Below are 49,706 nucleotides of genomic sequence, written 5' to 3' on the forward strand. Positions count from 1 at the left end.
CCGTTCCTCGACGGCGTGCTCGCCGGCGAGGGGCCGCTGTCGGGCGTCGTCCGTCTCCGGGACCTCGCCACGACACCAGGTCAGCGGTTCTGGCTGCTCCAGGAACTGGGCGACCGCCTACGGGAGACCGTGCGGAACGGCCCCCTGCTCGTCGTCCTCGACGACCTCCAGTGGTGCGACGACCTGACCCTCCTCACCTTTCACACCCTCGCGGCCGGACTCTCGTCGCACGCCATCCTCTGGCTGGTCGCCGTGCGCGGCGGCAGCGTGCCGTCGGGAGTGCGGACCACCCTGGACAGGATCCGGCGGGCAGGCGCACACGAGCTGGCGCTGGGAGCGCTGGGGGACCGGGCGACCGCACAGATCAGCGAGGACGTCCTGGGCGCTGCTCCCGACCGGGACGTCCTGAGCGTCGCCCGCCGCGCCGAGGGGGTGCCACAGCTGCTGGTCGAGCTGCTCGGCTCACTGCGGGAGGACGGGGCGGTGACGATCGGGAACGGCATGGCCCGGCTGTCCGCCGGACCCCTGGCCCCACGGGTGCTTCCCTCCGTCGTGCGCCGCCTCGACCAGCTGTCGGACGAGGCCCGGGAGCTGGTGCGGACGGCGGCCGGCGTGGGCGGCCCGGCCACCGTCGGACAACTCGCCGAACTGCTCGGCAGGCCCCCGGTGGCGCTCATCACGGCAGTGCAGGAATCCCTCGACGCCGATCTGCTCGCCGAGAGCGGTGATCGCCTCGCCTTCCGCCACGACCTGATCCGCGAGGCGGTGGAAGCCGGCCTCCCCCGGCCGCGTCAAGCCGCCGAGCCGCCGCCGGGGAACGCGGCCTCCACCGTCGAGCGCGCCGGGCCCTCGGCGGGAACAGCGGGCCCAGACGCCGCGGAGGCCGACCGGCTGCGCACCGAGGCGGCGGAACTCGCGTCCACCGCACCCGGACTTGCCGCGGAGCGCAGCCTCAAGGCCCTGGAGCTCACCGCGGCGGACGCTGCGGAGCGGCCTCGGGTCATCGCCGAGACGATCCCGCTGCTCTGGCAGACGGGCCGGGCCGCCCAAGCGCGTGAGCTGGGGGCCTCCGCCCTGGCGGCCGGCGGTCTCGGACCCGAGGACGAGGGCCTCATACGCCTTGCCCTGGCACGCCTCGCCGTGCAGTTCGACTTCTCCGAGGCGGTCCGTCAGGCCCGCGCCGGGGCGGAACTGCCCGGGATATCCGTGACCGCGAGGGGGCGACTGCTCGCCATGCTCGCCGTCGGCCTGTCGATGTCGGGCGAGCACGCGGCGGCCGAGCAGGTCGCCGCGGAGGCGTGGGAGACCGCGGCGGCAGCGGGGGACCGCACCGCCGAGGCCACGCTGACGACGGTCCGCTCGGCCGTCAGTTTCCACCGCATGGACCTGACCGAGGCTTTCCGGCAGGCCGAGCGGTCCGCCGCGCTGGCCGACGCCCTGGGCGTCAGCACCTCCCTGTGGGTGCCGGAGGCCTTGTGGCACGCTCTCCTGTCGAACACCACGGGACGCACCGCGGAGGCACTCGCCATGGCGGAGGAGGGCATCCGGATCACCAGGGAGCAGGGCCGCACGGCCGCCACCCGCATGTGGCTCATGACCCGCACCCGCGTCCTTCTGGAAACCGGACGGCTGTCGGACGCCCGGGCCGACGCCGAAGCCGCGTCCCCGGCGACCGGAGATCCCGGCCCGGGCAACCTCGCCGACGTCACGCTCCGGTACGTGATGCTGCGCGTCGCCCTCCACACCGACGACCGGCGGACCGCAGAAGCGTACGCGGCGGAGGCGAGGCGCATGCGGAGCGACGGCGCACCCGTCGTCCGGCACTTCGGCACCTGGATGCTGGCCCTGATGGCCGACTTCGAAGGCCGGCCCGACCGCGCCATGGCCGAACTCGACGAGGTGATGACGTCGCCCGCCGCGGACCGGCCCGCCTACGCCGGCCTGATCGACCCCGCCGACGCCCCGGTGCTGGTCCGTATGGCACTGCGCGCGGGCAGGCACGAACGGGCCGCGCAGGCGGTCGCCCTGGCCGAGACGCGAGCCCTGCTCAATCCCGGCCTCACGTTCCTCGCCGCCACCGCCGCGCACGCCCGGGGGCTCCTCGACAACGACCTCGCCCCCCTCGTACGCGCCGTCCGGCTCTACGAGGACTGCCCTCGGGTGCTGGCCCGGGCGTCGGCGCTGGAGGACGCCGGACGCAAGCTCGCGGCCACCCGCAGGTCCGAGGCGGTGCCGTACTTCGAGACGGCCCTCGCGCTCTACGCGCGATCCGGTGCCGAGCGGGACGTCGCACGCGTCCGCCGGCGCCTGAGGGCCGCCGGCGTCCGCCGCCGGCCCTCGGCGGCCGGACTCTCCGACGCATGGCCCGAGTTGACGGCCGCGGAGCTACGGGTGGCACGGCTGGTGGCCCGAGGGCTGACCAACCAGCAGGCGGCCGAGGACCTCTCCCTCTCACCGCACACGGTGAGCTCGCACCTGCGCCGGGCCTTCACCAAGCTGGACGTCACCTCGCGAGCCGAGCTGACCCGGCTGGTCAGGCACCGTGACAGCGGAGAGTAGTCGCTTCGTATCCCACGTGGGTCTCATGGCAATGGACGATTCATGCGATGTGCCGGCGTGGTCGTTTCCTCAGACTGATCAAGAACCGCGGAATGCAGAGGTCCGCGGGGGTGAGTTGATCGAGAGAGGAACAGCGCATGACCGTAAGGCTCCAGCGAGCCCGCCCCGGCAGCCTTGAGCTCCAGGCGCTCGTCGACGAGCTCGCGGAGCGGCTCGGCCGGTCCGTCGCCGTCGACGACCCGCTGGTCCGCATGGTCTGCACGAGCCGCCACTTCGGCGACGAGGACCCGGTGCGCATCGGCACCCTGTTGCAGGGCCGCGCCGACAACGCAGCCATCCGCTATGTCCTCGCCCAGGGGGTGACCCAGTGGTCCAGGCCAGGGTTCATCGACGGCCGTGACGATCTCGGACTGCTGCCCCGTTACGTCGTGCCGCTGCGCGAGCGCGGGCATCTCCTCGGGCTGCTCGTGGTGGTCGTGCCCGAGAAGACGCTGGGGGAGGAGGAGACCGCCGCCGTCGCCCGGGCCGCGGACGCCATGTCGGCCCAGATGTACGGAGAGCAGATCGCCGCCGACACCCGGAAGGCCGACGAGCGGGATCTGGCCCTCGCACTCGTCAGCGCCGACGTCGCCGCACGCACCACAGCGCGTCGGCACGGCAAGGAACTCGGGCTGCTCGGGGCGGCGGAGCACGTCCTGGTCACCGTCGTCCAGCTGAGCTGCGGGACGGAGCTCGTGCGGCAGTCCGAGGCCGCCCTGTGGGCGGCGTTGGAGGGGTTCCGGCAGACGCGCACCGCCCAGGGCCTCATCGCGATCGGCAAGGAGCGGGCGCTGCTGCTCCAGCTCCGCGACCGGCCTCCGGGCCCGGACGAGATCGCCGCCCAGTCCGCTCGCATCCTCGACGAACTCCGCACCTTCCTGGACCCGTCGGCGGATCCCGTGATCGGCGTCGGTGGCCGGCACACCGGCCTGGACGACGCGTGGACGTCGTACGAACAGGCGCTCGTGGCGGCCCGCGCGGCACGCCGACTGCCCACCCTGAAGAACATCGGTGACTGGGAGTCGCTCGGGGAACTCGCCGTGCTGCTCCAGCTCCCCGAGCACGCCCTGAACGCGTCCCTGGTCCCGAAGCCGCTCCGTACCCTGAGCGAGGCTCATGGCGGAGACCGCCTGCGGGACACCCTGCGCTGCTTCCTCGAACACGCGGGATCGATTCCCAGGACCGCGGACACGCTGGGCATCCACCGCACCTCGCTCTACTACCGCCTGCGCCAGATCCAGGAGACGACCGGACTCGACCTCGACGACGGCGCCCACCGGCTCGCTCTGCACCTCGGCCTCAGGATCGAGGAACTCCTCGCCCCGGGCGCGTACGGGGCCGCCTGACCGCGGACTCGCTTCGACAAAGCGAGGAGGATCCACGGCCCGATTCCTACAGCTCGCGGTGGTGCGGGCGACGGGCCCCATTCGATGATGTTCGGGACGGGCGGGGAACGACGTACCGCCTCTGACCAGGGGAGAGGTCATGCAGGAACTGATCACGACGGACGGCGCACGGCTCGCCTACCAGGACACCGGCGGCGAGGGCGTCCCGCTGGTGATGCTGCACGGCTGGGGGCAGACGCAGGCGATGTTCCGCCACCAGATCGAGGGCCTCGCGCCCGGTCGACGCGTCGTCACCGTCGACCTCCGCGGCCACGGGCAGTCCGGCAAACCGCGTCACGGCTACCGCATCGCCCGGCTCTCCCGCGACGTGCTCGAACTCGTCGACCATCTCGGTCTCGACCGCTTCGACGCACTGGGCTGGTCCATGGGCGTCTCCGTGTGGTGGAGCTTCGTCGACCAGTACGGAACCGGACGGATCCGGCGCTTCGTCGCCGTCGACCAGCCCGCCGCGGTCGCCGCCGTGCCCTGGATGAACGAGCGGGAACAGCGGGACTCCGGCGCCATCTTCGATGTGTCGGGGCTGCTGTACCTGGGCGCGGCACTCGCGGGGCCGGAGGGCGACGCGGTCCTCGCCGACTTCGTACGCGGCATGTTCACCGGCGAGCCCGACCCCGAGGTGCTGGCCTTCGTCGCCGAGGAGATCAGGTCGACACCCGCCTACGCGGGCGTACCGCTGCTGTTCGACCACTGCGCGCAGGACTGGCGCGACGTGCTCCCCCGGATCGATGTGCCGACTCTGGTGATCGGCTGTGAGGGAAGCCATGTGCACCCCGATTCGCAGCGCTTCGTCGCCGAGCGGATTCCCGGCGCACGCCTGCACGTCTTCGCCTCCGACGTGGCGAGCTCGCACTTCCCCTTCCTGGAGAACCCGCCGGCCTTCAACGCCGTGGTGGAGAAGTTCCTGGCCGAGGAGCGGGCGATGGGGGCGTGAATCCGCCCCCTCCGCTCGCACGAACCTACGGCTAGGAATCCCCATGACTCTCACACTGACGTCACGTGCGCCCGAACGGGTGCCCCGGCAGGCGTCTGATCCGACCCCGCTCCCCTCCCGCTCGGGGTGGCTGGTCCAGATGCTCTCCGAGATGCCGGACACGAACGACCGGACCCACGTCTACCTCGGTGTCCATGTCCGTGGGCCCGTCACCGTCCTCCATGAGCGTGCCAAGACCCCGTTGGAGCCGAACGACCTGGTCTTCTGCGACCCGGCCCGACGGCACCTGCTGCAGTTCGGCGAGGACTGCCAGATGATCTTCTTCCGGGTGCCCCGCTGCTATCTGGGCGTCACGGAGTCGGAACTGGACCAGGTGCTCGGCGTCCCCGTACGCGGCGGGGAGGGGATCGGGGCGCTGGCGTCCGACTTCCTGACCGCGCTCGCCGCCAGGGCGGAGTTCCGCCGGTCCACGATCGGGGACCGGCTTGCCCGGACGGCCGTACACCTCCTCTCCGTCCTGGTCATGGAGCTCCTCGAAGCGGACACGACGGACGAGACCGACGACGCGTCCGGGACCGGCAACGAGATGCTGTCCCGCATTCGCGCCTACATCGAAGAACACCTGATGGACCCCGACCTGTCACCGGACTCGATCGCACGCGCCCACCACATCTCCGTCCGGTACCTGCAGAAGCTCTTCCAGAACGACGGCAGCACGGTGAGCCAGTGGGTGCGGCAGCGCAGGCTCGAGTTCTGCCGGCTCGAGCTGGTCCGCTCCCACCGGAGAATCACCATGGCCGCGGTGGCGCACCGCTGGGGCTTCAGCAGCCCCTCGCACTTCAGCCGCACGTTCCGCGGCGCCTACGGCATGAGCCCCAGCGAATGGCAGGCGCTGGCGACCTCGGCCTTCGCACCGACGAATGCCGGCGCCCAGGACGAGCGAAGGCTCTGAGACGCGTGTGCGCCGCCATGACAGCGTGGTTGCGCGCCGGGACAAGAGGTGCCCTCTCCTCGGCTCTACCGTGAGTAACAGTCGCACGGACCTCTGCCGAACTCCGGGCCGCGCCCCGACCGTCGTCGTGACGACGCCCCCCACGTGGCCCGACACTGAGAAGAGAACTCGCATGCCCAACCCCACCGTCGTCCTTGTGCACGGTGCCTTCGCCGACGCGACAGGCTGGATAGGCGTCATCTCGGAACTCCGGAGCAGCGGTATCCCGGTGATCGCTCCGTCCAACCCGCTCCGGGGCCTGACCGCAGACGCCGCCTACCTCGCCTCGGTCCTGGCGCAGATCGAGGGTCCGGTCGTCCTTGTCGGCCACGCGTACGGCGGTGCGCTGATCACTGTGGCCGGCGCCGCGGAGAACGTCGTGGGGCTCGTCTACGTGGCCGCTTACGTGCCCCACGAGGGCGAGAGCCTCGGCCGGCTCCAGGAGGGCTTCCCCGAATCCCCGCTGGCGGGCAACTTGAAGGAGTGGACGTACCCGCTCCTCGACGGCGACTCCGCGGTCGAGATCACGATCGACGAGACGGCCTATCCCTCCGTCTTCGCGGCGGACGTGCCCGAGGCCGTCGCCGGCGTGCTGGCGGCGGCCCAACGCCCACTCGCCACAGCCGCGTTCACCGAGAGCGCGCCCGCGGCAGCGTGGCGGACGAAGCCGTCCTGGGCTCTGGTGGCCGGGGCGGACCGCACGATCGGCCCCGAGGTCCAGCGCTTCGGCGCCGCACGCGCCGGAGCCGTCGTCGTCGAACTCCCGGACGCCTCCCACGCCGTCGTCCTGTCCGAGCCCACACGGGTCGCCGACCTGATCAGAGACGCCGTACGGGCGACGAGCTGACCGACCGGCCATCGTCTCTCGGTGAGCTGGACCGGGTCAGCCTGCCAGTCGGGCGAGGGCCAGCGCGTGAGCGCGGTCGAGGGAGTCGGCGGCAGCGCAAGGGATGTCCGGCTGCACACCGGTGCCCTCCCAGTTCGTGCTGGAGACGGGGTTGACGGCGCGGCCGACGGGGACGGTGGCTTCCAGGTGTGGGTGCACGGTCCAACCCTGGCAGGGATGTGCGCCGCCGCGGGTGCGCTCGCCGACGACTGTGGCGCGGCCGAGCTGCTGGAGGTCGTACGCCAGTTCCTCGGCGGCGGAGAAGGTGCTGTCGCTGGACAGTACGTACAACGGCTTGCTGCCGCCGAAGCGCGCGCCGGGAACGTGCGGCAGGCTCCAGGACTGCTCGCTGCGCCTGCCACCGCGCCAGTGCATGGTGTTGAGGTGCGTGCGCTCGTCGAGAAGGTAGCTGCAGACGAAGGCGACCGTGTCCGGGTCGCCGCCCCGGTTGGCGCGAAGGTCCACGATCAGCGCCTGGGCGCGGGAGGCCAAGGTGAGCGCGGCGCTCAGCGGTTCGGCGGCCCACTCCAGCGGAAACAGCATCGGTGCCAGCTCCAGCACGGCCACCCCTCCGTCGAGCAACTGCACCCGGGGCGCACCGCCCAGCGAGGTGTCGAAGTCCCGGCGCATGGCGTCCAGGGTGGCCGCCCCCTGCTTCGGAGGCACCAGGTCGGCATGGTGCTTCAGCCTCAGGTGTCGGTCACCGTTGACGGACTGCAGGTCCGCGGTGACCAACCGGGCGAGTCCCTCGGCGTCGTCGACGTCGTAGGCGCCCTCGGCGAGGCGTCGTTGCAGCAGGCCGGCGAGCTGCTCGGCTATCTCAGGGAAAACGTAATGCTCGGTCAGCAGCCGAGCTGTCTCGTCGATGACAGGGGCCGGCAGAAGCTTTGTCGGAGTGGTCATGGCAGGGAGTAGAGCACCGTCTTTGCGAAAGCGTCAAAGAGTCCAGACACTTCGCCATGCCTGATCAGCCTCTCCAACTGCCGTCTCCTGAGGGCGTCCTGGAGATCGGTGCTCCGGAGCAGTTCGCGGCGCTCTCCCATCCTTGCCGGGCGGCAGGAGACGCAGGGCAGAGCACCCGAGAACCCGCCCACGGCATGACCGAGGCCCGCACCGTCGACTTCGGTGCGGGCCTCGGTGGTTCCGCGTGTGTTTCACAGGAGGTGGCAGAAGATGCTGCGGAGCGTCCGGCCGACGTCCTCGCTTTCTTCGCGCGGGATCAGGGCGTCAGCCCTGGGGCACCGCGACGTACGCCTCCTGGGGCGTGGTGGTCGGCGTGTAGCGGGAGGCGGTGGTCGCGGTCGGGATCAGATCCCGGTGGATCACCTTGGCCACGGCCTGGATCGTGTTCACGCCGTAGCTCATGCTGCTGTTGCCGTCGGTGAGTACGGAGATCGTGTAGTCGTGGCCGCCGCCCTTGAACGTGCCGATGCTGTGCACGCGCCAGCCGCGCGTGGCGCGCTGCAGCCAGCCGTTCTTGACGTGCACGGACACGGTGGAGGGCGCGCCGGCGGGGGTGCCCCACCTCTGCGAGGTGATGACGTTCCCCATGAGCTTGAGGATGTAGGCGCGGGAGTTGTCGCTCAGGACGGTGTTCCTGGCGGTGATCAGCGAGAGCAGTCGCTGCTCGTCGGTGACGTTGATCTGGGTGAGCCCCCAGTAGCCGCCGGACCCCGGCACCGTCCGCGTCATGCCGGCGGCCGCCAGGAAGCCCTTCACCTTGGTGACGCCGAGCTGGTTCCACAGCGAGGTGGTGGCCGCGTTGTCGGACTTGGTGATCATGGCGGTGGCGAGGGTGGCCTCGCGCGAGGTCAGGTACCGGTTGGTCTTCTTGGCGTCCCAGAGGAGCGTGGCGAGGACCGTCACCTTCACGACGCTGGCCGAGTCGTACGAGGTGGTCGCGCGCAGGGTGCAGGTGGTGTTCGTGGTGCGGTCGCGCAGGCCGACGGCGACGGTGCCCGTGCGCGTGGCGAGGGCGGCGGTGATGTCCCGCTGCAGCTTGGCGGCGAGCCCGGCCTGGCCGGACGTGCAGCTGACCTGCGGCGCGGTGGCGGCGGAAGCAGGCGCCGCGCCCGCGACGACGGGCACGAGCATCCCGGCGGCGGCCACGGCCGGAAGCACGCGGGCACGCCGGGATATGTGGTGAGTCATGTGGGTCCCCCCTGGAAACGAAACGAACACGCCTACGGCGTACTCGCCCTACATGACTCCTTCATCGTGCGGATGGTTGTACGAATTCAGAGGAATCTGGGGATCGGGCACTCCGTGGAAACGATGCCGCCACGACCACGCAAAGATTGTTCGGGCGCCACCCTCGTCTTTCCTCGATTCAGCTCCCGGGCTTCTTGGCCAGCGACGCCAGGACCGTACCGTCCGTCGCTCGTACGGTGACGGTGACCGCCGACCCGCTCGTCGCTCCGGTGCGCGTGTCGTCCACGTGGAAGGCGACCCAGCCGGGAGCGCCGGACAGAGTGACGACTCGGGCGTCCACGCTCCTGCCGTCGAAGGACACGGTGACCCGGGCCGGAACTCCGGGGCCCCGGTAGATGCCGGTCCACAGAGCACCCGAGGCGTCCGAGGAGACGGTGGTGGAGATCGTCCCGCTGGGCACCTCGGACGCCTTCGTCAGCTGTGCTTCGGCCCGGCCGGCCGTCGACACCTCCAGGAACACGCCCTGGTCCGTGAGCCACATCGTGTGGTGTCCGCCCAGGGGGATCCGCGCGCCGGGATCCACCACCGTCACCTCCGAGGATGCCGGCGGGGCGGCAGGCACGGCCGGTGCGCCGTCGGAGCCGGGCGGCCTCAAGGAGACCATGGCCACTCCGGCCACGGGAACGATCAGTGCGGCGACCAGGACCGCCGAGCGCGTCACCCGGTGCCGCCGTCGGACGGCCTTGCCCCGCCGCATGACGGCAGCTGTCGGCGCCGGTGTCGTCGGCGCATTCGCCGCGGCCTCGCGGAGCGCGGCGGTCAGGGCCTCGTCATGGGTCATCGGGACACCGCTTTCTGCTTCTGTCGCTGTGGCTCTGACTGCTTCGGTTGCCGTGGTGCTCCGGCCAGGTCGGTGAGTACGCCGTCGGCGCGGAGTCTGGCCAGACCACGGGCGATCTGACTGCGTACCGTGCTCTCCCTCGTTCCGAGGGCGGCGGCGATCTGACCGTGCGGCAGGTCCTCGAAGTAGTGGAGCACCACCGCGGTCCGCTGCCGAACCGGCAGCCGGGCCAGCGCCGCCATGAGAGCGCCGCGGTGCTCCAGCTGTGCGTTCCGGTCCTCGGCCGCGGTCTCGGGCACCCAGGGGGTGAACCATTCGCGGACCGTACGCCTGCGGAACCGGTCCGCGTTGACATGAATCATGATCTTGCGGATGTACGCGGTCATGTCGTCGCTGCACCGGACCTTGTCCCACTTCGCGTAGGCCCGCGCCAGTGCCGTCTGGGCCAGGTCCTCGGCGTCGTGATGGCTTCCGGTCAGCAGGTAGGCCGTCCGCAGCAGGCTCGGCCACCGGCCGGTCATGAAGTGGTGGAACTCGTCGTCGGTGTCACTGTTCACGGTTCGTTCAGACCTCGCCTGCGCCCGGAGTGCCTCTGCTGTGTGGTGCCGCGCGCCCGTGCTGCTCCGCGCCGAGGCACGGAGCAGCACGGGCAGGGCCGGTTCAGGACGTCTTCTTCACCATCCGGGCGAGAACGGTCCCGTCGGCGTCCTTGACGGTGATCTCCGGTGCCATGGAGCCCGCCTTCTGGCCGACGGCGTAGAAGGCGGCCCACCCCGGCTTGCCCGCGAGCGTGACCACCTTGCCGGTCAGCGTCCTGCCGTCGATCTCCACGGTCACCTTCGCCGGGGTTCCGGGACCGCGATAGACGCCGGCCCACAAGGTGCCCGAACGGTCGGCGGACGCGGTGGCGGAGAGCGTCCCACTGGGCACTTCTGACGCCTTTGTCAGCCGCGTCTCGGAGCTCCCCGACACGATCGACGTCGTGAGGACCATGCCCTGCCGGTTCAGCCACATCGTGTGGCCGAGGCCCAGCTCGACCTTCTCGCCCGGGCGCACCGTCCTCTGGTCCTCCGCCGGCGTCGACCGGGTCAGGGAGGTCAGGGCGGGAACCTGTTTCGGGGCCGTCGAACCCTGGGCCGCGGCGAGACCGGCCCCACCGCCGGCCACCACGAGAACGGCACCGGCGACGGCGATGACCGAACGCGCCGACAACTTGCGCTTGTTCCGGCTCACTGAAGTCACGGATTCTCCTCACATCCATGGACGGGCTCGTCCCATCCACCCTCCAGACAGCGCGCGTGCCGCGAAACGCTGCTTGCTGCCATGACGGATCGATGTGATGCCGGTCACAGGCGAGTCGGCGCGGGACTCGCCCACGCACGTTCCTCGAACGGCCGCCGTGTGACGGTGAGGGCTAAGATCCACTGCGTTTGTCGACCAGGGGGAAGGATCAACCATGACCACGCAGCCGCGTTACCTCGTCGTACCCGGTTACGAGGGCTCCGGCCCGGAGCACTGGCAGAGCCACTGGGAGGCGGCCGATCCCGCGTTCCGGCGGGTCGAGCAGGCGGATTGGGACCATCCGCTGCTGCCTGACTGGCTGGACGCGCTGGACGAGGCGGTGGCCGCGGAGCCGGACCCGGTGGTGCTGGTCGCGCACAGCCTCGGCTGTGTTCTGGTGGCTCACTGGGCGGCTCAGCGGTCCACGGCGAAGGTCGCCGGGGCGCTTCTGGTGGCGCCTCCGGACATCGAACGCGCGGGCGTGACCGAGCTGGAGAGCTTCTGCCCCGTTCCACTGAAGCCGCTGCCGTTCCCGAGCATCGTGGTCGCGAGTTCGGACGACCCGTGGTGCACGGCGGAGCGTTCCGAACGGTTCGCGGACGCCTGGGGTGCGACGCTGGTGGTTGCCGGGGCGCACGGCCACCTCAACTCGGCCTCGGCGCTGGGCGACTGGCTGGCCGGAAGGGTGCTGCTGGACCGGCTGCGGGGCTGACTCGGGGCTCCGCCTCGGTCACGAGTCCGGTTCGCGTCAGTCGTGCCAGGTGGCGTCCCGCCGTACGCCGTGGGGCCTCCCGGTACCTGCCGGAAGGCCCCGTCCGCGGAAGCGTCAGCCGCGTAGCGCGGAGGAGAAGATCCTCGGCAGCGCGCTCCAGCGGGGCGCCGCCGCGAAGTCGGCGAGGAGGCGGCCCGTGGTGCCGGCGGTGCGGTGGGTGACGAACCACGGGGGCTTCGGGGACATCACCGGCGAGCCGTGCAGCAGGGCCCGGGGCGCCGGCCGGAACGGTCCGCGGACGACCGTGCGCTCCGGACCGGCCAGGAGCAGCGCGTTGTGCACGACGCCGATGCCGCTCTGGACGTCGTCGAGGGTGTGGCCGGGGAAGGCGCCCCACGTGGCCGTGGCCGTCAGATAGCCGACTCCCGTCCACGCGTTCAACGCGACCGTCCCATACCGCAGTTCGGCGATGGCTTCGTCCAGGGCGGGGCCCAGCGCGGTCACGGTGGCCGGGTGGGCGATCAGGTTCGCCCCGAGCGTGCCCGCGAGCTCCTCGTTCGCCGTACGGACCGCTTCCGCGAGGAACTCCCCTGGAGAGCCCGGAAGTTCGATGACCGCCAGAACCGGGCCGAAGTACTCGCCGGTCAGGGCCGGGCCGGGTTTCGCCGGGTCCAGGTCCCGGATCAGCACCCGACCCCCGCTGATGCGCTCGGCCCCGTCGTACGAGGCGAGTGCACCCGCCACCCGGTCGTCGCTGCCCGGATAGTAGGCGGGGCGCTCCGGGGCGTCCGTCAGGGCCGCGCGTACATGGTCCAGGAAACGGTCCTTCTGCGCCCAGTCCGAGCTGATGACGAGCACCTGGCTCGCCACGCAGTTGTAGCCGCCGTTGTGCAGCTTCTGGGTGGCGACGTGCTCGGCCTGGAACCGCAGGTCCGCCTCCGACCAGGCGCCCGGCAGCACGATCGTCGGGGACACCCCGCCCAGCTCGCTGGTCACCGGCTTGTCGAGGAGGGGCGTGCCCGCCTTCTTGCGGGCGGCGCCCTCCGCTCCCGTACCGAACACGATCGCGTCATGGGTCGCCACGCTGCCGGTCATGTGGATGTGGCCGGCCTTCGGGTGGTTCACGAGGTACGTGCCGACATCGGCGCCACCGGTCAGGATCCGCACCGCGCCCACCTCGATCAGCGGGGCGAGGACGCGGCTGAAGACGTCGAGGAGGCCGTCGGTCACCGGGTTGAGCTTCAGTGCCACCACGCGGTTGTTCGCGTACAGCTCGTACAGCACGTCCAGGATCGGGATCGAGGTGATGTTCCCCGCCCCGAGCACCACGCCGACGCCGCCGGTGTCGGCGGGCCGGCGCAGGGCCAGGCCCGCCTCGCGGCGCACCGTCTCCTCGGTGACGCCCGGCGGCATCCACACCTCGGCGGTGAAGCCGTTGAGCAGCAGGCGGTCCCAGATGCTGTGCGGCAGGACGCGCACGGAGACCCGCCCGCCCGGCGCCCGGCCCACGGTGAACCCGTCGACGGGGCTGCCGCCCCGCTCCAGGGCTCCGATGCTGGCGGCGAGCGCGCCGCACGAGGTCAGCACCGGGTACGGTCCGGTGATCCACTCCTCGCCGACCAGCGGGCTGCCCTCCGGCAGCCGCTTGTACGCGACGGCCGCGTGCACCCACGCCTCCGCCCGCTCGGCGGTGGCCGCGTGCACCCGCTCCAGGAGCTCGCGCCGCTTCGCCAGGTCACAGGCGGCCCAGGCGGACTCGCCCCGGACGAGGTCGTCCAGGGCCCGGTCGATCTCCCACGTCCGCTCGGTCGAAGGCGCTGAGGCCGTCATCGCACGGTCCCCTTGATGAGGTCGGCGGCCTTCTCCGCCGCCATGATCGTGGGCGCGTTGGTGTTGCCGCGCGTCACCGACGGGAACACCGAGGCGTCGACGACCCGCAGTCCCGCCACGTCGTAGACGCGCAGCTCCGGGTCGACCACCGCGCCGATCGCACAGGTCGAGGTGGGGTGGTAGAGCGTCTGTCCGGCCCGCTGGGCCCAGGCGAGGAGGTCCGCGTCCGAGTCGGAGGCGGTGGGCACGTCGCCGTACGGGCCGGTGACCAGGTCGGCCACCGCGGACTGCGCCGCGATGTCCAGAGCGATCCGGGCCCCGGAGACGATGCTCGCCCGGTCCTCGGCCGTCGTCAGGTAGTTGTGCACGATCCGGGGCGCCACGTCCGGACGCGGCGAGCGCAGGGTCACCGCGCCGCGGCTGGTCGGGGCGAGCACGCAGGGGCCGAAGGCGAAGCCGTGCTCGGTGGGCGCGCCGAGGCCCTCCTGGTGGAAGAGCACGGCGGCGGCGTGGAACTGCAGGTCCGGGGCCGCCAGTTCGTCGCGGCTGCGGAAGAAGCCGCCCGCCTCGCCGATGTTGGAGGTCAGGGGGCCGCGCCCCTCGCTCTGCAGCAACGCCGCGTTCTCGGGGCTCGCCGCGGAGAGCAACGACTCCGCGTCCGTACGGAAGTTCAGCAGCGTCATGTAGTGGTCCTGCAGCCCCTGGCCGACCGGCAGGTCACGGACGACACCGATGCCGAAGGCGGACAGGAGGGCGGCCGGGCCGACGCCGGACAGCATGAGCAGCTTCGGGGACTCGTACGCGCCCGCGGAGAGGACCACCTCGCGCTCGGCGCGGATCACCTCGACGGTGCCGCCGCGCTCCACCTCCACGCCCGTCGCCCGCCCGTCCTCGATCACCACGCGGTGCGCGCGGGACGCGGGCAGCACGGTGAGGTTCGGCCGGTCGAGGGCGGGGTGGAGATACGCGACGGCCGTGCTGCACCGCAGACCGCCACGCTGGGTGAGCTGGTAGCGCCCGACACCGAACTGCGTCGCGCCGTTGAAGTCCTCGTTCGCCTTGTGCCCCGCCTGCTCGGCGGCGCGCACGAAGGCCGAGGCGAGCGGGTGCCCGGACCGCCCGTCGCTGACCGTCAGCGGCCCGCCCACCCCGTGGAACGCGTCCTCACCGCGCTCGTTGTCCTCCGAGCGGCGGAAGTACGGCAGGACCTCCTCGTACGACCAGCCGTCGGCACCGGCCGCGGCCCAGCCGTCGTAGTCGGCGCGGCTGCCCCGGATGTAGATCATCGCGTTGATCGAGCTGGAGCCGCCGAACACCTTGCCGCGGGGCAGGTAGGTCCGCCGGTTCCCGATCCCCGGCTCCGGGTCGGTGTCCAGGTCCCAGTCGAGCTCCGACTTGAACAACTGCGGGAAGGCGGCCGGGATGTGGATCTCCTGCGCGGTGTCGGGGCCGCCGGCCTCGATCAGCGAGACCCGGACGTCCGGGTCCTCGGACAGGCGCGCCGCGAGGACACAGCCCGCGGATCCGGCACCGACGATGACGTAGTCGTACATGTTCATTCCGTCCCTTGAATGATGTATGCGTACGTGGTCAGGAGTGAGCGCCGACCGGGTCAGCCACGCGGGGCCCGGTGCAGGCCCCGGTGGCGGGGCGGACGCGACGGGTCGAGGTGGTGGGTGAGGAAGTCGAGCTGGTCGGCGAGCGCCCGCTCCTGACCCGGCCCGGCATAGACGTCGAGGTGGTCGACGGGGTAGGCGCGCAGCCGGGCCCACGGCCCGGCCCGCTCCGCCGTGCGCCGCGCCGCCTCGGGCGGCGCGATGCGGTCATGGAGCCCGACCTGCACGAGGATCGGGCAGGCGAGCCGGGCCACGTGGGTGGTGGGCCGGTTGAAGCCGACCACGAGCGCGGCCCGGGCGCACACCTCGTTGCGGAAGGTGGGCCCCGCGAAGGACGCGGCGGTGGCCAGGGCGTCGGGGAGGGTCATCATCGCGAGCGTCCCGGGGTCCCCGACGACCGGCACGTGGTGCGGCGGGTCGTCGTACTGGAAGCCGCGGACCGAGCGGGCGGGCGCGTGGAGTCGGTGCGCAACGACGACTACTGGCTCAACATGGGAACCCAGTTCACCGAGGGCACCGGAACGCTGATCGAGGCCCTCGACCGCCATGGCGTGGTGCGCGGCAGCCTGGCGGGCAAGAAGGTGGCGCTCGGCCTCAACGGGGGGCTGGTGGACACCGCCAACCCGATCGCCCTGATGCTTCGCACGCGCATGTCCATGAAGGACCGGATCGGGCTGGCCAGGGTCGGCGCCCGCATCATCTGGGCGGCGATGAACCTGGAGATGGAGCGGGGCGGCGGCCGGCTGCGCCGCGCACTCGACAGGCGGATGCGCAGGCGGCTCGACAAGGAGTCGGCGTCCTACTTCCTGCGCGGAGTGGGCTCGGAGGTCGCCCACTCGATGGTCCGCTCGTGGTCCGGGCAGTGGATGGGGTGCGATCCGGGGGAGACCGCGGCGACTCAGTTCGTCATCTCCGTCTCGATCGCCCTGGCCGACCCGGCGAAGGGCCCCAACTTCTCGCTGCCCGTGGGCGGCAACCAGACCCTCACCGACATCCTCGCGGAGGACCTCGGCGACCGGCTGCGGCTCGGGTCGGCCGTGGAGGCGGTGGAATGGCACGACGGCGGGGTGGTCGTCCGCTCCGAGGACGCGGACGGTCCGGCGGTCCTGCGCGCGAAGCGTGCGATCGTCGCGGTTCCCGTCGACGTCGCCACGCGGATCGTCCCCGCCATGCCGCAGGCGCACCGGGACGCCTGCGCCGACATCTCGTACGGCAGATACGTGGTCGTCGGGTACTTCACGGACGAGGAAGGCCCCCAGCGGTGGGACGACTACTACGGGGTGTCCACGCCGCAGTTGTCGTTCCAGGCCATCTTCAACCACGCGGCCGCGCTGCGCGGCGGCGGCATGCGCAAGCCGGGCGGCGCCCTGGTGTGCTTCGCCGGGGTGGCAAGGCGGACGCGCTCTTCGCGTGTACCGACGAGGAGATCGTCGAGCGGTTCAGCCGGGGCCTGCTGGGGCTCTATCCCGAACTTTGGGGGAAGCTGGGGACGCCGATCGTGAGCCGCCACCACCGCGTGGTCCCCTTCTGGAGCGCCGGCAAGCGCGTGTCGCTGCCGGTTCTGAGGAAGCCGTTCGGGCCCGTGTACCTCGCGGGCGACTACCAGCTCGACATCCCGTCCCTGGCGGACGCCGCCGCGTCGGGCGAAGGCGCCGCCAAGGCGGTGCTGGCGAGCCTCTAAGGTCGCGTTTCAGGAAGTGCGGGCGGCCTTCCAGCTGCGGGGATTGCACGGCTTTGACTGATACGATCTCGAATCGTGTTCGAGAAAAAGTCGAAATCCCAGGAACCGACCCGCCCGACTGCGGTACAGCGCCGTGGTGTGGAGCGGAGGAAGGCCATCCTCGACGCCGCCGAGGCGCTGCTGGCCGAGCAGGGCTACGAGGCCGCCACGCTCAAGGCGATCGGAGAGCGGGCGGGGATCCCGGTCGCGTCCATGTACCACTACTTCCCCGACCGCCACCAGGTCGACGCCGAGCTGCTCCAGCGCCATACGGAGGCGCTCGAGGCCCGCATCGTCGCCTCGCTCGAACGTCCCGGAGCGGACGCGCTGCCCGAAGCCGTCGACTCCGTGATGGCTCCGATCTTCGACTACTTCCGTGAGCACCCGAGCTGCACGGAACTCTGGTTCAAGGGGCGCAGCGCGGCGATCGACGACATGGTGCGCGCCTTCGACGAGGCGCAGGCCGTGCGGCTCTGGCACGTCCTCATCGCACGCGGGCGCATCCGCCCCGACACCCCCGTGCTCGTCATCCAGCTCGCCTTCGAGGCCGGCAGCCGGCTCTTCGACGTGGCCTTCCGGCGCTCCCCGACCGGCGACGACGCCACGATGACCGAGGCGCGGCGGCTGCTCACCGCGTACCTGGAGACCTACGCCCCGGACGCGTCGAAGCGACAGGGCTGACTGGGCCGCCCGCCGGAGGAACGCGAACGGCCCCGGTGGACACGTACGCGCACATGTATGTGTCCACCGGGGCCGCAGCCGTCGGGAGCCTGCTAGGTCGTTTCTTCCGGACTATCTCGCGGACCAGATGAAGATGCCTGCGAGATGGAGGGCGGCGAGGTAGACACAGCGGTAGGTGCCTGGAGATCGGCGGCTGGGGCCGCAACAACGGTGCGACCGCCAACCAGTGGGGCTGCCACTACGGTCTCAACCAGATGTTCCGCGGTGATTACGGTCTCAGAATGGACGGGGCGTACGCCTACCGGAAGTGCCTGGAGATAGCTGACTGGAGCCAGGCGAACGGCGCCCCCGTGAGGCTGTGGGACTGTCACGGCGGCGACAACCAGTACTTCTCCATCTCGGCCGCGTGACCCTTGGGCGGGCGCCTGACGTATGGCCAGGCGTCCGCCTTTTTACCCCTGCCGCGCCGCGTAGGGAATCTTGCTCGCCGGTCGCGACGCCGTGGTCTCCCGAGGAATGCAGGGATCCTCACTCAACTCGCGCAACTACATGGCTGCGAAAGATGCTTGGGCGGATGGTGAATTGCGACCCCTGTGGGAGTCGCTCCGCCAGGCCTACTCCTCCCTCGTGAGGGTCCCCTCCAACGCTCGCCTTAGAGTCCTAAGGCAATGAGGTGGATCGCCCCTGGCAGGCGTGCCCGGCACGGTCCGCGGGGCCTGCGATGACACGGTCGGCGGTGATCAGTAACGTGTTCACGGGGGTGGGGGTCTCCTGTCGTGCCTGCTGCTTCCCTGCTGCTTCCCGGCGAAGCGTTCCGCGAGCCCTCCTACGGGAACTGCTTCTCCTCGCGGCCGATGTCGTCGATCGGGCCGAGGATCGTCCAGCCGGGCCCGAGGGGGCGGGTGGAGCGGAAGCCGTGGGCGTCCGCGTACTCCTCGGCCTCCTCCGCGGTGTCCTCGGGGGCGCGCATGATCGTGTAGCGCGGGGGGTCCTCGTGGTAGAAGCGGTAGAACGTGCGGCCCTCGTCCTTGGACTGGTAGAGGATCACGCTGACGCCCCAGAGGGCGTCGTACACCTTCTGGTCGCGCGGGGGCGTCGTCGTGCATGTGTCGGAGGGGCGTCCTGGCTCGCGGACGCAGGTCCGGTACCGGCTCCAGTCGATGCGTTCGGCGCGGGGGTGTTCCGCGATCAGCTTCCGCATCCGGGCGTCGGCCCGGGCGAAGGCGTCCTCGCGGCGGTCGTACTCCTGCTGCAGCCGGTTGAAGCGCTGCTCGTCGAAGCCGCTGCCGAAGTGGGCCTCCAGGCCCGCGAGGACGGCGACCCGCCAGGCCAGGTACCCGGCCGTCACGACGAGCAGCGTGACGGCCAGGACCCGGCCCGGCGAGCGCCTCCGTGGCATCAGGCCGGCGAGGTCAGAACGTGCCGCTGATGGGGATCTCGATGTCCGCCTGCGCGATCGGCGGGGGGTACTTCCCGTCGAACCGGTCATAGTGCTGAAGCGTAAACCAGTCGATGAAGCCGTACTGCGTGATCTCGTCGTCCGGGTCGAGACCGAAGTGGTCGTAGGAGTGGAAGACGAGCTTGCCGGAGAAGGAGTTGCCCTCGACCTTGTAGTCCTTCAGCGCGATCGTGTGGCCGTGGAACTGGTGGATCGCGATGGAGAGGGCGCGCTGGTTGCCGTCCCAGAGCGAGAAGTCGTACACCGGGTACTTCACGTCCTGGCGGAGGAACTCCTGGAAGAGGAAGTTCTTGGTGAGGTCCTCCTGGACCTTGAGCTGATCGGTGCGGCCCTTGTTGTCGATGAGGGACTGCTTGATGATCTGGCCGGCCTTGTCGGTGTACGTCTTCTCCTGCGGTGAGGCTTCGACGGCGCGGGAGAGGGCCGTGCCGGAGCCGCGGTAGAGGTAGCGGCCGGGGTCGAAGTTGTCGTCGACGGTGACCGTGCCCGCGCCCTGGCCGTCGCGGCCGTAGCGGAAGGCGTTGCGGAGGTCGTCGACGGACTGGGCGTTGTCGGCGTCGGCGCCGAGCTTGCCGAAGTTCATGATGTCGTTGAACTCGGCCCACATCCAGGACTCGGGCGTGATGCGGGCGACCCAGAAGTCCCAGCCGAGGTCGGTGAGTTCGTCGAAGTTGTAGTCGTTGAAGGTGAGGTCGTCGGCGACGCGCGGGTCGGCCGGGACGGGCGGGTTCTGGGGGTCGGGGGCCTTGCGGTGGCCCTCGCGGAAGGACGACTGGTGGATCAGCATGTCGGTCGGGGGCGGGTCGCCCGGGTCTCCGCCGTCCTGTCCGCCGTCGACTCCGCCGTCGTCTCCGCCGTCGTCTCCGGCGTCGAGGATGCGCTTGCCCGGGGCCTCGGGGCCTGCCTTGTCGAAGGCGTGGCTGTCCAGCACGACGTACTTGGCGGAGCCGTCGGCCGTGGCCGTGATCGTGTTGCCGCTGCGCTGCTGCCCCGACTGCTCGACGAGGTGGCGGGCCTTCTCGTCGTAGCGGTAGAGGACCGGTGCGGTGCCCTCCGTACGGTCGGGGTCGAGGCGGAAGGTGAGCCGTGCGGCGCCGTCCGCGGGGGCGGAGAGCTGGAAGCCGTTGCCGAGGTAGCCCGGAGTGGACTCCGGGAACTCCCGCTGCCCGGCAGGGAGCCCGGTGACCTGGAAGCCGCCGACCTGCTCGGCGCGCAGGCCCTCGAGCGTGGCCTCGGCGGCGGTGGCGCCGCCGTCCGCGCGGCGGGTCACGTCGAAGGCGGAGTTCTTGGCGCGGGGGGAGGTGTTGAGCCTCGTCTCCTCGCCGTCCTGGACGCCGTCGCCGTCGGTGTCGGCCTTGGTGGGCTCCGTGCCGAGCTCGAGCTCGCGGGCGTCCGCGAGGCCGTCCTGGTCGGTGTCGGCGCGGGTGGGCGTGGTGCGGAGCTCGAGCTCGCGGGCGGCCGTGAGGCCGTCCTTGTCGGGGTCCTCGGCGCCGTCCTCGGTGCCGTCACCGTCGGTGTCGGCCTTGAGCGGGGAGCTGAATCGGTAGCCGAGCTCGGCGAAGTCGGAGAGGCCGTCGCCGTCGGTGTCCTCGGACTTGGGGTCGAGCTTGGCGCGCACCTCCAGGTCGTCGGGGAGGTGGTCGCCGTCGGTGTCCTCCGTCGGCGAGATGCCGTGCTTGGCGAAGGACGCCCAGGTCGGGGTATCGGCCTTGGCGCCGGGCTCGGCGCGGTACCAGACGGTCTCGATCCTGCCCGGCTGGAGGGTGTTCGTGGGGCCGACGCCCTGGAGCGTCGTGCGCGCGTCCTGGGGAGCGGCGAGCTTCGTGGCGGAGGTGTCCGTGATGCGGTCAGAGAGCTCGAAGGTCAGCGACCACTTGGAGACGGGGTGATCGGAGACGTTCTCGAGCTGGAGCCGGGCGACGTACGAGCCCTCCGTCGCTCTGCCGCGGAGGGCGGCCGGGACCTGGCTCCACGCCGCGTCGCCGGGGGCGACCTGGCGGTAGGAGACGTCGACCGTGTTGTCGCGGTAGAGCGTCGCCCCGTCGGTGGCCGCGCCGTCGCCGGGGGTTCCCGCGGCGGCGGGCACGACCGTGCCGAGGAGAAGGAGTAAGGCCGCGCCGAGGGGCACGGCGGTGCTTCTGTTCATGGGGCCTCCCATGTCTGAAGCCATGTCGGAAGACATGCCTGTTCTCTCGAAGCTGCCGTTGTGTCACGGCAGTTCGGAATCGAACGGGGAAGCTAGCAGACGTGGGGGATGGTTCCCAAGGTGTGTGGAGGCGAAATTGAGGCGTTTGGGAGATCGGTAAGCCCTGTTCCGCATGTGTTCCTGCTCTGTACTTGCGGGGCAGGGTGACCGGCTCCGGGTGCGCGGTCTCGTACAGGAGGATGTCGCCGATGCCGCCGCCCATGTTCATGGTGAGGGTCTCGACGTACGACTCGTGGACGACCGGCCCGCCGTTGCGCCAGGTGAGGCAGTCGCCGGCGGCGATGTGCATCAGGTGCTGGAGCACGGCCCGGCCCACGTTCGGCCGTTCGTCGCCGACGAGCCAGCCGAGGTCGATGTTCTCGACGGTGTCGAGCTCGCTCGCCGCGTCGGCCGCCAGTACGTTGCTCATGCCGGGTGAGGCGCCGCAGCCGACGTAGATCGGGATGCCGGCCTCCTGGGCCTTGTCCGCGAGGGAGAGCGCGTGCTGGGTGCTCTCGACGTCGTCGTCGAAGTCGAGATACGGGACCTTGGCCTCCAGGCAGGCCGTGATCACCGGCTCGGAGGTACGGATGTAGGGCCCCGCGCCGAGGACGACGAGCGCGGCGCCGTCGACGACCTCGCGCAGCGCGGTGGGGTTGTAGAGGTCGAGCTGACGGACCGTGGTCCGTCCGGCCGGCAGCCGCTTGGCCAGCGGGTGCACGAGCTCCGGCCGGATGTCGCAGAGGACGAGGTGCCAGTCCCCGTCGGCCTTGGCGAAGCGCTCGATGGCGATCTTGCACATCTCGCCGGCGGCGCCGATGAAGACGACCCGTCGCGCGGTCATGCGACGCCTCCGACCTTGAACGCCACAACGTGGAAACAGTGGGCCGTGACCCGCTCCGTTCTGATGCCTCGCCGTACACACGCGGCGAATCCGTGTCGCCGTCGGTGGTCAAGGCCTGCCGAGGGCGCGAGATTCGAACTCGAATCGACTTCGAGGTTTGTCACTGGTCAGGTGCCTTCAAGGTCTCCGTGCATCCGGGATCGGACGCGCGGGGGCCGCGGGGCTAAGGGGGGAGGGGCCGGGGTTCAGGGGAGAGGGGCCTGTTCGGCCAGATGACCTTGCCCGCGCGGCCGCGCCGAGTCCGGTGCCCCAGCGCTCGGCCGGCTGGGCGACGGGCAGCAGGCCGCGGCTGCCCTCGTCGAAGGTCCGGGACGGTGCGGCTGATCCTCCAGACCTCGTGGGTGAGCGTGGTCTGGAGGATCAGCCGCAGCTGGACGGAGGGCTTGCCGGCGCGGATCGCGTTCGTCACCGGTTCGCTGACCATGAGCTCCGTGGCGAAGGACAGCTCGTCGAGCCCCAGGCGGTGAGCCGCTCGGACGCGAAGGCGCGGGCCCCGGCGACCGCCGCCGGATCGGACGGCACGTCGAGCGTGGCGACGTGTCCCCGGGGCGAGCGCCCGGGTGCGGGCGACGAGGAGGGCGTCGCCGTCTGTCGGAGACGTGCCCACGGCCGGCAGTACGTCTCCGGCGCCGGCGAGCGAGCACACGCGGGACACGGGGTTGTGGATCGCGTACAGGCAGGTGGCGCTGAGCTCGCCGTCGTCCCGTGCCTCCTCGCGCTGCAGCCGGATGACCACGGCGTCGAGGTGGGTGGGCAGTTCGTCGGGCGTCAGGTCGATGTCGGCGAAGGCGCGGACGGCCGTGCGTGCGTAGCCGGCCCACGGTCGCGGCGGCGTGCAGACCGCGGCCGACGACGTCGCCCGCGACGAGCGCCACGCGGGCCCCGGACAACGGGATCACGTGGTGCCAGTCGCCGCCCTCGCCCGCGCGGGAGCCGCTGGGCAGGTGGCGGGAACCCGTCTCGACGGCCGACTGCTCCACCGTGTGCCGGGGCAGCAGGCTGCGCTGGAGCGTGAGCGCGGCCAGCCGTTCGTGCGTGTACCGGCGGGCGTTGTCGAGGGACACCGCGGCCCGTGACGCGATCTCCTGCGCCAGGAGGAGGTCGTCCTCGCCCAACGGCGCCGCGGTCCGGCCGCGGAAGAAGTCGACGAGTCCCCGGGTCTGCCCGTGCGTCTAGAGGGGGGGGCAGCAGGGCGGAGTGGAACGCGACGGCTGAACGGGCCGGAGGCGTGGGCCGGTGGCGCGGGCCGGCGGGGGTCAGGCGGTGTTCTTGGTGACGAAGTCCGCGATGGCGTCCTCCATCTGCTGCAGGCCCGGGTCTTCGAGGGGGTAGTGGCCGGCGTTGTCGAGCATGACGGTGTCGACGGGGACCTTGGTGATGCGGGAGAGGACGGGCACGCTGAGGTGGTGGGGAGTCCAGCGGTCCTCGGCGGGCTGGGTGAGCAGCACAGGGCAGGCGTCGAAGTCGGGGGGCTCGACGGCGGGGGTGTAGGTGGCGTAGCTGTCGAGGAAGCGGACGCTGACCCAGTTGGCGGCCGAAGTGCGGTCCTTCATGAGGACCTTCATGGCGTCCGGGTCGTTGGCGAGCGCGGACATCTTGGACGCGAGGCTCATGGGGTACTTGGCGGAGGAGGCCGGTGTCTTCGCGAGGAGGCCCATGAGGGGGACGCCGGCGCGGGCGGTGAGCTTGTCGTGGGAGGTCTCGTCGCGGACCTGCTGGTCGCGCTGGTCGAGGAAGGTCATCCCGACGATGCCGCGCAGGGTGCCGCGGGGTGCCTTGGCGGCGACGTGGTAGGTGAGCATGCCGCCCGCGCTCAGCCCGTACAGGACGATGGGGCGGTCGTCGCGGGACTGCTCGTGGGCCAGGAAGTCGACGACGAGGTCGACCCAGTCGTCGTAGGAGGGAGTGGTCCCGGGCTTGACCTGGGTGAGGCCGTAGCCGAGGTTGTCCAGGGCGACCGTCTCGAATCCCCGTCCGGCGAGCGGGGCGCCGAGGATGAGGGACATCTGCCGGCCGTTGGTGCCGACGCCGTGGTGCAGGACGACCTTGGCCTTCGCGTCGGGGTTGCGGTAGCGGTCGAGGTGGACGCGGTGGCCGCGCCACTCCCAGAACTCCTCCTCGGGCGCGGTGGCATCGGTCAGGCGCAACCGCTCGGGCAGGAACCGCTGGAGGTCGCGCCATGCCTGCTGGTCGCGGTAGTACGTGGGAGTGGGGGTGGTGTTCATGAGGGGGCGCCTTTCGGCAGGTTCTGACGTGGATGTCAGGCGGGGGTGGATGCGGGGTCGGAGAGAGCCCCGCGGGTGATCATCCGTACACCGGCCCGGAGTTCGCGCCGCACGGCGTCGACGTCGCGCAGGTCGTCCTCCAGGCCCCGGGTGAAGGTGAGGAGGATGGCGGCGGCCTGCCGCGCGCTGTCCGGGACGACCTCCGACAGGGCCGATGCCAGGAGTTCGGCCAGGTCGTCGACGTAGGTGGTGACCAGGTCGGGTGCCTGGGCGGTGGCGGCCGACAGTAGCTCTTGTGCGTGTGCGGGGCTTTCCTGCCAGAGCCGGATGGCGACCTCCAGCTTCACCGTGAGCACCGCGAGGACCTTCGCCTCCGGCGTGCCCGCGGCCTCGGCCGCCGCCCGTGCTGCCGCACCGGCCTGTTCCAGCAGGGACTGGACGACCCTGACTATCGCCTCCTCCTTGCTCCCGACGTACTTGTAGACCGTCGGACGCGACAGCCCTGCCTCTTCGACGATGTCGGAGATCGTGGTACGGCGGTATCCGCTGCGGCGGAAGCATCGGTAGGCGGCATCGAGGACGAGCTGGGAGGAGGGAACCTTCGGCATGTCTACAAATTTAACACTGGACTCGAAAAGTATAAAGAAATGGAGGGTCCGGCACCGGGGGACATCGGTACAGCGGCTATCGATCGGTGAGATTGATCAGGGTCAGGGCGGTACGAGCTTGGTGACGCGGTTCTCGTACTCGCGGCGGGCCTTGCGCTGAGCCGGAACCGCCGGGGCTCCCTGGCGGCCGTCGAGCGGCTGGCGGAGGGTGAGGAGCCGGTGGTGCACGGCCGGGACGGCGGTGACGTGCAGGGCCTACCTCGGGCCGCCCCGTACGCCCACCCCTTGGTCGAGCATGGCCCGCTCGGCGGGCTCCAGTTCGGCGGTGCGGGGGAAGTCGGCGCTCTTGCCGGGCGTGTCGAGGGTTGACCGGCAGCTCCGGGGTGGGGGCGTCCTCTGTGGTGGCGGTGTGGTCGGGCAGGAGGTCGGCGACGGCGGTGCGGATGGCCCGCGGCTGACCTCGTGGTCACGGGCGAGGGCGGCGATGGAGCGGCCCTCCCGGTACGCGGTGCGGACGGCGGCAGTCGTGTCGGCCGGGACGGCGGGGCGGCGTCCGCCCGCGCTGCCCTTGACCTCGGTGGCGCGCAGTCCGTCGTAGGTCAGCTCGCGCTGGAGCTCGCCGGCGGCGGCGAGACTCTGCACCATGAACTTCACGGCGGACAGCGGCGGGTATTTGCGCGGGTGTTGGGCGGTGAGGTCCATCGCGGAGAACGCGCCGTCGTGGATGCGCAGGGCGACCTGGTCGCGGTGGAGGGCGTCGAGGACATCGAGGATGTGTCCGGTGCCGCGTACGAGGCGGAACATCTCCGAGGAGATATGGACGGTGGCCATCCGGCGGCTGTCGCCTGCGGGCAGGGTTCGATCCTCGGTCGCAGGGTTGAACCCTGGTGCGGGGGGTGTCGTTTCTCTCCGCCCTGTTCAGCCTTACGCCCTCGCGGCCGCCAGGGGCCGGCGACGGCGCCCGCTCTCCGCCCCGCGGCAGTGCCGTCCGTGAGCGTGAACAACGGCGGCTATGGCCAGGCCTCGGCTCTGCCGGTCGTCGCGGACCACGTGCGGGATCTTGAGGCCACGAGCAGCCCATGGCAGGCTCATGCGGTGTGATCGATGAATTCGCGAAAGCCACACTGCACGGGCGACTGCGGCGGGACCGCGAGACGCTGCTCTGGAAACTCGACGGCTTGTCCGAATACGACGCCCGCCGGCCTGTGACGCCGACCGGGACCAACCTCCTCGGCCTGGTCAAACACCTGGCCAACGTCGAGGCCAGGTACTTCGGCGAGGTCTTCGACCGCCCTTCCCCGGAACCGCTGCCCCGGTGGCAGGACTTTGACGGCAGCGATCTGTGGGCGAGCGAGCACGAGACCCGCGATGAGATCGTCGGGTTCTACCGGCGCACGTGGGAACACTCGGACGCGACGATCGCCGAGCTTCCCCTCGACGCCTCCGGCCACGTGCCGTGGTGGCCGCAGCCTCATGCCGACACGAACCTGTTCGCCGTCATGGTCCACGTCCTCGGCGAGTCCATCCGGCATGCCGGGCACGCCGACATCCTGCGCGAGACCCTCGACGGCCGGACCGGGCTGCGCCCGGAACACGAGAAGCAGATCGACGAGGAAGCCCGTGCGGCCTACCGCGCGAAGATCGAACAGGCCGCCAAGTCTGCCGCGCAATCAATGCTTGGCTAGACATACGAGGCAGCCTGACATTAGCTCCCCGACCGGCGCTTGCGATCTCCGAGCACCCGGCCACCTGATGTGCCCGCATCAGCTGATGTGGGCGTTCAGTCCGCGCCTTTGTCGTCCTCGTTGAGCTCGACCCCGGCCGTGAAGCTGTAGCGGCCGAGCAGGTTCTGGCTGTGGTGCTTGAGCGGGGGAGAGCCGGGTGATGTCGACCCGGCGCTGCAGGTGCTCGGTCTTGGCTATCCGCCCGTACTCCGCGAATGCCGCACCCAGCGGAGTCGGGCGCCCCTCGCGTCCGAACATGCGCAGCAGGTCGTAGGCAAGGACCGGGTTGGTGACCAGGGAACCGGCGGTCTTCAGCATGTCCGGCCAGTACGTGATCAGCTTGTTCAGGTTCACGCGGTTGTGCGCCAGGTCCTCCACCACGCCGTACGTGCCCGTCTCGACGCCGGGCAACGCGGCCCGTCAGGACGGCCGGTCGTCCAGGGCGGGCGGGCACACGGGTCGGACCAGCGGTGCGAGGGAGAGGCGAAAACGTCGCGTTGTTCAGGGCGCGGTGCAGCTGCTCCAGCACGCACACAATGCACCCTGCGGCAGATCGGGGTTGGCGTACACCGCCCTGCGCCACGCCGGCGGTACCGACTCGCCGTCCACCTCACACGGCAGCAGCGGCTTCACCCCCGTTCCGCCGCTCCGGCGTCGGAAGACTCCGGATCCCGGCCAGGACCCGCTTGGCGGCGCTCGCTGCATCGAGCGCCTTCGACTCACCCAGCAACGCGAGGAAACGGCGCACCGCGGCGTACCGGGTCGCGAGCGCCGCCCGCAGGGCGATCTCGGCGGAGCCCTCGTGGGACCAAGCCCGGAGGCGTTTCACCGAACCCCGGAGGCGAAGTGGATCACTGTGCTGGCCAGTCGTGATCGTTCTCGCCGGCAACCGCTATGCCGGTGTTCCCCGAGCCCGGTGCCCCGGGCGCACGCGCGCGTTCACGCGCGGCGGGCCAGGTCCTCGTAGCGGACCGGGTGCAGGAAGGGCTCGCCCCGTGCGTGGCGCGCTAGTTCGTCCACCGCCAGTGTGCCCAGCCGGCCGATCTCGTTCCCCAGGGCGCCCGCGAGGTGTGGCGTCAGGAAGGCGTTCGGCAGGGTCCACAGGGGGTGGTCCGGGGGCAGGGGTTCGGGGGAGGTGACGTCGAGGACGGCGTCGAGGCGTCCGGCGATCAGCTGCTCGGTGAGCGCCTCCGTGTCGACGAGCGCGCCGCGCGCGGTGTTGACCACGACCGTCCCGGGCCGCATCAGGCCCAGCAGGCGGCGGTCCAGGAGGTGGTGCGTGTCGGGGGTGTGCGGCGCGTGGATCGACACCACGTCGCTGGTCGCTGCCAGGGTGTCCAGGTCGACCAGCGTCCAGCCCTCGCGCTCGGCCTCGGCGCGGCTCACGTAGGGGTCGTGGAGCAGGACCGTGGCGTCGAGCATGCGCAGCATGCGGAGCAGACGGCGGCCGGTGTACGAGGCGCCGATGATCCCGATGGTCAGTCCGTGCGAGCCGAGCCAGGGGCGGGTGCGCAGGTCGGCGGGGGTGCGGTGGGTGCGGCGCGTTCGGAAGGAGCCGGCCAGCGGGAAGGCGCGTTTGGCTCCGAACACGATCGCGGCGAAGGCGAATTCGGCGACGGGGACCGCGTTGGCGGCGGCCGCCGACGAGACGGCGATGCCGCGGGCGTGCACCTCCGGGCTGAGGAAGGTCTTCACCGTGCCGGCCGCGTGGATCACCGCGCGGAGCCGTGGCGCGGCTCCGAGGACCTCGGCGTCGATCGGGGGGCACCCCCAGCCGGTGAGCAGGACCTCCGCCTCGGCGAGGGCCGACCGCCCCGTCGCCGACGAGAAGTCCGTGACGGGTCCGGGGCGCAGCAGGTCCGCGGTCGACAGCAGCCGTGTGTGCACGTCGGGCGGGAAGACGCTCTCGACGTTCGAGGGGTCCATGGCGAGGACGGTGCGTGGTCGGTGGAGGGTTGCGGCCGCCGCTGTCGCGTCGGAGTCGGCACGCATCTGCCGGGGCGCCTCGTCGCTGATATCCACCTTGGCTCCAGATAGTAAACGTGTACTGCCGGGGAAGGGCACGTTAGGGACGCATCCGACGGGGCGTCAAGGGTGGCCGGGTGAGCTGAAGGGCGGGATTACCGGGCTTACTTGGGTGAACTCGGTGCGGATCTCCTCGGGGGAGGGTGTCGATTCGCGCCGCTCCTCTTGACGAGTGGGTTAAGCGCTTACTACCTTCCGCCGACAGATGAACGCTCCATGCCCCTGGCCCGATCGGGGCGCCTCCCCGCCGAACAGGACCGCTCATGGCTGATTCCACGCACTCCCCGCCGCCGGCCGTCCACCGTCTGTCGCTGTGGCAGCGGCTTCGGCGCGACAAGGTGATGCTGCTGCTCACCCTGCCGGGGCTGCTGTACTTCGTCGTCTTCCACTACGTGCCGTTGCTCGGCTACGTCGTCGCCTTCCAGGACTACCAGCCGTACCTGGGCTACCTGCACAGCGCCTGGGCGGGCGTCGAGAACTTCTCCTCCGCCTTCGCCGACCGGGCCTTCTGGTCCGCCACGGGCAACACCCTGAAGATCGCCCTCGTCCAGCTGGTGTTCTTCTTCCCCGTGCCGATCGCCCTCGCGCTGCTGCTCCACAGCATCGTCAGTGACAGGGTGCGACGCTTCGTGCAGAGCGTCGTCTACCTCCCGCACTTCATCGGCTGGGTCATCATCGTCTCGATCTTCCAGCAGATACTCGGCGGCGCGGGTGTGTTGCCCGACCTCCTCGGTCAACTCGGGCTGCCGCGCTACGACATGACGACCGACCCGGACGCGTTCCCCTGGCTGCTCGCGCTCCAGGTGGCCTGGAAGGACGCCGGCTGGGGCACGATCATCATGCTCGCCGCCCTGCTCAACATCGACCGCGGTCTCTACGAGGCGTCCGCCATCGACGGCGCCGGACGCTGGCGACGCCTGTGGCACGTCACGCTCCCCGGGCTCTCCCCGGTGATCGTCCTGCTGCTGATCCTCAACCTCGGCCAGATCCTGTCCGTGGGCTTCGAGCAGGTCCTGCTCCAGCGGGACGCGGTGGGCCCCGACGCCGGTGAAGTACTCGACACCTACGTGTTCTTCCACGGCATCCAGAACAGCGAATGGGGCACGGCCGCCGCCGTCGGACTCGTCAAGGCCGTCATCGGCACCGCGCTCGTCCTCGGCGCGAACACGTTCGCCCACCGGCTCGGCCACGAAGGGGTGTACCGCGGTGCTGACCGCTGAGAAGGAGAAGCAGAGGCAGAGGCAGGCGACCAGAGGCCCCCGGCTCCGTACGGCCGAGGCGCACCGGCCCGTACGGGTCAAGGACTCCGGCGGCCGGCCGCCGTGGATGGAGAAGCCCACGAGCATCGGCCTGTTGGGCAAGGGGATCGTCCTCACCCTCGTCGTCGCTGCCGTCGCCTACCCGCTGCTCGGCGTCATCGGCACGAGCTTCGCCTCGCAGACCGACATCATCAAGAGCCCCGGCCTCGTGCTCTGGCCGGACCACCCGACCACCGAGGCCTACCGCACGGTCCTCGGCGGCGGGGTCGTCACCCACGCGCTGCTCATCAGCATCGGCGTGACCCTGGTGGGGACGGCGTGCAGCGTCCTGGTGACGATCGGCATGGCGTACGGGCTGTCCCGCCGCGACGTCACCGGCTCCCGCTTCATCCTGATGACGGCCCTCCTCACCATGCTGTTCGACCCCGGGATCATCCCCAAGTTCCTCACGGTCAAGGAACTCGGCCTCTACGACACCCTGGCGTCGCTCGTCATGCCGACGCTGGTCAGCGCCTTCAACCTGGTCGTCCTGCGCTCCTTCTTCATGAACCTGCCGGAGGAGCTGTACGACGCCGCGAGGGTCGACGGCGCCGGCGACCTCCGCATCCTGATCCAGGTGGTCCTGCCGCTGTCCAAGGCGGTCCTCGCCGTCATCAGCCTCTTCTACGCGGTGACGTACTGGAACGCCTTCTTCAACGCCATGCTCTACCTCAACGACAGCCAGAACTGGCCCCTGGCGATGGTCCTGCGCACCTTCGTCCTGCAGGGCCAGTCCCTGGAGGGCGCCTCCGCCGGCGAATCGCTCGCCCCGCAGCAGTCCGTGCAGATGGCGGTCCTCGTCATCGCCGTCGTACCCATCCTCTGCGTCTACCCCTTCCTGCAGCGCTACTTCACCAAGGGCGTCCTCACCGGAGCCGTCAAGGGCTGACGTCCGTCGTCGTCCGCGCCACCCGACGAGGGACGCGGAAGCACCACCCCACCCCCCGCGTTCATGTCACCTCCCCACCGAGGAGTTCACCGTGTCGCGCTCCACCCCCATCAACCGCAGGACCGTGCTCCGCACCACCCTGGGCCTCGGCATCGGGCTCGCCGCCACCCCGCTGCTCACCGCCTGTGGCGACGGAGCGGCGGCGGGGAAGTCCACCGCGAAGAACCGGAGCGCGCTTCCGGCCACGGTCCCGGCGAACAGCGTCCGCGCCGACCTTCCGGGGACGCCCGCCGGAGTCCCCAACGGCTTCTACACCTACCCCAGGACACCCGTCCGTTCGGTCCGGGGGACCCCGCTCAAGGGCGCCCGGCCGGTGCGGGCGATGACCGAGACCTTCGCGCCCCCGGGGGCCGCCCGCGACAAGAACGCCGCCTGGCAGGCCATCGAGAAGCGGCTCGGCGGCACCGTCGACGTCATCGCCGTCGCGGCCGACGACTACCCGGCGAAGTTCTCCACCATGGTCGCCGGCGACGAACTCGCCGACGTCTTCATGTACCCCGAGACCGGAGGCGTCGACCAGAAGGCGGCCTTCCTCGCCGCCACATGCGCGGACCTGACGCCGTTCCTGGGCGGGGACGCGGTCAAGGCGTACCCGAACCTCGCGGCGATCCCGGCGACCGCCTGGCAGCAGGGGCTGTACGGCGACAAGCTGTACGGCGTTCCCATCACCCGCTGGGGAACCGCCGGCGCCGGCTTCTACCGGCACGACCTCTTCCGGCAGGTGGGCGTGGACAGCCTGGACCAGATCACCGACCTGGAGCGCTTCTTCGAGGTCTGCAAGGAGCTGACGCGGCCGAAGAAGCAGCAGTACGCCATCGTCGCCGGGGCCACCACCATGCTCGCCATGTCGGCGGGAGCGCCGTACGCCTGGGCGATGGACGGGAAGACCGGGAAGTTCACCGCCGACCTCGAGACCGACGAGTACCGTTCCGCGGTCGAGATGGCCGCCAGGCTGTACGAGGCGGGCTGTTACTACCCCGGCACGCTCGCCATGTCGGGAGCGCAGAAGGCGCAGTACACGGACCTCTTCAAGAACGGCAGGGGCGCCTACGTCTTCGACGGGATCCCCGCCTACCTCCAGCCGTCCACCGGGTACGTGGACGCGATGGCGGCCATCGACAAGAGCTACGACGTCCGGCCGTTCGTCCCCGTCGGCGCGAAGGCCGTCTCCTGGACGAACAACGCCACCCTCAGCCAGTCGTACCTCAAGAAGGCGTCCAAGGAACGGGTCGAGCAGGTCCTGAGGCTCCTCGACTTCATCGCGGCCCCCTTCGGGACCGAGGAGTACACCCTCATCACGTACGGGGTCGAGGGCACCGACCACCGGCGCGACGCCCGGGGCAACCCGGTGCTCACCGAGCAGGGCAGCCAGGACGTCGCCGTCCCCTGGGGCAAGCTCGCCTCCGGTGTCCCCGCGCTGTTCTCCACGACCTCCGAGAACGCCGTCCGCCACGTCCACGAGGCGTACACCAGGATGATTCCGAAGCTCGTCCAGGCCGACTTCCTGAACTACACGTCGCCGACCTGGGACTCCCGGGGAAGCGGCAGCATGGCGACCCTGAAGCTGGACGGCCTCAAGGACATCATCTCCGGCCGCAAGTCCATGAAGGACTACGACGCCCTGGTCAAGGACTATCTCGCCAAGGGCGGGGAGAAGTGCCGCGCCGAGTTCGAGGAAGCCGCCCAGAAGGAAGCCGCCCAGAAGGAAGCCGCCCGGAAGGGAGCCGGCAAGTGACCCGAACCCTCCGCGCCGCCCTCGCCACCGTCTCGGCCGTGGCGGTCCTCGCGCTCGCCGCGCCGGCCCAGGCCGAGCCATTCGACCCGCAGCCCGGCTCCGACGGCGTCGGCGACCCGCTGTTCCCGACCCTCGGCAACGGCGGCTACGACGTCCGGCACTACGACCTGTCCTTCGACTTCACCCCGGTGACCTACGACTTCACCGGCACCATGACGATCTCCGCGACGGCCACCCAGGACCTCTCCTCCTTCAACCTCGACATCGACTCCCTCGCCGTCGACGCGGTCACGGTGAACGGCGAGGACGCGACCTGGACCGTCTCGCCCGGCAGGAGCGGCCAGGAACTCACCGTGATCCCCGCCGGCGGCCTGCACGAGCACCGCCCCTTCGACGTCTCCGTCCGCTACCACGGGAACGGGAGGACCAAGCCGATCGGCGCCCCCGGCTGGCGCTACATGAGCGACGGCGGCTTCGTCTCCGCGGCGCAGTCGTCCCGTGCCGACACGTTCGCCCCCGTCAACGACACCCCGAGCGACAAGGCGAGCTGGACGTTCCACCTCACCGCGCCCGACGGCTGGACGCCCGCCGCCAACGGCACGGCCACGGGCACCCGCCCCGCCGGCGAGGGGAGGACCACGTACGACTTCCGCCTCGACGCCCCCATGGCCTCCGAACTCCTCGGCATCTCCGTGGCGAGGCAGACCCTCATCACCGGAGACGGACCGCACGGCGTGCGGCTCCGGCACTACGTCCCGGCCGACCAGGTTGACACGTACCGGCCGATCGTCGAGCGGACCGGCGACCAGATCGCCTGGCTGGAGCAGACCCTCGGCGTCCGCTACCCCTTCGACACGTACGGGATGCAGATCGTCCGCGACGGCTACGGCGACGCCCTGGAGAACCAGACCCTGTCGCTGTTCGGACCGGGCTGGTTCAAGAACGCCGGCACCTCGACGACGTACACGAACGTCATGATCCACGAACTGACCCACCAGTGGTTCGGCGACTCGGTCACCCCGATCGACTGGCAGAACGCCTGGCTGAACGAAGGACCGGCCGTCTACTACGCGGCGCTCTGGGCCGACCAGCAGGGCACCGCCTCCATGGAGGCCAAGATGCGGACGGCGTACGGCAGGCTCGACGCCGTCCGCAAGACCGACGGGCCACCCGGACTGCCCACCGCGCTCGGCGGGTTCAACATCTACGACGGCGCCGCCGTCACCCTCTACGCCCTCAACCAGCGGGTAGGCCAGGAGGAGTTCGCCGCGCTCATGAAGTCCTGGCTGCTCAAGAACCGGCACGGCAACGCCGGCTCCCAGGACTTCATCGACAACGCCGTACGCGTCACCCACGACCCCACCCTGCGGCCCTTCCTGGAGGACTGGCTGTTCAGCACGGACAACCCGGCCATGCCCGGACACCCCGACTGGAGCTGAGACCGACCATGAACCGCTTCCGCCTGGCGACGGGGCTCGCCGTCGCCGCCACCCTGCTGACCTCCGCACCGGCCGCACAGGCCGAACCGGCCCCCCGCACGCTCCACGCCGCCCCCGACGGCTCCGGTTCCGCCTGCACCCCGGCGCGGCCCTGCTCGCTCGAAGGCGCCCGCGACACCGCCCGCACCGTCGACGGCCGGGACGTACGCATCGAACTTGCCGACGGAACATACGCGTTGAGTCACCCCTTGGAGCTCGGCGGGTCCGACTCCGGACGTGACGGGTACACCGTCACCTGGACCGCCGCACCCGACGCCGACCCGGTGCTCTCCGGCGGTCGGGCGCTCACCGGCTGGTCCGCGAACCCGGACGGCACCTGGACGGCCCTGGCCCCCGAGGGCGTCACACCCCGCCAGCTCTTCGTCGACGGCGAGCGTGCCGTCCGGGCCCGCGGCGAGGCCTGCCCCGCCTCCGTCTGCGACGCCACCAGGACCGGCATGACCGGCGCGCGGGCCACCGGGATCGCCGACTGGGCCCGGCCCACCGACGCCGAGGCCGTCATCCGCGTCCGCTGGCGGAACTACCACTGCCGGATCGTCGGCGTCAGCGGCGACACGATGACCTTCGCCCAGCCCTGCTGGACCAACTCGGCCGCCGGAACCGACCGTACGGGACCCGCCTGGGACACCACGACCGTCGACTCGACCCGCTACACAAAGGTGTCCTTCTTCGAGAACGCCCGCGAACTCCTGGACGAACCGGGCGAGTTCGTCTGGGACTCGACCGCGCGCACGGTCACCTACCTGCCGCGTGCGGGCGAGGACATGCGCCACGCCAAGGCCGTCACCCCGGTCACCGAGAACCTGCTCACGCTCGACGGCGCCCACGACGTGCGCGTCACCGGCATCGGGTTCGCGTACGCCGCCTACCGGCAGCCCTCCACCGACGAGGGTTACGCGGGCACCCAGGCCGGTCTCACCCTGACCGGCGCCACCGGACCCGCGGACCACGCCGGCCGCCACTACACCAAGCCCGCCGCCGCACTCACCGTCCGCGGTGGCCGGAACGTCCTCGTCGAGGGAGCGGCGTTCAGCCGTCTCGGCGGCGCGGGCGTGATCTTCGAGCAGGGCACCCAGGACTCGACCCTCACCCGCTCCCGCTTCACCGACCTCTCCTCCGGCGCCGCCTACATCGGAGACACCGAGCCCACGCCGGCCGCCGCACTCACGGGGGCCCGCAACACGGTGTCGTACAACACCGTCCGCCGCACCGGAGTGGAGTACACCGACGCCGTCGGCATCTGGGCGGGCTACGAGGCCGGGACCGTCATCGACCACAACACGCTCGACGACCTGCCGTACTCCGGCATCTCCGTCGGCTGGGGCTGGAACCAGCCCGAGGCGCGGAACTCCGTGCTGCGCGACAACCGCATCACGAACAACCGCATCACGAACGTCATGCGCGCCGCGTACGACCAGCACGACGGCGGCGCGATCTACACCCAGGGCGCCCAGCCCGGTACCGTCATCTCCGGCAACTACGTCAACCGCAGCGCGTACGGCAACACCGAACGCGACGGCAACGGCATCTACCTCGACGAGCAGTCCAGCCACATCACCGTCACCCGCAACGTCATCACCCGCATCGGCTACAAGTGGGTCTCCAACTGGGCCGACTACGGCATCGACAACCACGCCACCGGCAACTGGACCGACACCGCGGCCCCCGCCCTCGCCGGCACGGGCTCCACGATGACGGACAACCTGACCGGGCTCGACAGCCTGCCCGCCGAAGCCCTCGCGGTCGCCGAAGCGGCGGGCGTGGGCGGACGCGGCCACGTGGAACAGCTCCGCCCCGACCTGGCCCGGACCGCCACGGCGACCCAGTCGTCCACGGACGGCGCCGCGGTGGCCGCACGCGCCACCGACGGCGACACCACCACCGACACCCGCACGCTCGCCGAGCCCGGTGCCTGGTGGCAGCTGGACCTCGGCGCGTCGAGCCACATCGGACAGATCGAGGTGTGGAACAACAGCTCCATGACCACAGCCGACTTCGACGTCCGGCTCGCGACCACGGCCGACTTCTCCGACGCGACGACGCTCCACGTCACGGGCAGGGCGCTGCGGCCCACCCTCGTCACCACCGACACCGAGGCCCGGTTCGTACGGATCGAACTCACCGGAACTGGACGCGTCGCCCTGTCGCACGTCCTGGTCCACCCGTAACCCTCGTACGAGAGAAAGCAGGCCCATGAACCCCCCCTCCGATCTGCGCCTCGGCGTCCTCGGCTACGGACTGCGCGGCTCGCTCGCCCGCACCGCCCACCGGCCGGGCGCCGGCTCCCGCGTCACCGCGCTCGCGGACCACGACGCCGCGGCGCGGACGGCGGGGGCCCTGGCCTTCCCGGGGGCCGTGATCAGCGGCGACCACCGGAAGGTGATCGCCGACCCCGACGTCGACGCGGTCCTCGTCCTCACCCCCGACCACACCCACGCCGACATCGCCTGCGAGGCGCTGCGGGCCGGCAAGCCCGTCTTCGTCGAGAAGCCCCTCGACATCGGCGTCGAGCGCTGCGACGAGATCCTCCGCACCGCGTACGAGACCGGCACCCGCCTCTACGTCGGCCACAACATGCGCCACATGCCAGTCGTCCGCCTGATGCGCGACATCATCGCGCGTGGTGAGATCGGCGAGGTCAAGACCGTCTGGGTACGCCACTTCGTGGGCTACGGAGGCGACTGGTACTTCAAGGACTGGCACGCCGAACAGCGGTACACCACCGGCCTGTTGCTGCAGAAGGCCGCCCACGACATCGACGTCCTGCACTGGCTCGCGAACGGCTGGACGCGCCGCGTCCAGGCCCTCGGCGACCTCATGGTGTACGGCGACAGCCCGTACCGCCGCGCACCCGGCGAACCCAAGGCCGACGACTGGTACACCAAGGACGGCCACTGGCCCCCGCACACCCAGCGGGGCCTCAACCCCGTCATCGACGTCGAGGACGTGTCCCTGGTCAACATGCGCCTCGACAACGGTGTGCTCGCCGCCTACCAGCAGTGCCACTTCACCCCCGACTACTGGCGCAACTACACCGTCATCGGCGACGCGGGCCGGCTGGAGAACTTCGGCGACGGACCCGGGGGAGTGGTGAAGGTGTGGAACGCACGCCGCTCGGGACACCGTTCCGAGGCCGACGCCGAGTACCCCGTGCCGGCGGCCGAGGACAACGCCGGCCACGGCGGCGCGGACCCGCTGCTCGTCGACGAGTTCCTGCGCTTCGTGCGCGAGGGCGGCCGCACCGACACCTCGCCGGTCGCGGCCCGCATGGCCGTCGCGACCGGCGTCCGGGCCACGGAGTCCCTCCGCGACGGCGGCACCCCGCGCGAGATCCCGCCCCTCGCCCCGGAGCTGGTCGCCTACTTCGAGGGAGGCCAGCGAAGCGCCGAGGGACGCCCCGGGCGCTGAGGGAGGCCCCGGCGCTGCCCGGCTGCCGGGTATGCCACTCGGGTCAACCGCTCGTCAAGGTCCGAGCGCAGATCAGCCGCCGCCGGGCGTAGCTCCGGTGATGGCCCGTGTCTCCCGCTCGCCCATGTCCTGCAGCGGCACGCCGTCGATGTTGCCGAGGATGACGCCGACCCAGCCGGTGTACGGGTAGACGGTCCAGACGGCGGCGACACCGGGGTTGCCTCCGGCGCGCCGGTACCTCCACTGGCCGTTGACGATGGAGACCGGAATCCCGTACGCGCCGAACGACGCCGGGCCATGGGGGATCTTGGCCCCGGTGAGCACGTCGGCCCAGGGCCGGTCCAGGAGCGTGCCGTCGCCCAGGGCGCGCGCGAACCGGACCAGATCCGGCGCGGTGGCGAAGCCACCGTCCCCGGGTGCATCGATGAAGGCGCGGCCCGGATTCCTGCCGAGTACGTCCGGGTTCGGGCTGCCCCGGTCCAGATTGCGGACGGCGTCCACCTGGCTGCCTCCGTCCACCGTCATGTACGGGTGCGCGATGTGCTCGTCGGTGAGCCACTGCGGCCTGGTGCGGAACGCCGTGCCGGTCATGCCGCAGCGCTTGAAGATGTGTTCCTCGACGTAGTCCCAGTACGTCGTGCCGGCCACGGCCTCTACGATCAGCGCGGAAAGGGTGACCTCCGCCTCCGCGTGAGCGGTGCCGGGGCTGCCCGGGGCGCCCACCGGTTTCGCCTGCCGGGCCCGCTGCTCGTAGTACGTGTGCACCTCGTCCCGGCTCTGGAAGACGCGCTGCACGTCCTCATCCGGGCCGGCCAGCCCGGAGGTGCCGGAGAGCAGGTGGTGGATGGTCACCTGCTCGGCGATGTCCTCGGCGAAGCCCCGCAGATGGGTGCCCACCGTGTCCGACAGCTTCACCTTGCCCTGCTGCGCCAACTGCAGGACGGCCACCGCGCCGAACGGCTTGCCCGCCGAACTGAGGCTGAACGCGACGCTCTCGTGATTGCGGATCCCCTTCTCCTTGTCGGCCATGCCGTAGCTGCGCGACAGCACCGTCCGGCCCTGGTGCGACAACAGCACCACGCCGGAGAACCTGCCCTCGGCGGCCAGCTTCGCCACGTACCGGTCGTAGGCTCCGCCGGGACGGGTGTCCGGTGGGATGCCGGGGTCGGTCGGGCCCGGACGGTGCTGTCCCGCGGCAACGGCATGGCCGGGTCGGGCGCCCACCACCGGCACCCCGGCCGCCACCACGCCGGCGGCCGCCGACCCGCCCCACCCGAACAGCCGCCGCCGGTCGATGCCACGTACGGAATCCGAGTCCATGATCACGATCCTTTCCCGATCGACACACCGACCGTCGCAGGTCTGCTGCGGTCCATGCCTCCACTGAAGACGGAAGACTGTTGCGGTGGCGTATGCGATTTCCGAGACGCCCGCCATACATCGAAGCCCCGGCATCAAGGGACCAGCAGGAGCAACTGCTTTGACGGGGGAGGCCCCCAGCAGCACGAGGCCTCCCCGGCGGACGTCAGCAGGCGGGCGGTGTCGTTCCGCCGACGGAGATCCGGAGGTCCGCACCCTGGGTTCCCACCGAGCAGACCGTCACCGCCGCGCCGGCGATCTCGTCGGCGAGCGTCATGCCCGCGGCGAGCGGGGCGTCGGCCGTCGTCGTCGTGGCGGGCGTCGCGTCCACGAGCCGGTTGTGGACCGTGCCGCCGGTGCTCACGATGCGGACGATCACGCCGTTGACCAGCGGGTCGGTCGAGAGGTAGTCGTCGTACGGGGGCGTGGCGCGGCGGTACTCCAGCGACAGATAGCTGCCGTCACCGCGCGCGATCCGGTACTCCTGGATCCCGCTCTCCCCGAGCACGCCCAGCTGCCGGCTGCCGCTGGACTCGACCTTCACGACCTGGGAGTCCGGCACCCAGCCGGCGAAGTGCCGGTAGTCGACGGGGTAGAGGTGCATGCCGCCGCCGCCCATGGTGTCCGTGGGGTCCGCGCCCCCGCCGACCGTGCACGCCGTCGTCACCCGCGTGACGCCGCCTGCGGTCGGGCAGGCCCGGAGGGTGTCGGAGTGCTGGAAGCCGAGGTTGTGGCCGAACTCGTGCGTCCACATCCAGGTCTTGTACCCCACGCCGTTCGAGATGATCCAGTTCCCCGGCATGGACGCGAGGCCCTCGAAGGCGCAGCCCGAGTGGCGGGAGATGTCGATGAAGAGGTAGTCGTACGTGCCCGGGTCGACGCCCCGTGCGAGCGCGGCCGCCTGCGCCGAGCTCCGGATCGCCGTCGAGTCGCACGTGGCCGGGCGGGCCCCCAGGTCGACGTCGGCGAGCAGGTCGCCCGTGAGGTCGAGCGCCCCTCCGGACACCTCCTGGAGGTACGAGCGGAGGGAGGGGTACGCGTCGCCCAGCGTCGCCTGCAGGACCGCGGCCGGATCGGCGGGCGTGGCGTCGTTCCAGTGGGTCGCCATCACCAGGGCGCGCTTCTGCCCGGTGACGGGACGGACCGGCCAGCCGGAGCGGAACGTGTCGCCGTCCCAGAGCCGCATGGACGTGTACTCGCCCGCGGCGGGGGCGCAGGCGCCGGTCTGGACGGTGCTGCCGCTGCTGAAGGTCCGCAGGCAGTTCCCCTGTCCCGCGTCGGCCTTGTACTTGTTCTGCAGTTGGACGTAGCCGTTGCCCTGGTCGACCGCCTTCCACAGGCGCATGGAGGTGTACTCGCCGGCGGCGGGGGCGCAGGCGCCGGCCTCGACGGTGCTGGTGCCGCTGAAGGTCCGCAGGCAGTTCCCCTCCCCGGCGTCCGCCTTGTACTTGTTCTGCAGGAGGACGTAGCCGTTGCCCTGGTCCACCGCCTGCCACTGCCGCATGGAGGTGTACTCGCCGGCGGCCGGGGTGCAGGCGCCCACCTCGACGGTGCCGGTGCCGCTGAAGGTGCGCAGGCAGTTCCCCTGTCCGGCGTCCGCCTTGTACTTGTTGCCGACGAGCGAGTAGCCCGTGGCCTCGGCGGCGGTCTGCCGGACCGGCGGCGCGGCTGTCGCCGGTGCGTACGAGACCAGCGCCCCGAGCGCGACGACCGCGGTCATGAGGGCGGCGGGCCGGCCGGCGCGCCGTCGTACGGACGAACGTGTCATCTCTCCTCCATCGCTTGCTGTCGATGTCAGGCGTGCAGTTCGGTTCCGTCCGGGAAGCGGATGGTCACGGCGGCGGCGTCCGTGCCGTCGCCGTCGTGGACCGCGACCTGGACGGCCTCGCGGAGTTCCCGGGGATGGACGGCGTCGCCCGAGAGGACGACCAGGGTCACGTGGACGCTGCGCCCGCCCGGGTGGGCGGCGGACCGGACGTACGGGACCGCCGAGTGCGGGCCGAAGGCGTTGGCCTCGACGTCGCGGGCCACGGCGGCCGTCTCGTCCCACCCGTACAGACCGACGACCGCGCTGGTCAGGCCGTCGAGCCGGCGGGCCGTCGCCCAGTGCGGTCCGGTGTGCCCTGCCGGCCGCTCCGACCCGGCCACCGCGTGCCCGCCGTCGCGCACGGTGACACCGGGCGGTGCCTCGACGCGGTGCACCCGGATCTCCCACGGCCCGTGCAGCAGTGAGGTCGTCTCGATGCGGTACGCGGTGTCGTCGCCGGGGAGCCGGGCCGCGTGCCAGGAGGAGGCCCGGCGTTCCGAGGCGCCGAGGGGGTGGATGCGGACGCGGCGGCTGACGGCGCCGTCGGCGTCGACCAGGGCGATGTGGTTGTCGACCGCCCGCTCCCAGGCGTGCGGGGCGCTCTGCGGCGCCGTGTGGGTGGAGTAGGCGAGGGCCGCGTAGTGCGGATCGGCCGAGACCTCCGCGGGCTCGGGCGGATGGTGGTCGCTGCCGTGGTTGACCAGCCGGACGACGCCGTCGTGCCGGGTGCCGTGCAGCAGCCAGCCCGGCACGGGCAGGGCCGTGTACTGGTCGGCCTCCTCGACGGGCAGGGGCAGCTCCCGTGCCGTCCACACCTCGTGGTCGGCCGGCAGCAGCAGCCCGAGGAAGCCCTTGCTCGCCCAGTAGGGCGAGGCGGGTCCCGAGTACGGCTGGGTGCTGGGCAGGAAGGTGTCGTACCAGCCCAGCGGGAGTAGCCCGCGCTCGTCGGGGACGCCGCGCTCGGTGAAGTGCCGTACCGCACCGGATGCCAGACGGCGCGTCAGTCCGGGAGCGTACGGGGTGGCGTTGGTGAGCGCGCCCATCCAGACCGGTGCGAGGGCGGCGTACCGGTACGCCAGTGAGCGGCCGTGGTGCACGGGTGCGCCGTCGCCGCCGAAGAAGTGCACGTGGCCGCGGAGGAAGGCGGTGAGGCGCTCCTTGTAGACCTTCGCCCGGCCGCCGTCCTCGTCCCCGGCGATCCGCGCCCACAGCAGCGGATACAGGTGCAGGGCCCAGCCGTTGTAGTAGTCGAAGTTGCGGCCGTCGCCGTCGGTGTACCAGCCGTCGCCGAGGTACCAGTCCTCGATCCGGTCCAGGCCGCCGTCGATGTCCGCCTGGTCGTACGGGGCCCCGACGGAGGCGAGGAACTGCTCGGAGACGACCTGGAAGAGCCGCCAGTTGTTGTCCCAGGTCCGGCCGCCGACGAAGCCGGAGAACCAGTCGACGACCCGCTCCTGGACCCGGGGATCCAGCCGGTCCCAGATCCAGGGCCGGGTCTCGTGCAGGCCGATCGCGATCGACGCGGCCTCGACCATCTGCTGCGAGCAGTCCGTCAGACGCGGCCAGGCCTCCCCGGCCGCCGGATCGGTCCCGGCCGCGAGCCCCGCCGCGTACCGCTCGACGAGCCGGGGATCCGCAGCGCCGCCGGCCCCGGCGATGCGGAAGGCCGCGAGCAGGAACGTGCGCGCGTATCCTTCGAGGCCGTCGCAGACGATCCCCGACCAGCTGCCCCGGCCCGGCAGCCGGTACTGGGCGAAGCCGGGCGTGGCGTACGGTGCGACGCCCGCGAGCAGGGCGTCGGCCACCGCCTCCCAGTGGGCGCGCGTCCAGCCGGTGCGCGGCGAGAGCACCCGGTCGGTGGGCGGCAGGGACACGTGGGGCGCGGTCATGGAACCCCTCACTTCCTGGTCGGGGCGGCCGCGTCGGAACGGGCCTGGGGGTCAGTACAGTTCGGCGGCGTGCGTGTGCCCGCGCGAGCCGCCCACCCGGACGGTCAGGACCGGGCGGCGGCCGGCGGCGACCGTGACGGTGGCGTCGGCGCTCCGTACGCCCTCTACGGCCCACGGCAGTTCGACGGTGAGCGTGCCGCCGGTGCGGCCGGGGTCGGCGACGGCCACGGACACGCCTTCGTCGCGCCGCCGGAGCAGGACCGTGCCGGGGCCGCTCGCGGTGATCCCGGCGGCGGTGCCGGCGGCCCAGAAGTGGACGGCGATCAGCCCGAGCGCACGCACCCGGATGGCCTGCGCCGCGCCGGTGTTGGCGACGATCTCCACCGGACGGGACGCCGCCCAGGCGGCGGTGCGCGCCGCGCTGAAGCCGGGCAGCAGCGCGTAGGCGTAGCCCGCGCCCGTCGGTGAGACGCCGTGGTCGAACCAGAGGGTCGCATAGCGTCGGGTGGTCGTCTCGTCCGAACCACCGGTGTCCGCACCGGTGTTGATGTCGCGCCAGGCGCCGGTGCGATCCTCCCGCAGGGCGTGCACGTCGGTGCCGTCGGGGAAGACGTAGCCGCCCACGCCCTCCAGATGGGCCCAGCGCGCGCCGGGGACGACGGCGTCGGTCACGTCCCGTCCGTCGACGGTGAGCCGGTTCGCGCCCTCGGCGTGCAGGTTGCGGTTCTCGACGACCGTCTCGACCGTGCGGCCGTCGGAGGCCGTGATCCCGGCCCCGAGCGCGACGACCGCGTCGTCCAGACAGAACCATGCCTTGCGGGCGCGCAGCGTGCTGCCGTTCCCGATCAGTTCCATCGCGGCGGCCCCGTAGCGGCCGTCGAGGACGGCGCCGCCGGCGACCGCGTTGGCGGGCCGGTACGTGCTCGTCCCGGGCGCGCTGCCCGCGTCGGCGCGCGGCCGCGTGTCCACGGTGGTTCCCGGCAGCCGGTACGGGTCGACGGTGGGCCAGAAGTCGTCGGAGTACTGGGCGCGATCGGCGTCGTACAGGTACGTCATTCCGTCGCCCGTGTACCAGCCGTGCAGGTTCTCGCCGTTGCCCGCCTCGTACGCGGCGATCCGCTTCGACGACAGGCTGAGGGCCAGTGTCCACCCCGGGCGGCGGTGCACGATCCGGTCCATGTCGGCGAAGACCGTGTGACCGACGGCGGGCGGGGCGGCGGGGATCGCCGGGTCGGCGAGGACGGTGCTCGCCCGCCGGGTCGCGGCGATGCCGAGGAGCGGGAGGTAGGGCGTGGCGGTGTTGCGCTCGATCCAGCCCTTGGCGATCGCCCGCCATCGGGCGGCGTGCTCCGGTGGTGCGCCCAGGGCGAGGAGCAGCATGTTGGAGGTCGTGCCGGCGCCGGTGTGGAAGTCCCGCTCCCGGTTCCGGGATATCGCCCGGCCCCGGACCGCGTCCATCATCAGCCCGTCGAAGGTGACGGCGGCGAAACTCCGCTCGACGGCCTCGTGGATCACGGAGACGCCGGTGTCGGTGATGCGCCACTCCGAGTCGGCGAGCAGCGCCGTGAGGTAGGCGACCCGGCTGAGCAGGACGTTGCCGTAGGTGCCGGTGTAGGCGACGTTGTCGTGCTGGACGAACGAGCCGTCGGGGTAGAAGCCGTCGCCCGAGGAGACGTACCGGAAAAGGCTGTTCCGGCCCGCGTCGCGGGTGTCGGACAGCCCGTCACGGGCCAGGGCGAGCTTGTCGGCGCTCGCCCCGACGATGCCGCGCAGGGCGACGATCGCCGCCTTGTCGGCCCGGTTGGCGCCGGTCTCGGCGAGGGTGGGCAGATTGGTGCGGCGGTCCGGATTCGCGCAGAACCGGTCCACGACGGCGCAGTAGTCCGCGATCCGCCGAGGAGTGATGCGGTCGTGGAGCAGGACGCAGACGTCCATGAGGCTGCGCGGCGCGCCGATCTCCCAGAACCACCAGTTCCCGGACTCCGGCTTCGCGGGGTTGTAGGCCCGGTCGAAGAGGAGACCGAGCGCCTCGACGACCGCCGCTGCGACCTCCTCGTCGCCGTACAGCCCGGCACCCGGGGTGGCCCAGGCGGTGGCCAGGGTGAGCAGCCGCCCGTACGAGAGGGCGAAGTTGGACGGTGCGGCGACGGGCGCGAGGTCCGGCCAGAGGGCGGAGCGGTCGGTGCTCCGGTCCAGGGCCGCCCACTGCGCCGACGCCGAGGCGTTCAGGGACGTCAGCGCGGTGGAGTACACCGGGTCGAGGGGGTCGATGGCGCCGCCGGTGGCCAGCTCCGCCGCGCGGGCCCGCAGGGCGGCGAAGGGGTCGCCGGCCGGGGGAGCGGGGTCGGCGTGGGCGGCGCCCGTCCCGGTGGTGACCGGGAGGAGCAGGGCGCCGATGCCGGCGGCGAGCAGGGTGCGTCTGCGGGGCTTGAAGTCGGTCACGGTCATCCTCCCGGACGGGGTCAGTCGGTCAGGGTGCTCGGGTCGACGGCGGGCGCGGGCAGGTTCAGGGCGGCGATCTCGGCCCTGCCGACGGCGTCGACCGGGAACGCCCAGCGGTCGAGGAAGAACGTGGTGAGGTCGCGGCCGGCGACGCGGCTGGAGTACGTCGCGAGCGCCCGGTACCGCTTGGCCGTCTCCGTCCAGTCGGACTGCGGGTTCTCCTCGCGGACCAGCCGGTGCAGACGCGGCCAGAAGTCCTCGCCGAACGCCAGCTCCAGCTGGCGCAGGGGGACGAGCTTCTCGTACGCGGAGAAGGACTTCTCGTACGCGAGCCCCGCGCTGCCGAACTTGGCCTGCGCCGACTGGAAGTGGTGGAGGCCGGTGGTGGCGTTGACGGTGAGCAGGTTCGACGGCTGACCCAGGGTGCGCTGCGCTGCCAGGGAGTAGATGTTCACGGTCACTTCGGTGAGGCCGCTGGGCTTGTACGCCATCTGCTGATGGAGGTGCCCGAGCTCGTGGTACAGGCCCCAGCCCCGGGTGCGCAGGCCCTCGACGGTGGTGAGCCGGTCGAGGTAGGCGCGCGGGAAGCCGTTGTAGCCGTGGGTGGCGTAGGCGCCGACGCCGGTGGGGACCCGGGAGACCTCGGTGAAGTGGTACGGGCCCGCCTTGCGGCGGTGCACCGGAGCGGATCCGTCGAGGCCGCTGATCGCCGCGTGCGAGTCGATGACGGTCTCCAGGAGCCGCAGCAGCGCCTCGTGGTCCTGGTCGCGGTGGAGCAGCGCGCCCTCACGGGTGAGGGTGAGGATCGTGTGCGGCGCGGTCAGCTCGACGTACGGGACGTCCGTGAGCGCATCGAGTGCGCCCTGGTACTCGGCCTCGGTGGTGCGGCCCAGGTCGAACGTGGCCATCGGCACCGCCCCGGACCGGAACATGACGGCGGCGCGCTGACCCTCGCCGGCGAGGGTCAGGTAGACGGGGCCGCCGTGCGGGTCGGTGACGGTGTTGGCGCCGGGCTTGAGCGGATAGGCGCGCGGCGCGGTGATCGTGCCGTAGTTGTCCCACAGGCCGATCCACAGCGTCGGCACGAGTTCGTCGTACGGCAGCACGTTGAGGCTGAGCTCGGCGCCCGGCGGGACGTACAGACCGGTCGCGGTGAACTCGCTGCCGCGCAGCGCCTGGGCGAGGCGGAGCCGCTCGCTCTCCGCGCCGGGGCGAGCGGTCACGGTGACGGTCACGGGCAGGCCGGCGGAAGCGGCCTGTGCCGGGGAGGCGGCGGCGCGGGCGGGGGCGGCGCCCAGGAGGGCGGCCGCGCCGGCGCCGGCCAGGCCCGTGAGGACGGAACGACGGTCGACAGCGGGGTGGTGGGGCATCCGGTCTCCTCGGGGAGGGAGGGCCTGAACAGACTGCCCGACAGAATGTAAGCGTTTTCTGTCCCAGGCAAGAGGAGGGCCGGAGTTTCTAAGATTTACTACGATGCTGTACGGGAGTTGCCGGAGCATCGAGCAGTAAACGCTCTCCGCCGAGGCGCACACAGAGAGGCGGGACCGATGAAGGGCAGCCGACAGCAGACGGCGGGGGAGCCGCGGCGCGCGACCATCCGGGACGTGGCCGCACGCGCCGGTGTGTCGACGGCGACGGTGTCGCGGGTGCTCAACCGCAACTATCCGGTGGCGGAGGAGACCCGCGACCGGGTCGAGGGCGCGATGCGGGAGCTCGGCTATGTGGTGAACGCGCACGCACGGGCGCTGGCCGGTAGCTCCAATCGCACCGTGGGGATCATCGTCAGCGAGATCGTCGACCCGTTCTTCGCGTACATCGCGCGGGGCGTCGAGCGCGAGGCGGCCCGCACCGGACGGCTGTGCCTGGTCTGCTGCACGCAGGGCGACGCGAAGCGCGAGCTGGCCTTCGTCGACCTCCTGCACGAGCAGCGCGCCGACGTCGTCGTCCTGGTCGGGGGCAGCGTCGTCGACCGCGCCTACACGGCCGAACTCACGCGCCGGGCGGAGGAGCTGCACGCCGGAGGGTCGTCCCTGGTGCTGTGCGGCCGGCCGTCGCTCGGCGGAAAGGTGCCCGCGGCGGCGGTGGAGTACGACAACGAGGGCGGCGCCTTCGCCATCACCGACCACCTGCTGACCCAGGGGCACCGGCGGATCCTCTACCTCGGCGGTCCGCCCGCCGTGTCGACCACGCTGGACCGGCTGGCCGGCTACCGGCGGGCGCTTGACCTGCGCGGCGTCCCGGCGGACGAGGCCCTGGTGCACACCGGCGCCTTCAGCAGGGCCTTCGGCTACCGCAGGACCGTCGAACTCCTCGCCGCGGGGCTCGACTTCACGGCGATCTTCGCGGCGAACGACATCGTGGCGGCCGGCGCGGCGCAGGCGCTGGAGGAGGCGGGCGTCCGCATTCCCGAGGACGTCTCCCTCGTCGGGTACGACGACGTGCCCGTGGCCCAGGAGATGCGTCCGCGGCTGACCACCGTCCACATCCCCCTGGAGGAGATGGGGCGCCAGGCCGTACGGCTGGCCACCCCGGCGGACGAGGACGACGACGCCTGGCAGGCGCCGGTCTCGGGCCCGCACCGGCTGGGCACGCACATCGTCGTCCGTGACTCGGTGGCCCCGCCGAGGGCCGGCCGCTCGCGAGGGAGCGCGCGGCGCCCGGGGGGCCACTGAGAGGTCATCCGGAGTGGAGGCCCACCAGTGCCACGTCGGTCCTTCGGTGTCCGGGGACGGGATGGCCTAGATGGTATGCCGATAGGGTGAGTCGTTAGCAGGGTTTGGCGCTATCGGGAAGAGGTGAATTCCTGTTCTGTATACCAAGGCCTACGATGGCTGCCCTGTCACAAGTCCTCAGGAGGTCGTATGCGCACCCGTTGGCGTGCCCGCCACGTGCTCGCCCACCAGGGCGGCGGTCACGCACTGCTGCGGGACGGCGAGGTGGTGTGGGAGGACGACGTCATCGTGTACGTCGGACCGCACTACGACGGCCCGGTCGACGAGGACCGCGACCTCGGGCACTCCCTCGTCATGCCGGGTCTGATCGACCTCGACGCGCTCACCGACATCGACCACCTCGTGCTCGACTCGTGGTCCGACCCCGAACGCGGCCGCGGACTCCAGCGGTCCCTGGACTACTTCACCCACCGCCGTCAGGACGTGTTCACCCCCGAGGAGCGGCACACGATCCGCGAGTACGCCCTGGTGCAGCTCGCGCTGGGCCTGGCGACCTCCGACCAGATCGCCACGCTCAGCGTCGGCGACCACACCGTCGACGCCACCTACAGCGGCACCACGGACTTCGTGGGCAGCACGGCCGCCGCCCTCACCCAGACGGTGAGCAGGGCGCCGACCGTCACCACGCTCACCTCCAGCGCCAATCCGTCCTCGTACGGCCGGCCGGTGACCTTCACGGCCGTCGTCTGCCCGAGCGGCGCCAGCACCAGCCCCACGGCGGCGCCGACGGGCACGGTGACCTTCCGGGACGGCACCACCCTCCTCGGCACCGGGACGCTGAGCCCCGGTGGAGGCACGAACTGCGCGCGGGCGCAGCTCACCCACGCGAACCTGCTGCCCGGCAGCCACACCGTCACCGCCCAGTACAGCGGTGACGGCAACTACCTGGCCGGCGACCCCGCGACCGTCACCCAGACGGTTGCCTGCACCCGGACCATCACCGGCGACTACCCGCGGGACGTGTTCGCCAGCCGTGAGAGCACCTGCATCATCGACGCGCACGTGGGCGGCACGGTCCACGGCATCGCGCAGGGCGCGCTGTTCATCGGCAACTCGACCGTCACCGGCAGCGTCCTGTCGACGCAGGGCACCCTGTTCGCCATCTGCGACAGCCTGATCGACGGCTCCGTCGCCGTCGCGCGCGCCACCGGATTCGTCCTCCTGGGCGACCCCGGTGACGACGGCTGCCCGGCCAACCGCATCACCGGAGGCGTACAGCTGTCCGACAACACCTCGGGCGCCGAACTCGTCTCCAACGACATCGGCGGCTCCGTCCAGGTGAACGGCACCACGGGCAGCGGACCGTTCCCGATCGACAACCGGGCCGCGATCGTGGGCAACACCATCGGCGGATCGCTCAGCTGCGCGCGCAACGTGCCCCCGCCGAGCAACCGGGGCGTCCCGAACACCGTGACGGGCAGCCGCCGCGGCCAGTGCGCCGCCCTCTAGCAGTACGGCGACAACAACGGTGAAGGCCGCCACCCACAGGTGTGGGTGGCGGCCTTCCCGCGAGGGCGGGCCTACTTGGGGTCTCGGTTGAACACCGCCTTGGACCAGAAGTAGCCGAGGGTGGCGAGGGCGAGGCACCAGGCGAGGGCGAGCCAGCCGTTGTAGCCGATCTCGGTGCCCAGGAGCAGGCCGCGGAGGGTTTCGATGGCGGGGGTGAAGGGCTGGTACTGGGCGACGGGCTGGAACCAGCCGGGCATCTGGTCGACCGGGACGAAGGTGCTGGAGATCAGCGGCAGGAAGATCAGCGGCATCGCGTTGTTGCTGGCGGCCTCCGCGTTCGGGCTGACCATGCCCATCCCGACCGC

Annotated in this window: 43 protein-coding genes and 1 pseudogene (1 of these 44 only partly in view); 19 read left to right on the forward strand and 25 right to left on the reverse strand. The window is 71.4% G+C overall.

What is annotated here, in order from left to right:
• The 5 genes from AC07AW_RS33910 to AC07AW_RS33930 all read left to right on the forward strand — a co-directional run.
• On the forward strand, positions 1–2,559 hold the 3' portion of the coding sequence (locus AC07AW_RS33910) for a helix-turn-helix transcriptional regulator (protein WP_478819313.1). It extends 270 nt beyond the left edge of the window; 2,559 of the gene's 2,829 nt are visible here — the last part of the coding sequence; the start codon falls outside the window, past its left edge; the stop codon is at positions 2,557–2,559.
• 137 nt (positions 2,560–2,696) lie between these two features.
• A complete protein-coding gene (locus tag AC07AW_RS33915) occupies positions 2,697–3,944 on the forward strand; it encodes a PucR family transcriptional regulator (RefSeq protein ID WP_478819314.1) in 1,248 nt (415 codons plus the stop codon).
• Between the two features lie 139 nt (positions 3,945–4,083).
• A complete protein-coding gene (locus AC07AW_RS33920; protein WP_478819315.1) occupies positions 4,084–4,935 on the forward strand; it encodes an alpha/beta fold hydrolase in 852 nt (283 codons plus the stop codon).
• A gap of 43 nt (positions 4,936–4,978) precedes the next feature.
• Entirely contained in the window at positions 4,979–5,887 is a 909-nt protein-coding gene (locus tag AC07AW_RS33925) for a helix-turn-helix domain-containing protein (RefSeq protein WP_478819316.1), read from the forward strand.
• A 172-nt stretch (positions 5,888–6,059) separates the two neighbouring features.
• Positions 6,060–6,773 carry an alpha/beta fold hydrolase gene (locus tag AC07AW_RS33930; RefSeq protein WP_478819317.1) on the forward strand — a complete coding sequence of 238 codons (714 nt, stop codon included), beginning with the start codon at positions 6,060–6,062 and terminating at the stop codon, positions 6,771–6,773.
• Between the two features lie 36 nt (positions 6,774–6,809).
• Here AC07AW_RS33930 and AC07AW_RS33935 read toward each other — a convergent pair whose 3' ends face one another.
• The 5 genes from AC07AW_RS33935 to AC07AW_RS33955 form a co-directional block, all read right to left on the reverse strand.
• Positions 6,810–7,715 (reverse strand): S41 family peptidase, encoded by a 906-nt coding sequence (locus AC07AW_RS33935; protein WP_478819318.1) that lies wholly within the window; start codon positions 7,713–7,715, stop codon positions 6,810–6,812.
• Positions 7,716–8,039: 324 nt separating this feature from the next.
• Positions 8,040–8,963 (reverse strand): serine hydrolase, encoded by a 924-nt coding sequence (locus tag AC07AW_RS33940; protein ID WP_478819319.1) that lies wholly within the window; start codon positions 8,961–8,963, stop codon positions 8,040–8,042.
• 178 nt (positions 8,964–9,141) lie between these two features.
• Positions 9,142–9,804, reverse strand: coding sequence for a hypothetical protein (locus AC07AW_RS33945; RefSeq protein ID WP_478819320.1), 663 nt, complete (start codon positions 9,802–9,804; stop codon positions 9,142–9,144).
• Positions 9,801–10,361: a SigE family RNA polymerase sigma factor gene (locus AC07AW_RS33950; RefSeq protein ID WP_478819321.1), complete on the reverse strand. Its 561-nt coding sequence runs from the start codon at positions 10,359–10,361 to the stop codon at positions 9,801–9,803. The genes AC07AW_RS33945 and AC07AW_RS33950 overlap by 4 nt, the downstream gene beginning before the upstream one ends.
• A 103-nt stretch (positions 10,362–10,464) precedes the next feature.
• A complete protein-coding gene (locus tag AC07AW_RS33955) occupies positions 10,465–11,046 on the reverse strand; it encodes a hypothetical protein (RefSeq protein WP_478819322.1) in 582 nt (193 codons plus the stop codon).
• Positions 11,047–11,260: 214 nt separating this feature from the next.
• Here AC07AW_RS33955 and AC07AW_RS33960 point away from each other — a divergent pair, with 214 nt between their 5' ends.
• The gene (locus AC07AW_RS33960) at positions 11,261–11,797 is read left to right on the forward strand and encodes an RBBP9/YdeN family alpha/beta hydrolase (RefSeq protein WP_478819323.1); all 537 of its coding nucleotides are present in this window, start codon (positions 11,261–11,263) and stop codon (positions 11,795–11,797) included.
• A gap of 114 nt (positions 11,798–11,911) precedes the next feature.
• On the opposite strand, the gene AC07AW_RS33965 is transcribed toward AC07AW_RS33960, so the two are convergent.
• The 3 genes from AC07AW_RS33965 to AC07AW_RS33975 are packed head-to-tail and all read right to left on the reverse strand — an operon-like array spanning position 11,912 to position 15,611.
• Complete coding sequence (locus tag AC07AW_RS33965) at positions 11,912–13,627, reverse strand: aldehyde dehydrogenase family protein (protein ID WP_478819324.1); 1,716 nt, start codon at positions 13,625–13,627, stop codon at positions 11,912–11,914.
• The gene (locus tag AC07AW_RS33970) at positions 13,624–15,186 is read right to left on the reverse strand and encodes a GMC family oxidoreductase (protein ID WP_478819325.1); all 1,563 of its coding nucleotides are present in this window, start codon (positions 15,184–15,186) and stop codon (positions 13,624–13,626) included. The genes AC07AW_RS33965 and AC07AW_RS33970 overlap by 4 nt, the downstream gene beginning before the upstream one ends.
• A gap of 53 nt (positions 15,187–15,239) precedes the next feature.
• Positions 15,240–15,611, reverse strand: coding sequence for a hypothetical protein (locus AC07AW_RS33975; protein ID WP_478819326.1), 372 nt, complete (start codon positions 15,609–15,611; stop codon positions 15,240–15,242).
• 36 nt (positions 15,612–15,647) lie between these two features.
• On the opposite strand from AC07AW_RS33975, the gene AC07AW_RS33980 reads away from it, so the two are divergent.
• The 4 genes from AC07AW_RS33980 to AC07AW_RS33995 all read left to right on the forward strand — a co-directional run bounded on the left by AC07AW_RS33980 (position 15,648) and on the right by AC07AW_RS33995 (position 18,054).
• On the forward strand, positions 15,648–16,745 hold the full coding sequence (locus AC07AW_RS33980) for a flavin monoamine oxidase family protein (RefSeq protein ID WP_478819327.1): 1,098 nt from the start codon (positions 15,648–15,650) through the stop codon (positions 16,743–16,745).
• Positions 16,742–16,924, forward strand: coding sequence for a hypothetical protein (locus tag AC07AW_RS33985; RefSeq protein WP_478819328.1), 183 nt, complete (start codon positions 16,742–16,744; stop codon positions 16,922–16,924). The genes AC07AW_RS33980 and AC07AW_RS33985 overlap by 4 nt, the downstream gene beginning before the upstream one ends.
• 138 nt (positions 16,925–17,062) lie before the next feature.
• Entirely contained in the window at positions 17,063–17,644 is a 582-nt protein-coding gene (locus tag AC07AW_RS33990; protein WP_478819329.1) for a TetR/AcrR family transcriptional regulator, read from the forward strand.
• Positions 17,645–17,781: 137 nt separating this feature from the next.
• Positions 17,782–18,054 carry an RICIN domain-containing protein gene (locus AC07AW_RS33995; RefSeq protein WP_478819359.1) on the forward strand — a complete coding sequence of 91 codons (273 nt, stop codon included), beginning with the start codon at positions 17,782–17,784 and terminating at the stop codon, positions 18,052–18,054.
• Positions 18,055–18,470: 416 nt separating this feature from the next.
• On the opposite strand, the gene AC07AW_RS34000 is transcribed toward AC07AW_RS33995, so the two are convergent.
• The 8 genes from AC07AW_RS34000 to AC07AW_RS34035 form a co-directional block, all read right to left on the reverse strand.
• Positions 18,471–19,043 carry a hypothetical protein gene (locus AC07AW_RS34000; protein WP_478819330.1) on the reverse strand — a complete coding sequence of 191 codons (573 nt, stop codon included), beginning with the start codon at positions 19,041–19,043 and terminating at the stop codon, positions 18,471–18,473.
• Between the two features lie 13 nt (positions 19,044–19,056).
• Positions 19,057–20,721, reverse strand: coding sequence for a DUF3289 family protein (locus AC07AW_RS34005; protein WP_478819360.1), 1,665 nt, complete (start codon positions 20,719–20,721; stop codon positions 19,057–19,059).
• A 229-nt stretch (positions 20,722–20,950) separates the two neighbouring features.
• Positions 20,951–22,132, reverse strand: coding sequence for a saccharopine dehydrogenase family protein (locus tag AC07AW_RS34010; RefSeq protein ID WP_478819331.1), 1,182 nt, complete (start codon positions 22,130–22,132; stop codon positions 20,951–20,953).
• A gap of 223 nt (positions 22,133–22,355) precedes the next feature.
• Positions 22,356–22,970: a hypothetical protein gene (locus AC07AW_RS34015; protein WP_478819361.1), complete on the reverse strand. Its 615-nt coding sequence runs from the start codon at positions 22,968–22,970 to the stop codon at positions 22,356–22,358.
• A 478-nt stretch (positions 22,971–23,448) separates the two neighbouring features.
• Positions 23,449–24,417 carry an alpha/beta hydrolase gene (locus AC07AW_RS34020; RefSeq protein WP_478819332.1) on the reverse strand — a complete coding sequence of 323 codons (969 nt, stop codon included), beginning with the start codon at positions 24,415–24,417 and terminating at the stop codon, positions 23,449–23,451.
• A gap of 35 nt (positions 24,418–24,452) precedes the next feature.
• On the reverse strand, positions 24,453–25,025 hold the full coding sequence (locus AC07AW_RS34025) for a TetR/AcrR family transcriptional regulator (RefSeq protein ID WP_478819333.1): 573 nt from the start codon (positions 25,023–25,025) through the stop codon (positions 24,453–24,455).
• Between the two features lie 102 nt (positions 25,026–25,127).
• Positions 25,128–25,253 (reverse strand): hypothetical protein, encoded by a 126-nt coding sequence (locus AC07AW_RS34030; protein WP_478819334.1) that lies wholly within the window; start codon positions 25,251–25,253, stop codon positions 25,128–25,130.
• Positions 25,254–25,280: 27 nt separating this feature from the next.
• Positions 25,281–25,856, reverse strand: coding sequence for a hypothetical protein (locus AC07AW_RS34035; RefSeq protein WP_478819335.1), 576 nt, complete (start codon positions 25,854–25,856; stop codon positions 25,281–25,283).
• A 266-nt stretch (positions 25,857–26,122) separates the two neighbouring features.
• On the opposite strand from AC07AW_RS34035, the gene AC07AW_RS34040 reads away from it, so the two are divergent.
• Entirely contained in the window at positions 26,123–26,710 is a 588-nt protein-coding gene (locus tag AC07AW_RS34040) for a DinB family protein (RefSeq protein WP_478819336.1), read from the forward strand.
• A gap of 78 nt (positions 26,711–26,788) precedes the next feature.
• Here AC07AW_RS34040 and AC07AW_RS34045 read toward each other — a convergent pair whose 3' ends face one another.
• From AC07AW_RS34045 to AC07AW_RS34055, 3 genes and pseudogenes are all read right to left on the reverse strand, one after another.
• The gene (locus tag AC07AW_RS34045; RefSeq protein ID WP_478819337.1) at positions 26,789–27,160 is read right to left on the reverse strand and encodes a Tn3 family transposase; all 372 of its coding nucleotides are present in this window, start codon (positions 27,158–27,160) and stop codon (positions 26,789–26,791) included.
• Positions 27,161–27,168: 8 nt separating this feature from the next.
• Positions 27,169–27,551 (reverse strand): annotated as a pseudogene (locus AC07AW_RS34050) (Tn3 family transposase); the annotation flags it as partial.
• 137 nt (positions 27,552–27,688) lie between these two features.
• Positions 27,689–28,771, reverse strand: coding sequence for a hydroxyacid dehydrogenase (locus tag AC07AW_RS34055; RefSeq protein ID WP_478819338.1), 1,083 nt, complete (start codon positions 28,769–28,771; stop codon positions 27,689–27,691).
• 266 nt (positions 28,772–29,037) lie between these two features.
• On the opposite strand from AC07AW_RS34055, the gene AC07AW_RS34060 reads away from it, so the two are divergent.
• The 6 genes from AC07AW_RS34060 to AC07AW_RS34085 all read left to right on the forward strand — a co-directional run bounded on the left by AC07AW_RS34060 (position 29,038) and on the right by AC07AW_RS34085 (position 37,663).
• A complete protein-coding gene (locus AC07AW_RS34060) occupies positions 29,038–29,994 on the forward strand; it encodes an ABC transporter permease (RefSeq protein WP_478819339.1) in 957 nt (318 codons plus the stop codon).
• A gap of 106 nt (positions 29,995–30,100) precedes the next feature.
• Positions 30,101–30,961 (forward strand): carbohydrate ABC transporter permease, encoded by an 861-nt coding sequence (locus AC07AW_RS34065; protein WP_478819362.1) that lies wholly within the window; start codon positions 30,101–30,103, stop codon positions 30,959–30,961.
• A gap of 91 nt (positions 30,962–31,052) precedes the next feature.
• Positions 31,053–32,756: a type 2 periplasmic-binding domain-containing protein gene (locus AC07AW_RS34070; RefSeq protein ID WP_478819340.1), complete on the forward strand. Its 1,704-nt coding sequence runs from the start codon at positions 31,053–31,055 to the stop codon at positions 32,754–32,756.
• Positions 32,753–34,195 (forward strand): M1 family metallopeptidase, encoded by a 1,443-nt coding sequence (locus AC07AW_RS34075; RefSeq protein WP_478819341.1) that lies wholly within the window; start codon positions 32,753–32,755, stop codon positions 34,193–34,195. Before AC07AW_RS34070 ends, AC07AW_RS34075 begins: the two co-directional genes overlap by 4 nt.
• A gap of 8 nt (positions 34,196–34,203) precedes the next feature.
• Positions 34,204–36,423 carry a right-handed parallel beta-helix repeat-containing protein gene (locus AC07AW_RS34080; protein WP_478819342.1) on the forward strand — a complete coding sequence of 740 codons (2,220 nt, stop codon included), beginning with the start codon at positions 34,204–34,206 and terminating at the stop codon, positions 36,421–36,423.
• A 25-nt stretch (positions 36,424–36,448) separates the two neighbouring features.
• The gene (locus AC07AW_RS34085) at positions 36,449–37,663 is read left to right on the forward strand and encodes a Gfo/Idh/MocA family protein (protein ID WP_478819343.1); all 1,215 of its coding nucleotides are present in this window, start codon (positions 36,449–36,451) and stop codon (positions 37,661–37,663) included.
• A gap of 72 nt (positions 37,664–37,735) precedes the next feature.
• Here AC07AW_RS34085 and AC07AW_RS34090 read toward each other — a convergent pair whose 3' ends face one another.
• From AC07AW_RS34090 to AC07AW_RS34110, 5 genes are all read right to left on the reverse strand, one after another.
• Positions 37,736–38,983, reverse strand: coding sequence for a serine hydrolase domain-containing protein (locus AC07AW_RS34090; RefSeq protein ID WP_478819344.1), 1,248 nt, complete (start codon positions 38,981–38,983; stop codon positions 37,736–37,738).
• Between the two features lie 205 nt (positions 38,984–39,188).
• Positions 39,189–40,790, reverse strand: a complete 1,602-nt coding sequence (locus AC07AW_RS34095) for an RICIN domain-containing protein (protein WP_478819345.1) — start codon at positions 40,788–40,790, stop codon at positions 39,189–39,191.
• Positions 40,791–40,816: 26 nt separating this feature from the next.
• Positions 40,817–42,718, reverse strand: coding sequence for a DUF2264 domain-containing protein (locus tag AC07AW_RS34100; protein ID WP_478819346.1), 1,902 nt, complete (start codon positions 42,716–42,718; stop codon positions 40,817–40,819).
• A 51-nt stretch (positions 42,719–42,769) separates the two neighbouring features.
• On the reverse strand, positions 42,770–45,166 hold the full coding sequence (locus AC07AW_RS34105) for a polysaccharide lyase 8 family protein (RefSeq protein ID WP_478819347.1): 2,397 nt from the start codon (positions 45,164–45,166) through the stop codon (positions 42,770–42,772).
• 14 nt (positions 45,167–45,180) lie between these two features.
• Positions 45,181–46,530 carry a M60 family metallopeptidase gene (locus AC07AW_RS34110; protein WP_478819348.1) on the reverse strand — a complete coding sequence of 450 codons (1,350 nt, stop codon included), beginning with the start codon at positions 46,528–46,530 and terminating at the stop codon, positions 45,181–45,183.
• A gap of 177 nt (positions 46,531–46,707) precedes the next feature.
• Here AC07AW_RS34110 and AC07AW_RS34115 point away from each other — a divergent pair, with 177 nt between their 5' ends.
• Both AC07AW_RS34115 and AC07AW_RS34120 read left to right on the forward strand, forming a co-directional pair.
• Positions 46,708–47,832, forward strand: a complete 1,125-nt coding sequence (locus AC07AW_RS34115; RefSeq protein ID WP_478819349.1) for a LacI family DNA-binding transcriptional regulator — start codon at positions 46,708–46,710, stop codon at positions 47,830–47,832.
• A gap of 189 nt (positions 47,833–48,021) precedes the next feature.
• Positions 48,022–49,341 carry an Ig-like domain-containing protein gene (locus tag AC07AW_RS34120; protein WP_478819350.1) on the forward strand — a complete coding sequence of 440 codons (1,320 nt, stop codon included), beginning with the start codon at positions 48,022–48,024 and terminating at the stop codon, positions 49,339–49,341.
• 71 nt (positions 49,342–49,412) lie between these two features.
• Here the strand turns inward: AC07AW_RS34120 and AC07AW_RS34125 are convergent.
• On the reverse strand, positions 49,413–49,706 hold a 294-nt coding region (locus AC07AW_RS34125), incomplete at its 5' end, for an ABC transporter permease (protein ID WP_478819351.1).

It is taken from the genome of Streptomyces sp. NPDC044003 (assembly GCF_056435185.1).

Excerpts from the sequence above, each read along its gene's own strand:
- AC07AW_RS33915 (WP_478819314.1), top strand. The coding sequence starts at position 2,697 with ATGACCGTAAGGCTCCAGCGAGCCCGCCCCGGCAGCCTTGAGCTCCAG.
- AC07AW_RS33920 (WP_478819315.1), top strand. The coding sequence starts at position 4,084 with ATGCAGGAACTGATCACGACGGACGGCGCACGGCTCGCCTACCAGGAC.
- AC07AW_RS33925 (WP_478819316.1), top strand. The coding sequence starts at position 4,979 with ATGACTCTCACACTGACGTCACGTGCGCCCGAACGGGTGCCCCGGCAG.
- AC07AW_RS33930 (WP_478819317.1), top strand. The coding sequence starts at position 6,060 with ATGCCCAACCCCACCGTCGTCCTTGTGCACGGTGCCTTCGCCGACGCG.
- AC07AW_RS33935 (WP_478819318.1), bottom strand. The coding sequence starts at position 7,715 with ATGACCACTCCGACAAAGCTTCTGCCGGCCCCTGTCATCGACGAGACA.
- AC07AW_RS33940 (WP_478819319.1), bottom strand. The coding sequence starts at position 8,963 with ATGACTCACCACATATCCCGGCGTGCCCGCGTGCTTCCGGCCGTGGCC.
- AC07AW_RS33945 (WP_478819320.1), bottom strand. The coding sequence starts at position 9,804 with ATGACCCATGACGAGGCCCTGACCGCCGCGCTCCGCGAGGCCGCGGCG.
- AC07AW_RS33960 (WP_478819323.1), top strand. The coding sequence starts at position 11,261 with ATGACCACGCAGCCGCGTTACCTCGTCGTACCCGGTTACGAGGGCTCC.
- AC07AW_RS33965 (WP_478819324.1), bottom strand. The coding sequence starts at position 13,627 with ATGACGGCCTCAGCGCCTTCGACCGAGCGGACGTGGGAGATCGACCGG.
- AC07AW_RS33970 (WP_478819325.1), bottom strand. The coding sequence starts at position 15,186 with ATGAACATGTACGACTACGTCATCGTCGGTGCCGGATCCGCGGGCTGT.
- AC07AW_RS33975 (WP_478819326.1), bottom strand. The coding sequence starts at position 15,611 with ATGACCCTCCCCGACGCCCTGGCCACCGCCGCGTCCTTCGCGGGGCCC.
- AC07AW_RS34000 (WP_478819330.1), bottom strand. The coding sequence starts at position 19,043 with ATGCCACGGAGGCGCTCGCCGGGCCGGGTCCTGGCCGTCACGCTGCTC.
- AC07AW_RS34010 (WP_478819331.1), bottom strand. The coding sequence starts at position 22,132 with ATGACCGCGCGACGGGTCGTCTTCATCGGCGCCGCCGGCGAGATGTGC.
- AC07AW_RS34020 (WP_478819332.1), bottom strand. The coding sequence starts at position 24,417 with ATGAACACCACCCCCACTCCCACGTACTACCGCGACCAGCAGGCATGG.
- AC07AW_RS34025 (WP_478819333.1), bottom strand. The coding sequence starts at position 25,025 with ATGCCGAAGGTTCCCTCCTCCCAGCTCGTCCTCGATGCCGCCTACCGA.
- AC07AW_RS34035 (WP_478819335.1), bottom strand. The coding sequence starts at position 25,856 with ATGGCCACCGTCCATATCTCCTCGGAGATGTTCCGCCTCGTACGCGGC.
- AC07AW_RS34060 (WP_478819339.1), top strand. The coding sequence starts at position 29,038 with ATGGCTGATTCCACGCACTCCCCGCCGCCGGCCGTCCACCGTCTGTCG.
- AC07AW_RS34065 (WP_478819362.1), top strand. The coding sequence starts at position 30,101 with ATGGAGAAGCCCACGAGCATCGGCCTGTTGGGCAAGGGGATCGTCCTC.
- AC07AW_RS34080 (WP_478819342.1), top strand. The coding sequence starts at position 34,204 with ATGAACCGCTTCCGCCTGGCGACGGGGCTCGCCGTCGCCGCCACCCTG.
- AC07AW_RS34085 (WP_478819343.1), top strand. The coding sequence starts at position 36,449 with ATGAACCCCCCCTCCGATCTGCGCCTCGGCGTCCTCGGCTACGGACTG.
- AC07AW_RS34090 (WP_478819344.1), bottom strand. The coding sequence starts at position 38,983 with ATGGACTCGGATTCCGTACGTGGCATCGACCGGCGGCGGCTGTTCGGG.
- AC07AW_RS34095 (WP_478819345.1), bottom strand. The coding sequence starts at position 40,790 with ATGACACGTTCGTCCGTACGACGGCGCGCCGGCCGGCCCGCCGCCCTC.
- AC07AW_RS34100 (WP_478819346.1), bottom strand. The coding sequence starts at position 42,718 with ATGACCGCGCCCCACGTGTCCCTGCCGCCCACCGACCGGGTGCTCTCG.
- AC07AW_RS34105 (WP_478819347.1), bottom strand. The coding sequence starts at position 45,166 with ATGACCGTGACCGACTTCAAGCCCCGCAGACGCACCCTGCTCGCCGCC.
- AC07AW_RS34110 (WP_478819348.1), bottom strand. The coding sequence starts at position 46,530 with ATGCCCCACCACCCCGCTGTCGACCGTCGTTCCGTCCTCACGGGCCTG.
- AC07AW_RS34115 (WP_478819349.1), top strand. The coding sequence starts at position 46,708 with ATGAAGGGCAGCCGACAGCAGACGGCGGGGGAGCCGCGGCGCGCGACC.
- AC07AW_RS34120 (WP_478819350.1), top strand. The coding sequence starts at position 48,022 with ATGCGCACCCGTTGGCGTGCCCGCCACGTGCTCGCCCACCAGGGCGGC.